At 71.4% G+C, this 56121-nt stretch carries 53 protein-coding genes and 1 pseudogene (2 of these 54 cut by a window edge); 30 read left to right on the top strand and 24 right to left on the bottom strand.

The window, feature by feature from the left end; genetic code table 11:
- Positions 1-106, top strand: the 3' portion of a protein-coding gene (locus ACH4E7_RS25745) for a M56 family metallopeptidase (protein ID WP_396251403.1). The gene continues 2816 nt to the left of window position 1, outside the view; only the last 106 of its 2922 coding nucleotides appear in the window; its start codon lies beyond the left edge, outside the window; its stop codon occupies positions 104-106.
- Positions 107-119: 13 nt separating this feature from the next.
- Positions 120-257 (top strand): hypothetical protein, encoded by a 138-nt coding sequence (locus ACH4E7_RS25740; protein ID WP_396251402.1) that lies wholly within the window; start codon positions 120-122, stop codon positions 255-257.
- A gap of 270 nt (positions 258-527) precedes the next feature.
- Here ACH4E7_RS25740 and ACH4E7_RS25735 read toward each other — a convergent pair whose 3' ends face one another.
- Together ACH4E7_RS25735 and ACH4E7_RS25730 are read right to left on the bottom strand one after the other, a co-directional pair.
- The gene (locus tag ACH4E7_RS25735) at positions 528-977 is read right to left on the bottom strand and encodes a hypothetical protein (protein ID WP_396251401.1); all 450 of its coding nucleotides are present in this window, start codon (positions 975-977) and stop codon (positions 528-530) included.
- A 138-nt stretch (positions 978-1115) separates the two neighbouring features.
- Entirely contained in the window at positions 1116-1373 is a 258-nt protein-coding gene (locus ACH4E7_RS25730; protein ID WP_396251400.1) for a hypothetical protein, read from the bottom strand.
- Positions 1374-1739: 366 nt separating this feature from the next.
- Between ACH4E7_RS25730 and ACH4E7_RS25725 the strand changes: the two genes are divergently transcribed.
- Positions 1740-2132: a hypothetical protein gene (locus tag ACH4E7_RS25725; protein ID WP_396251399.1), complete on the top strand. Its 393-nt coding sequence runs from the start codon at positions 1740-1742 to the stop codon at positions 2130-2132.
- 252 nt (positions 2133-2384) lie between these two features.
- Here ACH4E7_RS25725 and ACH4E7_RS25720 read toward each other — a convergent pair whose 3' ends face one another.
- The gene (locus ACH4E7_RS25720; protein ID WP_396251398.1) at positions 2385-2732 is read right to left on the bottom strand and encodes a hypothetical protein; all 348 of its coding nucleotides are present in this window, start codon (positions 2730-2732) and stop codon (positions 2385-2387) included.
- Positions 2733-2764: 32 nt separating this feature from the next.
- Positions 2765-3322 (bottom strand): hypothetical protein, encoded by a 558-nt coding sequence (locus tag ACH4E7_RS25715; protein ID WP_396251397.1) that lies wholly within the window; start codon positions 3320-3322, stop codon positions 2765-2767.
- 71 nt (positions 3323-3393) lie between these two features.
- Here ACH4E7_RS25715 and ACH4E7_RS25710 point away from each other — a divergent pair, with 71 nt between their 5' ends.
- Entirely contained in the window at positions 3394-3804 is a 411-nt protein-coding gene (locus ACH4E7_RS25710; RefSeq protein WP_396251396.1) for a hypothetical protein, read from the top strand.
- Positions 3805-4255: 451 nt separating this feature from the next.
- Here ACH4E7_RS25710 and ACH4E7_RS25705 read toward each other — a convergent pair whose 3' ends face one another.
- A complete protein-coding gene (locus ACH4E7_RS25705) occupies positions 4256-5065 on the bottom strand; it encodes an exodeoxyribonuclease III (protein ID WP_396251395.1) in 810 nt (269 codons plus the stop codon).
- 296 nt (positions 5066-5361) lie between these two features.
- Here ACH4E7_RS25705 and ACH4E7_RS25700 point away from each other — a divergent pair, with 296 nt between their 5' ends.
- Positions 5362-6135, top strand: a complete 774-nt coding sequence (locus tag ACH4E7_RS25700) for a GntR family transcriptional regulator (protein WP_396251394.1) — start codon at positions 5362-5364, stop codon at positions 6133-6135.
- Positions 6136-6239: 104 nt separating this feature from the next.
- Here the strand turns inward: ACH4E7_RS25700 and ACH4E7_RS25695 are convergent, their stop codons facing one another.
- The 3 genes from ACH4E7_RS25695 to ACH4E7_RS25685 form a co-directional block, all read right to left on the bottom strand.
- On the bottom strand, positions 6240-7403 hold the full coding sequence (locus ACH4E7_RS25695) for an ROK family protein (protein ID WP_396251393.1): 1164 nt from the start codon (positions 7401-7403) through the stop codon (positions 6240-6242).
- Positions 7404-7716: 313 nt separating this feature from the next.
- Positions 7717-8043 carry a hypothetical protein gene (locus ACH4E7_RS25690; RefSeq protein WP_396251392.1) on the bottom strand — a complete coding sequence of 109 codons (327 nt, stop codon included), beginning with the start codon at positions 8041-8043 and terminating at the stop codon, positions 7717-7719.
- 20 nt (positions 8044-8063) lie between these two features.
- Positions 8064-9608, bottom strand: coding sequence for a hypothetical protein (locus tag ACH4E7_RS25685; RefSeq protein WP_396251391.1), 1545 nt, complete (start codon positions 9606-9608; stop codon positions 8064-8066).
- Between the two features lie 277 nt (positions 9609-9885).
- Between ACH4E7_RS25685 and paaK the strand changes: the two genes are divergently transcribed.
- From paaK to ACH4E7_RS25650, 7 genes and pseudogenes are all read left to right on the top strand, one after another.
- Positions 9886-11220 carry a phenylacetate--CoA ligase PaaK gene (paaK, locus tag ACH4E7_RS25680; RefSeq protein ID WP_396251390.1) on the top strand — a complete coding sequence of 445 codons (1335 nt, stop codon included), beginning with the start codon at positions 9886-9888 and terminating at the stop codon, positions 11218-11220.
- Between the two features lie 257 nt (positions 11221-11477).
- Positions 11478-12590: a sugar ABC transporter substrate-binding protein gene (locus ACH4E7_RS25675; protein WP_396251389.1), complete on the top strand. Its 1113-nt coding sequence runs from the start codon at positions 11478-11480 to the stop codon at positions 12588-12590.
- 67 nt (positions 12591-12657) lie between these two features.
- Entirely contained in the window at positions 12658-13437 is a 780-nt protein-coding gene (locus ACH4E7_RS25670; RefSeq protein WP_396251388.1) for an ATP-binding cassette domain-containing protein, read from the top strand.
- A 71-nt stretch (positions 13438-13508) separates the two neighbouring features.
- Positions 13509-14777: a sugar ABC transporter permease gene (locus ACH4E7_RS25665; protein ID WP_396251427.1), complete on the top strand. Its 1269-nt coding sequence runs from the start codon at positions 13509-13511 to the stop codon at positions 14775-14777.
- Positions 14778-14807: 30 nt separating this feature from the next.
- Positions 14808-15479, top strand: a complete 672-nt coding sequence (locus ACH4E7_RS25660) for a class I SAM-dependent methyltransferase (RefSeq protein WP_396251387.1) — start codon at positions 14808-14810, stop codon at positions 15477-15479.
- Positions 15480-15537: 58 nt separating this feature from the next.
- A pseudogene (locus ACH4E7_RS25655) lies at positions 15538-15873 on the top strand (GNAT family N-acetyltransferase); the annotation flags it as partial.
- A gap of 34 nt (positions 15874-15907) precedes the next feature.
- On the top strand, positions 15908-16510 hold the full coding sequence (locus ACH4E7_RS25650; RefSeq protein ID WP_396251386.1) for an aminotransferase class I/II-fold pyridoxal phosphate-dependent enzyme: 603 nt from the start codon (positions 15908-15910) through the stop codon (positions 16508-16510).
- Positions 16511-16555: 45 nt separating this feature from the next.
- Here the strand turns inward: ACH4E7_RS25650 and ACH4E7_RS25645 are convergent, their stop codons facing one another.
- Positions 16556-17992, bottom strand: coding sequence for an aminopeptidase P family protein (locus ACH4E7_RS25645; protein WP_396251385.1), 1437 nt, complete (start codon positions 17990-17992; stop codon positions 16556-16558).
- Positions 17993-18109: 117 nt separating this feature from the next.
- Between ACH4E7_RS25645 and ACH4E7_RS25640 the strand changes: the two genes are divergently transcribed.
- The 4 genes from ACH4E7_RS25640 (at position 18110) to ACH4E7_RS25625 (ending at position 20896) form a co-directional block, all read left to right on the top strand.
- Positions 18110-18748 carry a helix-turn-helix domain-containing protein gene (locus tag ACH4E7_RS25640; protein WP_396251384.1) on the top strand — a complete coding sequence of 213 codons (639 nt, stop codon included), beginning with the start codon at positions 18110-18112 and terminating at the stop codon, positions 18746-18748.
- Between the two features lie 207 nt (positions 18749-18955).
- A complete protein-coding gene (locus ACH4E7_RS25635) occupies positions 18956-19957 on the top strand; it encodes an ArsR/SmtB family transcription factor (RefSeq protein WP_396251383.1) in 1002 nt (333 codons plus the stop codon).
- Positions 19958-20100: 143 nt separating this feature from the next.
- Positions 20101-20379, top strand: a complete 279-nt coding sequence (locus tag ACH4E7_RS25630; RefSeq protein ID WP_396251382.1) for a hypothetical protein — start codon at positions 20101-20103, stop codon at positions 20377-20379.
- A 118-nt stretch (positions 20380-20497) separates the two neighbouring features.
- Positions 20498-20896, top strand: a complete 399-nt coding sequence (locus tag ACH4E7_RS25625) for a hypothetical protein (RefSeq protein WP_396251381.1) — start codon at positions 20498-20500, stop codon at positions 20894-20896.
- A 62-nt stretch (positions 20897-20958) separates the two neighbouring features.
- On the opposite strand, the gene ACH4E7_RS25620 is transcribed toward ACH4E7_RS25625, so the two are convergent.
- From ACH4E7_RS25620 to ACH4E7_RS25610, 3 genes are all read right to left on the bottom strand, one after another.
- The gene (locus ACH4E7_RS25620; RefSeq protein WP_396251380.1) at positions 20959-21156 is read right to left on the bottom strand and encodes a hypothetical protein; all 198 of its coding nucleotides are present in this window, start codon (positions 21154-21156) and stop codon (positions 20959-20961) included.
- A 205-nt stretch (positions 21157-21361) separates the two neighbouring features.
- Positions 21362-23980, bottom strand: coding sequence for a DUF6185 family protein (locus tag ACH4E7_RS25615; RefSeq protein ID WP_396251379.1), 2619 nt, complete (start codon positions 23978-23980; stop codon positions 21362-21364).
- Positions 23962-24312 (bottom strand): hypothetical protein, encoded by a 351-nt coding sequence (locus ACH4E7_RS25610; protein WP_396251378.1) that lies wholly within the window; start codon positions 24310-24312, stop codon positions 23962-23964. The genes ACH4E7_RS25615 and ACH4E7_RS25610 overlap by 19 nt, the downstream gene beginning before the upstream one ends.
- Before the next feature lie 790 nt (positions 24313-25102).
- Between ACH4E7_RS25610 and ACH4E7_RS25605 the strand changes: the two genes are divergently transcribed.
- Positions 25103-25351 carry a hypothetical protein gene (locus ACH4E7_RS25605; RefSeq protein ID WP_396251377.1) on the top strand — a complete coding sequence of 83 codons (249 nt, stop codon included), beginning with the start codon at positions 25103-25105 and terminating at the stop codon, positions 25349-25351.
- A gap of 71 nt (positions 25352-25422) precedes the next feature.
- Here ACH4E7_RS25605 and ACH4E7_RS25600 read toward each other — a convergent pair whose 3' ends face one another.
- From ACH4E7_RS25600 to bioB, 5 genes are all read right to left on the bottom strand, one after another.
- A complete protein-coding gene (locus ACH4E7_RS25600; protein WP_396251376.1) occupies positions 25423-26049 on the bottom strand; it encodes a DUF1707 domain-containing protein in 627 nt (208 codons plus the stop codon).
- Positions 26050-26509: 460 nt separating this feature from the next.
- A complete protein-coding gene (locus ACH4E7_RS25595) occupies positions 26510-26956 on the bottom strand; it encodes a hypothetical protein (RefSeq protein WP_396251375.1) in 447 nt (148 codons plus the stop codon).
- Between the two features lie 423 nt (positions 26957-27379).
- Positions 27380-28114 carry a dethiobiotin synthase gene (bioD, locus tag ACH4E7_RS25590; protein ID WP_396251374.1) on the bottom strand — a complete coding sequence of 245 codons (735 nt, stop codon included), beginning with the start codon at positions 28112-28114 and terminating at the stop codon, positions 27380-27382.
- Complete coding sequence (locus ACH4E7_RS25585) at positions 28111-29415, bottom strand: adenosylmethionine--8-amino-7-oxononanoate transaminase (protein WP_396251373.1); 1305 nt, start codon at positions 29413-29415, stop codon at positions 28111-28113. The genes bioD and ACH4E7_RS25585 overlap by 4 nt, the downstream gene beginning before the upstream one ends.
- A 20-nt stretch (positions 29416-29435) precedes the next feature.
- On the bottom strand, positions 29436-30680 hold the full coding sequence (bioB, locus tag ACH4E7_RS25580; RefSeq protein WP_396251372.1) for a biotin synthase BioB: 1245 nt from the start codon (positions 30678-30680) through the stop codon (positions 29436-29438).
- 237 nt (positions 30681-30917) lie between these two features.
- Here bioB and ACH4E7_RS25575 point away from each other — a divergent pair, with 237 nt between their 5' ends.
- Complete coding sequence (locus ACH4E7_RS25575; RefSeq protein ID WP_396251371.1) at positions 30918-31772, top strand: hypothetical protein; 855 nt, start codon at positions 30918-30920, stop codon at positions 31770-31772.
- 74 nt (positions 31773-31846) lie between these two features.
- Here the strand turns inward: ACH4E7_RS25575 and ACH4E7_RS25570 are convergent, their stop codons facing one another.
- Complete coding sequence (locus ACH4E7_RS25570; RefSeq protein WP_396251426.1) at positions 31847-34339, bottom strand: DEAD/DEAH box helicase; 2493 nt, start codon at positions 34337-34339, stop codon at positions 31847-31849.
- Positions 34340-34510: 171 nt separating this feature from the next.
- Between ACH4E7_RS25570 and ACH4E7_RS25565 the strand changes: the two genes are divergently transcribed.
- The 3 genes from ACH4E7_RS25565 (at position 34511) to ACH4E7_RS25555 (ending at position 36913) form a co-directional block, all read left to right on the top strand.
- Entirely contained in the window at positions 34511-35731 is a 1221-nt protein-coding gene (locus tag ACH4E7_RS25565; protein ID WP_396251370.1) for an 8-amino-7-oxononanoate synthase, read from the top strand.
- A 123-nt stretch (positions 35732-35854) separates the two neighbouring features.
- A complete protein-coding gene (locus tag ACH4E7_RS25560; RefSeq protein WP_396251369.1) occupies positions 35855-36397 on the top strand; it encodes an RICIN domain-containing protein in 543 nt (180 codons plus the stop codon).
- Between the two features lie 27 nt (positions 36398-36424).
- Positions 36425-36913 carry a hypothetical protein gene (locus ACH4E7_RS25555; RefSeq protein WP_396251368.1) on the top strand — a complete coding sequence of 163 codons (489 nt, stop codon included), beginning with the start codon at positions 36425-36427 and terminating at the stop codon, positions 36911-36913.
- Between the two features lie 10 nt (positions 36914-36923).
- Here ACH4E7_RS25555 and ACH4E7_RS25550 read toward each other — a convergent pair whose 3' ends face one another.
- On the bottom strand, positions 36924-37574 hold the full coding sequence (locus ACH4E7_RS25550; RefSeq protein ID WP_396251367.1) for a GNAT family N-acetyltransferase: 651 nt from the start codon (positions 37572-37574) through the stop codon (positions 36924-36926).
- Positions 37575-37676: 102 nt separating this feature from the next.
- Positions 37677-38684, bottom strand: coding sequence for a non-homologous end-joining DNA ligase (gene ligD, locus ACH4E7_RS25545; RefSeq protein ID WP_396251366.1), 1008 nt, complete (start codon positions 38682-38684; stop codon positions 37677-37679).
- Positions 38685-38750: 66 nt separating this feature from the next.
- Between ligD and ACH4E7_RS25540 the strand changes: the two genes are divergently transcribed.
- The gene (locus tag ACH4E7_RS25540) at positions 38751-39812 is read left to right on the top strand and encodes an ATP-dependent DNA ligase (RefSeq protein ID WP_396251365.1); all 1062 of its coding nucleotides are present in this window, start codon (positions 38751-38753) and stop codon (positions 39810-39812) included.
- Between the two features lie 72 nt (positions 39813-39884).
- On the opposite strand, the gene ACH4E7_RS25535 is transcribed toward ACH4E7_RS25540, so the two are convergent.
- On the bottom strand, positions 39885-41246 hold the full coding sequence (locus tag ACH4E7_RS25535) for a serine hydrolase domain-containing protein (protein ID WP_396251364.1): 1362 nt from the start codon (positions 41244-41246) through the stop codon (positions 39885-39887).
- Between the two features lie 352 nt (positions 41247-41598).
- On the opposite strand from ACH4E7_RS25535, the gene tdh reads away from it, so the two are divergent.
- From tdh to ACH4E7_RS25510, 5 genes are all read left to right on the top strand, one after another.
- Positions 41599-42627 carry an L-threonine 3-dehydrogenase gene (gene tdh / locus ACH4E7_RS25530; RefSeq protein WP_396251363.1) on the top strand — a complete coding sequence of 343 codons (1029 nt, stop codon included), beginning with the start codon at positions 41599-41601 and terminating at the stop codon, positions 42625-42627.
- Between the two features lie 34 nt (positions 42628-42661).
- Positions 42662-43855 carry a glycine C-acetyltransferase gene (locus ACH4E7_RS25525; RefSeq protein WP_396251362.1) on the top strand — a complete coding sequence of 398 codons (1194 nt, stop codon included), beginning with the start codon at positions 42662-42664 and terminating at the stop codon, positions 43853-43855.
- 399 nt (positions 43856-44254) lie between these two features.
- On the top strand, positions 44255-45166 hold the full coding sequence (locus tag ACH4E7_RS25520; protein WP_396251361.1) for a LysR family transcriptional regulator: 912 nt from the start codon (positions 44255-44257) through the stop codon (positions 45164-45166).
- A 276-nt stretch (positions 45167-45442) separates the two neighbouring features.
- Positions 45443-46372, top strand: coding sequence for a Gfo/Idh/MocA family protein (locus tag ACH4E7_RS25515; RefSeq protein WP_396251360.1), 930 nt, complete (start codon positions 45443-45445; stop codon positions 46370-46372).
- A 23-nt stretch (positions 46373-46395) separates the two neighbouring features.
- Positions 46396-46524, top strand: a complete 129-nt coding sequence (locus ACH4E7_RS25510; protein ID WP_396251359.1) for a hypothetical protein — start codon at positions 46396-46398, stop codon at positions 46522-46524.
- A 28-nt stretch (positions 46525-46552) separates the two neighbouring features.
- Here ACH4E7_RS25510 and ACH4E7_RS25505 read toward each other — a convergent pair whose 3' ends face one another.
- The 3 genes from ACH4E7_RS25505 to ACH4E7_RS25495 form a co-directional block, all read right to left on the bottom strand.
- Positions 46553-48931, bottom strand: a complete 2379-nt coding sequence (locus ACH4E7_RS25505; RefSeq protein ID WP_396251358.1) for an ATP-binding cassette domain-containing protein — start codon at positions 48929-48931, stop codon at positions 46553-46555.
- A 90-nt stretch (positions 48932-49021) separates the two neighbouring features.
- A complete protein-coding gene (locus ACH4E7_RS25500) occupies positions 49022-49435 on the bottom strand; it encodes a VOC family protein (RefSeq protein WP_396251357.1) in 414 nt (137 codons plus the stop codon).
- Positions 49436-49505: 70 nt separating this feature from the next.
- Complete coding sequence (locus tag ACH4E7_RS25495; protein WP_396251356.1) at positions 49506-50903, bottom strand: NAD(P)/FAD-dependent oxidoreductase; 1398 nt, start codon at positions 50901-50903, stop codon at positions 49506-49508.
- Positions 50904-51113: 210 nt separating this feature from the next.
- On the opposite strand from ACH4E7_RS25495, the gene ACH4E7_RS25490 reads away from it, so the two are divergent.
- The 3 genes in view from ACH4E7_RS25490 to ACH4E7_RS25480 are tightly spaced (at most 14 nt apart) and all read left to right on the top strand, a layout consistent with a single transcriptional unit that may run on beyond the window.
- The gene (locus ACH4E7_RS25490; protein ID WP_396251355.1) at positions 51114-52820 is read left to right on the top strand and encodes an acyclic terpene utilization AtuA family protein; all 1707 of its coding nucleotides are present in this window, start codon (positions 51114-51116) and stop codon (positions 52818-52820) included.
- A complete protein-coding gene (locus ACH4E7_RS25485; protein WP_396251354.1) occupies positions 52817-54415 on the top strand; it encodes an acyl-CoA carboxylase subunit beta in 1599 nt (532 codons plus the stop codon). The genes ACH4E7_RS25490 and ACH4E7_RS25485 overlap by 4 nt, the downstream gene beginning before the upstream one ends.
- 14 nt (positions 54416-54429) lie before the next feature.
- A protein-coding gene (locus tag ACH4E7_RS25480; RefSeq protein WP_396251353.1) for a biotin carboxylase N-terminal domain-containing protein crosses the window boundary here: on the top strand, positions 54430-56121 show its 5' portion. The gene runs 282 nt beyond the window's last position; the window shows 1692 of its 1974 coding nt (coding positions 1-1692); the start codon lies at positions 54430-54432; its stop codon lies off the right edge, out of view.

The raw sequence follows: 56121 nt of genomic DNA, 5'->3' as shown, positions 1-56121 counted from the left end.
CAATCAAGGACTACGCGAGCTGGTCCAAGCCGGGAAGGACATCACGGCGACTAAGACCAGAATCGACACGGTATTGCGTGCCGGCGGGTATCCGGGCCTCAGCTGACCGGAACGCGCTGGTGGACGACGCCAGGGTGATGGTCAGCGAGTTGGTCGCCAATGCTCCGGACCTTCAGGCCGCCAGCCAGCGCCACGTGCAGCGCGTCGAACACTTCTTGCAGGACCGGGATGGCGATCGGATCGAGTTCTATCTGTAGGTGGCACACGCTGTTGTCACCGTTGGGCGGTGGGGCGAACGAAGAAACCGTCCCCGGCGGGCTCGGCCGGGGGCCACCGCGGCCGAGAAGCACGGGCTTCCACCTCGCAACCGGTCGCACCCCCCCCGAGGCCTAACACCGCCCTTGGTCTGCGAAGACCCTCGACCGAGTCCGCCCAGGCCGTGACGAAGTGGGGGCTTGCCGCCCGCGGGGAGGGGGTTCGTGATGCGATCGGTGAGTTCCATGTCAGCCCGGGCGGCCGGGCGGCGGTCACGTCCTTCGGGGGGATTCGGAAGCGTTGCCACGGGAGGTGCCCGGTGTCGGCACGCCGTGAGTGGCCGGGAGCGGCGGGATCGGACCGGTCGGGGTGTGGCGGTGGGCGGTGGCCGCGCTGCGTCGGTCGGCGCGGGCCGGGTGCAGGTCGGCGGGGCGGTGCAGGATGTCGGCGGCTACGGGGCCATGTGCGGCCCACACGGTCATCTCGTGCCAGGTCTCGGCGGCCAGGTCCTCGCGACTGCGGTCTGCCTCGGGGCCAGGCTGTGCTGGGGTGGGCCAGGTATTCGCCTGGTGGCGGGCACTGTCGAGGGCGGATGCCAGTGCTCGCAGGTGGTAGTTCCAGCTGCGGTGGGTGTCCGCGTCGGGGTTGAGCCGGCGGGCGGCTCGGCGGGCGTCGTCGAGGTAGTCGGGGCCGTGCCGGAGCACCTGTTGGAAGTGCCTCACGCCACCGTGGCGCGGCAGTACTGGACTGTGTGTCAGAACCAGGCGGCACTAGCGAAAAAGAGGACTCCCCGTGCAAAACCGGCAGGTGGGCTCGTGAACTGCCATGATCTGCGGGCGCGTCTGGGGGCAGCGGTGGGATCAGACGATGTGGACACGCTCAATGTTGCCGTCCTTGTCGCGGAGCAACAGCGCTTTGCCGTCCTTGAGCTCTTCGGCGAGGAAGCCGTAGACCTGGACCGCTCGGTTCACGGCGTCGGGGCGCGTGAGATTGTCGGCGGCCATGATCTTGGCTAGGGCCTGCTGGCCCAGTGTGGTCAGGGTGAGACTGAAGCGCTCACTGGCGGGTCGCTCCTCGGGCATGTCGAACCCTCCTTCCTGCATGGTCGTGGACTGCACTGGTATTAGTTTATACCAAACTTGCTGCATTGGTGCATCACATGCGATGCAGATCTGATGCACTTGTCGCTTCCGGGCTATATGCTGACGATCGTCGCGGCCGTCAGGCACCAATGCCTGCAGCCGTGTCACCCCCGAGGCCGCACCGGTGCAGCCCAACGCCCTAGAAGGAGCCCTTGTGTCCGATACGTCCCACCGCGTCGCCATTGGCAGGTCAGTCCCAGGTTCGGTGCACAGGGATTCCGTGCCCTAGCGGCGCGCTGACGCACCGGGCTTGGCCTGGCCGATCGAGTCACTTCGCGTGGGTCGGATCGCTCGCCAAGCCGATCAGAGGACGGTCCTCTGACGGCTCCGACAAGGAGCACCATGAACCACACCCAGCAGATCGGCTCCGACATCATGTCGGACAGCCAGACCATCCCGACGCAGGCACAGGAGTCCAAGGCCGAACCCCGCGAGGTCGCCATCAAGGACACCCACTTCGTCAAGACCCCGGAGAGCGCAGAAGCATCGTTCACGCTCAACCCCACCGGAGCCGAAGGGAAGGTCAAGGTGCCCGAAGCCAGTGCCGAAAAGCTGATCAACGGCATGGGTGAACTCGCCACGCTGGCCGCAGCCCCGGCAGGCATCTTCACCATCATCAAGTACGGCAACGACAGCGGCATGCCGCACATCGCCCTCTCGGTCGCCATGCTCATCCTCGCGAGCGCGCTGGCCATCGTCGTCGTCACCCGCACCCTGCGCCATACGGCGCGTTAACCGCCGACTCGTCCGCACCCACTAGGAACAGCGCAACACCACGTCGAGCAAAAACAGCGGGAGCCCGCAGCCCGTCCCCGGAACTGCGGGCTCCCGCTTGCACTTGGTGAAGCTTCGATCGACCGTCGCAGTCCGGGGAGCTCCATGTAAGCCGGAGCGTCGGCATCGCAACTCGGCAACTCACAGACAGGTCAGGGCAGGCGGCTGACACGCTGGCATCCCGATCGCCGAGCTAGTGGAGGCATCATGGCTTCAGCGCAGGCCGGGCCACTCGTTCAGGCCGTAGGCGACCGCGTACAGCACCGATGCGGTGATCTCGGTGGGGGCCTGCTCGTCGAACGAGACCGACCACGGTTCGCCGAAGCGGTCGTCTCCCACGGTCAGGGTCAGCCGGCCCTGCCCGGCGGGCGCTGCGGCGGGCCGGGTCAAGGTGGCGCGCTCGCAGGCGCTGACGAGGGCGACGTCCGGATCGGCGCTGTCGTGGCGGAACCAGCCGAAGTGGGCGCCGAGATGCCAGGGGACGTCTTCGTGGCCGGGGCCGGCGAGGTGGATCGGGGTGACGGCCAGCAAGCGCTCGGCGTCGGCAGGGGTGGTGGGCACGGGTTCTCACACGAGATCGGGGCCAGGCCGATTCAACGGCCCAGCGCGGGATTGCGGTTGGGTAGCGACAGGGGCGGCGGCCGATCAGTGGGGCCGCTGGGGTGCTGCGGAGTCGGTGGGATGGTGCGGGTGGTGGCGGCGTGCGCGCGGCCAGCAGTGGTGGAGGCGTCGAGCCAGGGCCGGGCCGCCATGCGGAGCAGTGCGCGTTGCTCGTGCACGGGCTTGGTGTCGAACGCGGCGACCATGGCGGGCAGGCGGGGATCGGACAGGCTGACGGGGTGCAGGCCGGCGGCGTTCAGGGCGAGCAGGACGGCCTCGGCCTCGATCAGCGGCGCCAGTTCCTCTGGGAGTTGGAACATCTGGCACATCACGTGGCCGCCGCCGGCGAGCGCTTTGGACGTCCGGTCCTCGTCGTCGAAGCGCAGTTCCCATGCCTGGTCGAGTAGTTCGGTTGCCGCGCCGTGCAGCGTGGTGCTGTCGAGGGGGAAGGTCGGCATCGGCCGGTCCGGGACCTCGGGGAGGTTGGTGGCCGGCTGGGGTGACTGCCAGGTGGCGGGCCGGTCGTCGGCCAGTTCGTTCATGCTGGGCATGAACGACGCGATCTCCCGCTCCACGGCGAGGGCCAGGGCGTGGTCGAGGTCCGGCAGGAGCCTGGTCGTTCGTGGACCGCTGGTGGAACGACCCAGACGCCTTCCCGGACGACCGCCGGGGCGAGAACATGTTCGCCGCCTACCGCGGCCAGCCGCTCATCCGGGCGTTCCTCGACCACCCCCACAGCCTCCGCCGGGGCAACCTGAGCTTCCCCAACCCCGCGGAACACCCCGTCATCACCCACGACGGCGACCGCGACGCCTACATCCGCCGGCTCACCTCGCCGTACCCGCCGAGCACGGACGTGCTCACCCTCGACGGCTGGTGGCTGGAGGGTGGCAGCAACGCCGTGCACGCCACCTGCGACCCGAGCCAGTGCCCCCACGAACGGCCGGGGCCCACCGTGTGGCCAGGCAGTGAGGCGTACCTCGCCTCACTGCCCGGCGACACGATCCTGGTCCGGCTGCGCGGGCACGTCTGACGTTCTCTTCGGCGCTGTCGAGACCGGTGAACAATCCGCGCGAGCCCGCACCATCGCCGCCGGCCTCCGCCACGCCTCCTACGAGCCCTTCACCCGCCTGCTCGACCTCCTGGGCATTGCCTGACCAGCGAACTCGCGAGATCACCGGACTTTGCAACACCCCTGCCCGTGCACCCAGATCGACTTCCCGGTCCGGGACTCGTGGAGGAAACGACAGAACAGCACGAGGTTCAGCGCATAGGTCTCGATACCATTCGTCGCCCGCGCCGCCGCCAGACGACTTTGGTTTTTACAAACCGAGTCGTTTCCAGAAGATCAACTGACCCTCACTCAGGAACCGGTGATCGCCGTGTAGTCCTTTTGCGGGGCCGTAGCAGCTGCGGTCGTCACTCTGCGCAGATCGCGCGGCGACCGCAGCAGCCGAAGCCAACTGCCCGAACTTCACGAAGTACTAGAGGAGTTGGTCAAGGTCGAAGACGGCGGTCACTGGCGCGTGGTCGCTCCAGCGCTCCGCATGGGAGGCCGGTCGCTCGACGTAGGCCTCGACGGCGGTGTTCGCAAGTGTCTGACTGGCCATCAGATAGTCAATTCTCCAGCCCGAGTCGTTGTCGAAGGCTCGGCCGCGGTAGGACCACCAGGAGTAGGGGCCGGTGCGGTCGGGGTGGAGGGCGCGGACGACGTCGACGTAGCCGGCCTCGTCGTAGACGCGGGAGAGCCAGGCGCGTTCCTCGGGGAGGAAGCCGGCGGACTTCTGGTTGGCCTTCCAGTTCTTGAGGTCCTCGGGGCGGTGGGCGATGTTCCAGTCGCCGCAGACCACGACCTCGCGGCCGTCGGCGGCGGCGCGGGCGCGCAGGGCGGTCAGGTGGTCGAGGAATTCCGCCATGAAGCGTTCCTTCTCGTCCTGGCGTTCGGTGCCGACCTCGCCGGAGGGGAGGTAGAGGCTGGCGACGGTCAGGCCGGGAAGGTCGATTTCGACGTACCTGCCCGTATTGTCGAATTCCTCCGATCCGAATCCGATCGCGGTGCGCTGCGGCTCCTTGCGGGAGAGGACGGCGACGCCGGCCCGGCCCTTGGTGACGGAGGGGGCCCAGACCGCGTGCCAGCCGTCCAGGTCACGCAGTTCGACGGGCAGTTGTCCGGGCTCGGAGCGCACCTCCTGGAGGCAGATCACGTCCGCCTCGGTTCCGGCCAGCCATTCGATGAAGCCCTTCTTGGCCGCCGCCCGGATTCCATTCACGTTCACACTCGTCACCACGATCACCCGGGCAGCGTACCGACTGGACCCGCCCGCCCCGAAGTGTGACGCGCTGCGGCCGGTGGTGCCGAGCCGCCCGTCAGCGGCTGTCGTGAACGCGGCATGAATCCCCGCGACAGTCGTATCAAGCCCTGCCATTGGTCTTGACCATCTCCGGAGGCAGCACCTAGGGTCGCTTACTGCAAGGACCTTTAATAAAGAAGGACGGATAAAGGACCGCTCTCCCACCTGCCGCAACAGCGGGCAGCGGGCCCGGATCCGCCCTCCTCGTCAGGGCGGACAGAAGCAGGGTGGAGGACACGGTGGGAACGACAGGACAGCTTTCGTCGGTGCCGGAACCGAAGTACTGGCACCTGCGCACGGTGCTGCTGCGGGCCATCGACTCGGAGTTCTCCACCGGCCAGGTCCTGCCGAACGAGCGCGAGCTCGCCGCCCGCTTCGGCGTGGCCCGGGCCACGCTGCGGCAGGCGCTCGACCAGCTGGAGCTGGAGGGCCGCCTGGTCCGCCGCCGGGGGATCGGCACCCTGATCGCCGCCCCGCGGGTCGGCGTCCCGGTGAACCGGCAGGAGGAGGGCTGGCCCGGCGCCGGCCGCAGCCAGGCCTGGCGCACCGTCGACTGCACCACCGCCCCCGCCTCCGCGCAGCTGGCCAAGAACCTGGGCATCGCCGAGGGTGCCACCGTGCACACCGTCCGCCGGGTCCGCATGGTCGAGGGCCGTGCGATGGCGAGCGAGTCGCTGCACGTCCCGGCCTCCGCGCTGCCCCACCTGCCCGGCTTCCGGGCCGAGAGCGACCGCGCCCGCTCGGTGCTGCGCCAGCTGGAACGCCTGGAGGTCGACGGTGAGGCCCGCGCCGTCGAGCTCGGCGTCGCCGAGGCCGAGGAGGCCCTGCTGCTGGAGCGCCCCCCGGGCACGCCGGTGCTGGTCATGACCACCCAGTACGCCTCCGCGGGTCGTCTGGTGGCGCTCGCCGTCGCCACGTACCGGGCGGACACCTGCAAGCTGACCTTCGGCGAGACCGGTCTGGTCGAGGTCACCCCGGTCGGCGCGGCGACTGAGGTCCGCACCGCCTCCTGAACCATCTCCCGACACCCTCAGGCAAAGGCTCGGACGCCCAAGTGGCGTTCGGGCCTTTGCCGTTGACGGCGGACGATGGCGGGCCCGGTCGAATCCGGATCCGGTCAGATCCGGGGCGGGGCGACGGCGAAGAGCTGGTCCTCGACGTGGTCCAGGGCGACCCGCAGGGCGCCCATCGCGACGACCTCCGAGCCCAGCGCCGCCAGCGCCACCTCGGGGGCGCGCAGGGTGAACTGGGACAGCCGCTCGCGCAGCGGTTCCAGCACGCCGTCCAGCCCGGCCGCCCAGCCGCCGATCACCACCAGTTGCGGGTCGATGGCCAGCACCAGCGCCGCGACGCCCTGCACCAGGCGGGTGAGGAAGCGGTCCATGGCGACCTTGGCCACCTCGTCGCCCTCCCGGGCCAGCCGCAGTACGCGGGCGACCGCGGCCTCGTCCAGCGGGTTGAGCGGCTTGCCGGTGGTGGAGAGCAGCTTCTCCGGGGTGACCTCCTGGCCGAGCAGGTGAAGCGCGCCGATCTCGCCGGCCGCGCCGCCGAAGCCGCGGTGCAGTCTGCCGTTGATCAGCGAGCCGGCGCCGGGGCTCAGGCCCGCCATCACGAACACCACGTCGTCGGCGCCGACCGCCGCGCCCTGCCAGTGCTCGGCGATGGCGGCGAGGTTGGCGTCGTTCTCGATCAGGACCGGGCAGCGGAACGAGCGGCGCAGCCGGGCGCCGAGGTCCAGGCCGGTCCAGCCGGGCATCGCGGTGCCGAGGCGGACGGTGCCCTCGCGGTCCACGATGCCGGGGGTGCCGATGCCGACGGCCCACAGGTTGTCGCGGGAGATCCCGGCCTTGCGCAGCACCTCGGCGACGGCGGTGCGGACGGCGGCGAGCCGGTCCTCGGCCTCCAGGGTCTCGTCCACCGGCTTGAAGTGACTGCCCACCACCTCGCCGGTGAGGTCGGCGAGGATGAGCCGGACGTCGTGCACGCCGATCTCGATGCCGAGGATGTGTCCGGCCTCGGCGCGGAAGCGGAACCAGCGGGCCGGGCGGCCGCGGCGGCCGGTGCTCGACTGGCCGTCCTCCCGGGGTTGTTCGACCTCGGCCACCAGTCCGGTCTCGACCAGACCCTCGATCACGCCCTCGACGGTCGGCCGGGAGAGTCCGGTCTCACCGACGAGCTGAGTGAGAGTCACGGAGTGGCCGGCCCGCAGCGCCCGAAGGGTGACCGCCGCGTTGATCCGTCGCAGCAGCGAGGAGTCTCCTCCGGTGAGCCGATCCGCCAATGCGATGCCCTTCGCCGTTCGCGCGACTGCCCTGGCGCGCGGTGTCGAGTGCGCGGAGCCCACCGAATGGCCCGCGGGGTGGTGCCCCCGGGGACACGGCACGGGCGGCGGGGAGCCGCCTGCACCAGGGCCGGAAGGCTGGGGGCCTGTCCGATGGAGCAGCCCGGACCGGAGCCTACCCGGGTACCGCCCGGCGCGGGGAGGATGCCCGCAGCTCATCCGGGCTTCGGTATCGAAATGGTACGGATCGGATGGTGGCGCGCGGTCGGGCCACAAGACACGCCCGCACCGCGATCAGGGCAGTGCCGGTCGGTCACGGACGGTCCGTGACCCGGGCGCCGCGCCCCGCACGGACCAGCTGAGCGCACGGACCGACGGCGCGCACCGCCCGGAGCGCCCGTGCCGAACGCACCGACCAGCGCGAGCGCACCGACAGCAGCGAGCCGACGCTCAGCCAGGAGCACGCCGACAGCGCGCTGAGGACCGAGCCGGCCGAGCCGATCGACAGCACACTGCCGACCGACCCGACGGAGAGCACGGAGCCGACCGAGCCGATGGACAGCAGCGAGCCGATGGAACCGATGGAGGCGATCGAGCCCAGTGAGGCCCGGGAGCGGATCGAGCGCACGGAAGCGGCCATGCGCCCGATCGTAGTCGTGCCTAGTCGATCCTGGCGGCGAACAGCCGCTGCCCCAGCAGCCCCATCGGGTGCCCGTCCTCCGGCAGTGTGAGGACGGTCGGGCAGCCGGCGGCGGTGAGTGCGGCCTGCCAGCGTTCGGCCGGGTGGGCGGTCGGGCCCTGGGCGTCGCCGGTGATCAGCTGGTCGAGCTGTTCGACGGTGGGCGCGAACAGCAGCAGCCGGCCGCCGGGGGAGAGCTGTTCGACCAGTGCCGCGACCTCCTCCTCCGGACGTCCGGTCGCGGTGGCGACCACGACGTCGTAGCGGCCGCCGTCGGGGGTGAGGTGGTGGTCGGCGTTCTGCCGGGGGCGGGCGGCCAGGGCGCGGGTGATGGCGGTCTCGGCGCCGTCGCGGTCGAGTTCGAGGACGCGCAGCTGCTCAGGCCCGTCGTGGGCCTCGGCGGTGCCGCGCACCAGCGCGCCCACGGCGGCGCCGAGGTAGCCGCGGGCGGCGGCCCAGCGGACCGGGGCGGCGGCCGGGCGGGAGGCCTCCTCGCCGGTGATCAGCCGGGGCAGCCGCAGCGCGCCGCGCCGTACCCGGTCGAGCACGGCGGCGGGGCCGAGCCCGTCGGCCCAGGCCTCGACGGCGGGGCGCCAGGCCTCCCGGACCTCGGCGGCGGTGACGTCGGGTGCGCCGTGGAAGAGCGGGCCCTGGGCGCCGCCGTCCTGGCGGGTGATCAGGCCGTGCCGGGCGAGGGCGTCCAGCCAGCGGCCGACCCGGGGGCGCTGGGCGGGGGTGACCAGGGCGGTGGCGAGCAGTTCGGGCTCGGAGCAGCCGCGGGCGGGGTCGGTGAGCACGCCGGCCTGCTGGAGGGTGTGCAGCAGCGCGGTGAGGACGGCCCGGTCGAGGTGGGTGCCGAATTCGGTGACCTGCTCGGTGGTGACGCCGATGCTGTGCTTCCAGGCGACGGCGGTGGCGGCCTCCGCATCGGCGCGCAGCCGGCGGTCGGCGGCCTCGGCCTGGCTGTGCGGGGCGCGGACGTGGGCGAGGACGGCGCCGAGCGCGTCGACGGCGGCGTACACGTCGTCCTGCCGGGGCTCGGGCCCGACGTGCAGGACCAGTCGCAGGGCGGAGAGGTCGTGCTCGGCGAGGCCGGGCTGCCGGCTGATCCGCCACAGCAGCGCGGAGGGCAGGCTGAGGTGGGTGGTGCCGTTGGCGGCGAGGGCGGCGAGCTGCTCGTCGGCCTGCTGTTCGGGGTCGGCGCAGTGCACGGTGCCGCCGGCCAGCAGGGTGGCCAGGGCGAGTTCGACGGCGAGGTCGGTGGCGGGGTGCAGCACGGTGTGTCGGATCGGCGGCGGGCCGAGAACGCCCGCCCAGTACCGCAGCCGCTGCTCGGCGGTCCGGGCGGCGGAGGGCGGCAGCGCGGCGTGTCCGGCGACGCGTTCGGCGAGGGCCCGGGGCAGGCCGCCCGGCGGGGAGACGCCGAGCAGCAGGCCGATGCCGCTGATCGCGCGCCCGTCGGCGACGACGGCGGGCCGGTCGCCGAGCTCGCGCAGCGCGCTGACCAGCGCAGGGGTCGAGGCCAAAGTGATCACTCCGGGGTGCAGGGGAGAAGCCGCACTACTGAACCATGCGTCCGGGCCGGAAGCGGCAGCCTACGGGTCAAAATTCCGTAATGATTTTCATATCGGCCAGCCAAGCGGGTGGAGCGACTTCGGCACGAAGGTGCCGGAACTTCACATTCCGGGACCCTTGCGCGAACTCTTGACAGGTGGTTCGGGCGCTGGGTTACTTGGCCTGGGCTTGCCCTGACCGAACGATCGGTAGGGCTTCCCGGATCGGCCGACCTGCGAAGGAGCGACGATGACCGGCAGCGCACCCGACCCGCGCCGACGCCTGGGGGAGCCGATTCCACCCGAGCTCCTCGATGCCGGGGAGCGGATGAGCGTCGACGAACTGCGCGCCCACCAGCTCGACCGACTCCGGGCCACCCTGCGGCACGCCTATGACAACGTCGAGCTCTACCGCCGCAAGTTCGACGCGGCAGGCGTGCGCCCCGGGGACTGCCGCACCCTGGACGACCTCGCCCGCTTCCCCTTCACCACCAAGGCCGACCTGTGCGAGGGCTACCCCTTCGGGATGTTCGCCGTCCCGATGGAGCGGGTCCGCCGGATCCACGCCTCCAGCGGCACCACCGGGCGCCCGACCGTGGTCGGCTACACCGAGAACGACCTCTCCATGTGGGCCGACGTGGTCGCCCGCTCGATCCGCGCGGCCGGCGGCCGACCCGGCCACAAGGTGCACATCGCGTACGGCTACGGGCTGTTCACCGGGGGCCTCGGCGCCCACTACGGCGCCGAGCGGGCCGGCTGCACCGTCATCCCGGCCTCCGGCGGCATGACCGCCCGGCAGGTCCAGCTGATCCAGGACTTCCGGCCCGAGATCATCATGGTCACCCCGTCCTACCTGCTGACCCTGCTGGACGAGTTCGAGAAGCAGGGCGTCGACCCGCGCGCCAGCTCGCTGAAGGTCGGCATCTTCGGCGCCGAGCCCTGGACCGAGGAGATGCGGCGCGAGATCGAGGACCGGTTGGACCTGCACGCCGTCGACATCTACGGCCTCTCCGAGGTGGTCGGCCCCGGCATCGCCCAGGAGTGCGTGGAGAGCAAGGACGGGCTGCACATCTGGGAGGACCACTTCTACCCGGAGGTGGTCGACCCGTTCACCGACGAGGTGCTGGCGGAGGGCGAGGGCGGTGAGCTGGTCTTCACCTCGCTCACCAAGGAGGCGCTGCCGGTCATCCGCTACCGCACCCGCGACCTCAGCCGGCTGCTGCCCGGCACCGCGCGGCCGTCCTTCCGGCGGATGGAGAAGGTCACCGGGCGCAGCGACGACATGATCATCCTGCGTGGCGTCAACGTCTTCCCGACCCAGATCGAGGAGATCCTGCTGCGCACCCCGGGCGTCGCCCCGCACTTCCAGCTGAGGCTGAGCCGGCAGGGGCGGATGGACCACATGGCGGTGCGGGTCGAGGCCCGCCCGGAGGCGTCCGTCGAGCAGCGGGAGGCGGCGCGGGCGGCGATCGTCCGGGCGGTGAAGGACGGCGTGGGTGTGACGGTCGCGGCCGAGGTGGTGGATCCGTACACGCTGGAGCGCTCGGTCGGGAAGATCAAGCGGGTGATCGACGAGCGCGGCTGAGCCGACGGGTCGCTGGGGCGCCGACGAGCGCGGCTGAGCCGACGGGGCGTCGACGGGCGCGGCCGGGTCGACGGGGAGTCGGAGGCGCACGGCTGTCCGGGGGGTGAGGTCGTACGCCTCCGACGTCTACAGAAATGTAGACGGTCACCCGGGGGGACGTCCAGCCGCGACCCGTTCGGCGCATCCGGATCGTGGTGCGGCCCGGAGTTTCCCAGACTCTGAGGTGAGGGGGTGGACTCAACCGGAGAGGCATCCTCATGAGCAACGGGCTTCGCCACGCCCTCGCGGTGGCCGCAGTGGTTTTCCTCGGCCTGGGCGCGGCGTCCTGCGGTACTGCCAAGCAGGCCTCCAGTGGTGGTGCCCCGGGCGGCGCGAGCGGCACTGCGGTGGGAGCCGTGCGGATCGGCCTGCTGCTGCCGGAGAGCAAGACCACCCGCTACGAGCAGTTCGACCGCCCGCTGATCGAACAGAAGATCAAGGAGCTGGCACCGGAAGCCCAGATCGACTACTACAACGCCAACCAGGACGCGACCCTCCAGCAGACCCAGGTGGACACCGCCCTGACCAAGGGGGACAGGGTCCTGATCCTGGACGCGGTGGACTCCAAGTCGATCCAGTCCTCCGTCCAGAAGGCCCACGACGCCGGCGTCAAGGTGATCGCCTACGACCGCCTGGCCCAGGGCCCGGTCGACGCGTACGTCTCCTTCGACAACCACAAGGTCGGCCAGCTGCAGGGCCAGGCCCTGGTCTCGGCTGTGGGCGCCAAGGCGAACGCCGGCGAGATCATCATGATCAACGGCTCGCCCACCGACCCCAACGCGGCCGACTTCAAGGCCGGCGCGCACAGCGCCATCGACGGCAAGCTGAAGATCGGCAAGGAGTACGACACCCCGCAGTGGGACCCGAACACGGCCAACCAGGAGGCCGCGGCGGGCATCACCGCGATCGGCCCGGACAACGTGGTCGGCATCTACTCCGCCAACGACGGCATGGCCGCTGGTATCGCCACCGCGCAGAAGGCGGCCGGGATCAACGTCCCCCTCACCGGTCAGGACGCCCAACTCGACGCCATCCAGCGGATCGTGGCCGGTACCCAGACCATGACGATCTACAAGCCGTTCAAGCCGGAGAGCGACGCCGCGGCCGCGCTGGCCGTCGCCATGGCCGCCGGCGGGACCCCCGCACCCACCCTCGTGCCCACGACGGCGACCAACGGCAGCAACCACAAGGTGTTGGCCAACCTGATCACCCCGATCGTGGTCACCAAGGACAACATCAAGACCACCGTGGTCCAGGACGGCCTCTACACCGTCGCCCAGATCTGCACGCCGGACTACGCCGCCGCCTGCACCGCGGCCGGCCTCCAGTAGTCCCGCGAACCCCGAAACGAGCGTGCTTCGCCTCCACCCCGAAGGCGGGGAAAGGGAGTTGGTCACAGTGGCAGGTGAGACCGTACTGGCCCTGCGCGGGGTCTCCAAACGGTTCGGCGCCGTCCAGGCGCTCACCGACATCGATCTGGAGGTGCACGCCGGCGAGGTGGTGGCCCTGGTCGGCGACAACGGCGCCGGCAAGTCCACCCTGGTCAAGTCGATCGCCGGGGTCCACCAGCCGGACGAGGGCGTCATCGAGTGGCAGGGCAGGCCGGTGACCATCCACCGCCCGCAGGAAGCCCAGCAGTTGGGCATCGCCACGGTCTACCAGGACCTCGCGCTCTGCGACAACATCGACGTGGTCGGGAACCTCTTCCTCGGCCGCGAGATCCGGCGCTTCACCGTCCTCGACGAGGTCGCGATGGAGAAGCGCTCCCGGGCGCTGCTGGACACCCTCTCCATCCGCATCCCCAGCGTACGGATCCCCGTCGCCTCGCTCTCCGGCGGCCAGCGCCAGGTCGTCGCGATCGCCCGCGCGTTGATCGGCTCGCCCAAGGTCGTGATGCTGGACGAGCCGACCGCCGCCCTGGGCGTCGAGCAGACCGCCCAGGTGCTCGACCTGGTCGAGCGGCTGCGCGAGCAGAACCACGGCGTGATCCTGATCAGCCACAACATGGCCGACGTGATGGCCGTCGCGGACACCGTCGCGGTGCTGCGCCTGGGCCGCAACAACGGCGTCTTCGACAAGCGCTACACCAACCAGGAAGAGATCATCTCGGCCATCACCGGCGCCACGGACAACGCCGTGACCCGCCGCAAGGCCCGTGGCCAGGAGGGTGTCCAGTGAGCGAGAACATCTCCGGGAGCGCCCCCGGCGGCGGGCCCGAGCGCCACCGCATCCCGCTGCCCGAGGACACCATGCCCAGGGGCGGCGTCAACGCGCCCGTCCCGGTGGCACCCGAGGCGACCCCGGCGGTCGACCCCCGGCTGATCGTGCGCGAGGAGGGCATCAAGGGCTACGTGGGCGAGTTCCGCCGACGCGTCAGCAGCGGTGAACTCGGCTCGCTGCCCGTGGTGCTGGCCCTGATCGTGATCTGGGCCGTGTTCGGCAGCCTCAACAGCAGCTTCCTCTCCGCCCAGAACCTCTCCAACCTGTCCCAGCAGATCGTCGGCACCGGCATGATCGCGATCGGCGTGGTCTTCGTCCTGCTGCTCGGCGAGATCGATCTGTCGGTCGGCTCGGTCAGCGGTCTCTGTGCGGCGATCTACGCCGTCCTGAACGTCACCAACGGCGTCAACCAGTGGGTCGCGCTGCTCACGGCCCTCGTCGGCGGCGCGGTGGTCGGCGCGATCCAGGGCATCTTCTTCGCCAAGGTCGGCGTGCCCGCCTTCGTGGTCACCCTCGCTGGCAACCTCGGTTGGAACGGCCTGATGCTGCAGATCCTCGGCAGCACCGGCACCGTCAACCTCTCCGGCGACGACATCGTCTCCCGGCTCTACAGCACCATCTACGGCCAGCAGATCGCCGCCTACGGCACAGCGGCGATCGGCGTGGCGCTGTTCCTGGTCGCGTCGCTCCTCGACGCGCGCAGGCGTCAGGCCGCGGGCGTTCCGTCCCGGCCGGTCGCCGACATCGTCCTGCGCACCGTCCTGCTCGCCATCGTCGCCTTCCTCGCCGCCTACACGCTCAACCAGTACAAAGGGCTGCCGCTGGCGCTGCTGATCTTCCTGATCTTCATCGTGGTGCTGGACTTCGTGCTGCGCCGCACCGGCTACGGTCGACAGGTGTTCGCGCTCGGCGGCAACATCGAGGGCGCCCGCCGGGCCGGTATCGACGTGGCCTGGATCCGGATCAGCGTCTTCGCCATCTGCTCCACCATGGCGGCCGTCGGCGGCCTGTTCCTGGCCGCGCAGATCCAGTCCGCCAGCCAGACCTCCGGCGGCGGCAACCTGCTGATGAACGCGATCGCGGCGGCCGTCATCGGCGGCACCAGCCTGTTCGGCGGGCGCGGCAAGACCTGGTCGGCGCTGCTCGGTGCGCTGGTGATCGGGTCGATCCAGTCGGGGATGAACATCCAGGGCCTGAGCAACGCCATCCAGTTCATGATCACGGGTGCGGTGCTGCTGGCCGCCGTCGTGGTCGACTCGCTGGCCCGCCGCACCCAGAAGGCCGCCGGTCGGGCGTGAGGGGTGCCGCGCTGGCCCTATGCTGCGGGCATGCCGACTGAGCTGCGAACTCTGCAGGCGGGCTCCGACCTCGCCTTCATCCGGCGGGAGACCGAGCTGTCGCCCGTCCCCTTCGTGCCCGAGATCCGTCTGCACATGGCGGAGGACGCCATCGCCCTGTGGGAGACCAGCGAGCGCGAGCGCGGCGAGGCCGGAATGCCGCCGCCGTTCTGGGCGTTCGCCTGGGCCGGCGGGGTGGCGGTCGCGCGCTACGTCCTCGACCACCCCGAACTGGTCGACGGGCGCCGGGTGTTGGACATCGCGGCCGGGTCCGGTCTGGTCGGGGTGGCGGCCGCGCTGCGCGGCGCCTCGGCCGTGCGGGCGGCCGAGATCGACGCCTACGCGGTGGCCGCGATCGGACTGAACGCCGAGGCCAACGGCGTCCGGGTGGACGGTGCGCTGGTGGACCTGGTGGACGGGGACGGCGCGCCGGCCGACGTGGTGCTGGCCGGGGACGTGTTCTACGAACGGGCCATGGCCGCGCGCTTCCTGCCGTTCCTGGAGCGCGCCGCGGCGCGCGGGGCCACCGTGATCGTCGGGGACCCGGGGCGTGCCTACCTGCCGCGGGAGCGCTTCACGGCGGTGGCGGCCTACCGGGTGCCGGTGGTGGCGGACCTGGAGGACACGGCGGTGAAGACCACCACGGTGTGGCGGCTGGGCTGACCGTTCACGCCGTGAAATTCCGGGCGGCGCGACCGAACGCGCTGCTAGACAGGCCGACATGACCGAACAGATCGTGCTGCGTCCCGCCGTGCCCGCGGAGATCCCCACCCTGCTCGCCCTCTGGGCCCGGGCCGCCAAGGGCACCGGCATCACCGACGACGAGGCGGGCGTGGCCGCGCTGCTCGCCCGGGACCCGGACTGCCTGATCGTCGCCACCCCGGCCGACGACCAGGCGACCCTGCTCGGCACCGTGATCGCCGGCTGGGACGGCTGGCGCTGCCACCTCTACCGCCTCGCCGTCGACCCCGAGCACCGCCGCCGGGGCATCGGCGCCGCCTTGCCGGTGGCCGCCGAGGAGCGTTTCGCCGCACTCGGCGGCCACCGGGCTGACGCTGGAGGCGTACCGGGAGTTCGCCGACCGGATCCACGTGGTGTGGGGCTTCGCCAAGGACTTCGGGCTGTCCGGCTTCCGCACCGGCTTCGTGCTCTCCAAGAACCCGGCGGTGCACCGGGTCATGCTGGGCAGCAAGGACCCGGCCGAACGGACCCACCCGCTGCCCTGGTTCACCCCGTTCGACTCGCTGAAGACGTACGTCCTCGGGGAGTTGCTCAGCGCCCGCCACGACGGCGAGCACTACACGACGTACGCGATGAAGAAGTACCCCGGGCTGCTCAGCGACAGCTTCCGCGCGGTCAAGGGCGCGCTGGACCAGGCCGGGATCACGTACGTCCACCGGGACGGGGACAACTCCGCGATGTTCTTCTGGCTGGACCTCACCAAGTACCTCGGCAAGCGCGCGGACCAGGGCCACGCCGAACTGCCGGTCATCGGGCCGGACGGCCTCGACCCGAACGAGGAGTGGCTGTTCAACTACCTCGCCGCCAAGCCCACTGAGGTGAGCCTGCTGCCGGGCGGCGTCATGCACAACCCCGTGCCGGGGTTCTACCGGCTCTGCTTCACCGCCCGCCCGGCCAAGGATGTGGTGGACGCGGTGGAGCGGATGGCCGCGGCTCTCCGCAAGTTGAAGTGACCGGCTGCGGCACCCGGGGCGTGTCCGCGCCGGGTGCCGTCGTCGTCAGCCGCGCAGGTCGGCCAGCCAGGCCTCGACCTCGTCCGAGCGGCGGGGGAGGGCGGCGGAGAGGTTCTCGTTGCCGTCCTCGGTGACCAGGATGTCGTCCTCGATCCGCACCCCGATGCCCCGGTACTCCTCCGGCACCGTCAGGTCGTTGGGCTGGAAGTAGATGCCCGGCTCGACGGTGAGCACCATGCCCGGCGACAGCTGCCCGTCGACGTGCTCCTCGGTGCGCGAATGGGCGCAGTCGTGGACGTCGATGCCCAGCATGTGGCCCGTCCCGGCCAGGGTGAAGCGGCGGTGCAGGCCCAGCTCGTACACCTTGTCGGCGGTGAGGTCGCCGAACAGGCCCCAGGCGGTGAGGTGTTCGGCCAGTTCGCGCTGGGCGGCGTGGTGGAAGTCGCGGAAGTCCGCGCCGGGCCGCACCGCCGCGATGCCGGCCTCCTGGGCGGCGTACACCGCGTCGTAGACCTTGCGCTGCAGCTCGGTGAAGCGGCCGGAGACCGGCAGGGTGCGGGTCACGTCGGCGGTGTAGAGCTCGTTCGTCTCCACGCCCGCGTCGAGCAGCAGCAGGTCGCCGGGGCGGGCCTGGCCGTTGTTGCGCACCCAGTGCAGGGTGGTGGCGTGCGGCCCGGCGGCGGCGATGGTGCTGTAGCCGACGTCGTTGCCCTCCAGACGGGCGCGGACGAAGAAGGTCCCCTCGATCAGCCGCTCCGGCGTCGCGGCGTCGGTGCCGAGGACGCGCACCACGTCCTCGAAGCCGCGGGCGGTGGCCTCGCAGGCGTGGCGCAGCTGGGCGATCTCGAACTCGTCCTTCACCAGGCGCAGTCCGGAGAGGAAGACCTCGAACTCGGCGTCCCGCTCGGGGTTCGCGCGCTCCCCGAGGGCGGCCTCCACCCCGGCGTCGTGCCGGCGCAGCACCCGCACCGGCGCGGTGGCGGCGGCCAGGTCGGTGCGCGCGGTGCGGACGTCCCGGCAGGGCAGGCCGAACAGCTTCTCGCTCTCGGTCAGGCTGTTGCGGCGCCCGTCCCACAGCTCGCCGTGGCCGTCCAGCCAGAACTCGCCGCTCTCGATGTCGGAGCGGTTGCGCAGGTAGAGCACCGCGCGGTGGCCGCTCTCCCCGGTGGGCTCCAGCACCAGGACGGCGTCCTGAGACTGGTCGCCGGTCAGGTAGACGTAGTCGGAGGAGGGGCGGAACGGGTAGTCGGTGTCGTTGGCCCGCACCTTGGGGTTGCCGGACGGGACCACCAGCAGCTCGCCGGGGAAGGCGGCGGACAGCGCGGCGCGCCGGCGCTCGGTGTGCGCGGCCTGCGGGATCGGCTCTAGGGCGCGGCGCTCGGTGTCGGCCCAGCCCTGCTTCATGTTCTCGGCGAGTTCCTCGGTCACCCCGCGGGTGAGACCGTTCTTCCGGTACTTGATGGGCTCGGTGGGCTCGGTCACTGCGGACTCTCCAGATGAGGGCGGGGATGCGGCGCGCTTCGCTACGCTGACCTGCCTGGTACGTAACAAGCGTTTTGTACGGTATATCGAACAGGGTCCGAAGAGAAGAGGCCGAGCGTGAACAACTCCGAGGGGTCGGTACGGGGCCTCCTCGCCGCCAACCTGAAGCGGGTCCGGGCGCAGCGAGGGCTGTCGCTGTCCGAGCTGTCCCGGCGCGCGGGCATCGGCAAGGCGACCCTCTCCCAGCTGGAGTCCGGTGCCGGGAACCCGACCCTGGAGACCGTGCTCGGGCTCTCCCGGGTGCTCGGCGTGCCGATTTCCGACCTGGTCGAGGGACAGCCCTCCAGTGAGGTGACCGTGGTGCGGGCCGCCGACGCCGAGGTGCTGAGCGGACGCGGCGTCGATCTGCGCCCGCTGCGCCGAATCGAGGCCGGGGACACGGTGTTCGAGCTCTACGACCAGCAGGTGCGCACCGACGGCACCCAGATCTCCGGCGGTCACACCGGGACCGAGCACACCATCGTCCAGGCCGGCCGACTGCGGGTCAGGGCGGGCCGCTGCGAGGTTGAGCTCGGCCCGGGCGACTACGTCGGCTTCGACGCCTCGCTGCCGCACTCCTACACCGCCGTGGACGGCGGGCCGGTGCGCTCGGTGCTCCTGCTGGAACACCGGGCCGAGCAGCGGCTGCACCTGGCCGAGGCGGCCGAACGGCCCGCGCCGGGCCACGGGCAGCCTGTGCCGGGCCACGGGCACTGACCGGCCCCGGTTCGGCGCCCGAGCTCCTTCGTTCGGTTTGTCGAACGAATCGCCCCGAGGCCCCCACTCCCCTCGTGGTGGGGGCCCCGGGGCGCCGACCCCGGGAAGGATGCCAACCTCGGCGGGCGGGCGGCCATGCATTAGCCTCTGGGCCTAAAGGTCAAGAAAGCGCCAGGTCAAGGCGTTGCGGGGAACAGGGGAGGGTTCGTGCTCGCACTCAGGTTCGGGATCGCGGACCTCGCCAACACCCGCTTCGCCGTCTCCCCGCTCGACCACCTGCTGACCGGCACCGCCCGGCAGGGCGTGCACGAGTGCCTCGGACTGCGGCGCGACCGCTGGTGGCGGGAGATCCGGCGGCACGTCCCGCACCGCGCCGCCCCCTTCCTCGACCTGGTCAACGCCAGTGCCGCCGGCGTCCCCAACTTCATGGGCGCGGACTTGGAGGCCGCCCGCCGCCAGCTCACCGACGAACTCGACGCCGTCCTCGCCGTCCCGCAGCAGACCTTCGAGCAGGACCTCGCGATGTACGGCAGCGAGGCCGAACTGCCCGCCGCGCTCGCCCGGTTGCGCGACGACGGCACCCGCGGCCTGCGCCGGATCACCGACGGCGCCTGGGCCCTGTTCCGCACCTGCCTGGCCGCCGACTGGCCGGAGATCCGCCGCCAGCTGGACGCCGACATCGCCGAGCGCGCCCGCACCGCGGCCCGCGCCGGCGTCGGCGCGATGCTGGACTCGCTGCACCCGAACGCGCGCTGGCGCGACGAAGGGGTGCTGGAGTGCGCCCTCGGCGACTGGTCGGGCGACTTCGCCCTGGGCGGGCGCGGGCTGGAACTGCGCCCCAACTACTTCGTGCAGAACGGCATCGGCCTGCTGGTGGCCGAAGGCCGCCAGAGCCTGCTGGTCCACCCGCTCGGCTCCCGGGGCGCCGCCACGGCGAAGCCGACACCCCCGACCGCCGACGGCCTCGCCGCAGTCCTCGGCCCCGCCCGCGCCCGCGCCCTGCGCGCCATCGAGGGCGGCCCCTGCTCCACCACCGAACTCGCCCGGCTGCTCGGCATCACCCCGCCCTCCGCTTCCGCACACGCCGCCGCCCTGCGCGCCGCCGGGCTGATCACCACCCAGCGGGAGGGCAAGCAGGTCCGGCACGCGCTCAGCGAGGTCGGGCGCGACCTGCTGCTCGACAACCCGGAGGTCGCGCGGGCGCTGTAGCCGCGCGCCGGCGGTCCGGGGCCCGTCGTCCGGGCGGCCCGCCAGGAGTGGCAGAGGTCGACGGTGTGCGGAAGAGCCGTCGGCGCGGCGAGGGCCGCTACCCTCGCGCGTTCTCCGCACCATCCTCTGCAAGGAGAGTCGCCATGAGCACTCCGAACCCCGGCACCAGCGGCATCGACGTCAGATTGGTGATCCGGGCCGACGGCACGGTCGCCAAGTGCACGGTGGCGCTCTCAGACCCCTCCAACACCATCGGACGGCTGCTGCCGGACGGCACCCTGCGGATCGACGACGGTCTGCTGGCGGCGTGGGTGCGCGGCTGGGCGGCCGGCGACGAGGACGCGGTGCACTGCCCGTACCGGGGCATGCCGCGCCGTCGGACGCCAGACCTGTTGCAGATCGGGACCACCCGCCCGGCATAGGGGGCAGCGCGCCCGTGCGGCATGATGATCACTATGACCGCTGCGCAGGAAGTCCGTCTTGCCGACTTCCTGCGCCGACGTCATCACTCGTGGGCTGCGGAACGGGGGAGTTGACGAGATGCACGAGCCGGGTACGGAGTTCGGCTGCGCGTCCTGCTACGGCGAGGACGCGCAGGCGGTGTACGGGCGCCAGCGCGAGGGCTTCGCGCACGAGACGGCGGTGGTGGCCGACTCGCACTTCGCCGTGTCCGTCCGGCGCTGCCTGGCCTGTAGGCAGCGGTTCGCCTGGATCTGGACCGAGTTCACCGACTGGTCGGGCGGGGACGACGCCTCCTACGTCACCATCCTGCCGCTCACCGACGCCGAGGCCGCCGCCCTGACCGCCGGTACCCTGGCACCCCTCGACCTCGGCCCGCTCGGCGAGGGCCGCCGCCACCTGCACAGTGACCGCCCGAGCAGCGGGCCGTTCCGGCTGCATTGGGACACCGGCCCGTTCCCGGTCCAGGAAGGCCACTGAGGCACCAGGGGCGAACCCCTGACGCCTCAGACGGAGCACGGTGCCCGGCGCGGGGGCGCTGTTCAGGCCGCCCGGGCGGCGCGGTCGCCGCGTGCGACGGCGGCGGTGATGAGGAGGCGGGCCGCCTCCTCGGCCCGGCCGCCGAAGGCACCGAGGCCGAGGGGGGTGAGGGCGATCAGGAGGTCGATGGCTGCGCGCAGGTCGGCCGTTGCGTCCGTGGTGCCGCTGGCGACTGTTGCGACGGCGGCGGCGAGCGCCACGGCGCCGGGCGTCTCGGTCCGGGCCCAACCGCGACATTCCTCAAGCGGCGACCGTGCTGGTGTTCGTTCTCATCTTCCTCGCCGTCTCAACGGGTGGATTCTCCGTTGTCGCGGGGTGGATGAGGATCCAGCGGTGAAAACGTGGGCACACCAACAGGCATCACGGCAGCCGAGATCGCTCACGCCCTGAAGGTCAACCCGAGATTCATTTTCCGCTGATCTTCTGCCAGATCGTCAGCACGGCTACCATCTGGGCGGTCAGATAGGCGATCTGTCCGGAGAGTCCGTGCACCTGATAGATCGACACCAACAGACCGAGACGACTTGGCCAGTGCTGCCGCTCGCGACGGAAGGTATCGGTGTCCATCCACATGCTCGTCACTGTCAGCACCATGAGCATCAGGAGGGCCGTGAGGACTGCCCTGTCCAATTCTGCGCCGACGATGAGGCCGGGCGCGACGCCTGCGACTACGCCGATGGGAACGAGCCAGGCGATGAACAGGCTGAACGCTCGCATCGGGCCGCGCTCTCCGGGCAGTATGCGCCACAATGCCCCCAGGACCAGTCCTGCACCGGTGAAAGAGACCTCTTGCACCAGGAACGTTCCGACCGTATCCGGGATGCCTGTAGGTGCGCTGAGCGTGAGCGTCCAATGTCGATCGTATACATGCTCATACCAGGCGGTTGCCACGCTCGGGAGAATTCCGAAGAGGGCGGCCCAGCGGGCGGCCTTGCGTGCGTTGCCCCACCAATACTGATCTGGCCCCAAGCTGAGGGCGACGTCTACGACGGATACCTCGTCCGGTAGGCAGTCTTGGCTACATCCCTCAGGTCGCCATTGGTGCAGCGAGTGCAGTTTGTGCTCCAGTTGGTCTCGCGATTTCTCCTCCGCGTGTCCGCGATCAAGGAGGTGTAGCCGATGGAGCAGGTCGTGGCATTTCAGCGCTTTCTTCATCAGGCGGTTGTAGTCTTCCGGTTTGCTCAGCTCTTTCACGACGCAGTTATGCCCCGCTCTTCGGTTCGCTCGGTACAGCACGGACCATCGGCGCCCCACTTTCACCGTAGCGTAGAGTGCGACCATATTCAGAGGTAGCCAGAGGCCGTACACCATTGCCGAGCGTCCTGCAAACATGACCCCCCTCAATGCCACGACAATGGCGAAGATGGCGGCTACCAGCAGCAGATCCACTTTTTCCGGCCGCATGAGCTCGAGGGTTTCTTGTCTTTTGAAGCTAAGATGGAGTAGCGCTACAAGTGCAATGCCCGCCAGCATCCACGTATAGCTGTACACCCATTGGGGGCCTCCGGATGCGAAATCTGCGAGTTGCCGACTCAGGTAGCTTCTGTAATCGGTCCCGAAAATAATGCTCGCTTCCCCCGCCCAGTTGGCACGTTCCCACATGAGGTGAAAGGACAGCCACCGGCAGGCCACCACCACGACTGCGGCCCCGAAGAGCGTTGCTCCGATGGCAATCAGAGGGCGGAGACGATTCTTAGATTCGCCGTCGCCTGAGGGCGCGGGATGCTCGAATTCGCTGTCGGCCGAGGGTTCGGGATGCTCGGATTCGCCGTCGCCAAAGAACGTGCTCAGATCTCCTTCTCGCACAAAGCACCAGGCCCATGCGACAATCGCCGCCAGCCACAGCCACACGATGGACAGGTCCAATAGGGCCAGCCCGACAATTCCGGTAGCCGGGGGCGAGGATTCGGGCATGAGTTGCGGCGAGAGATTGAAGAGATCGGGAACCAGGATCACCAGCAGGCCGATCGTCGCTGCTGCCAGGGTGGCGTTGACCACCGCTTTTTTTCGCTTCGGCAACCCTCTGTCGTCGGATCCCTGCGCCAACGGGAGCCAAGGGCGCGCGAGAAGGACCAGAGTAAGACCCGACGAAATTCCAATGAGGGCACGCCAGCGATTTGCCGTGGCAGAGGGATTATGGAGCAGTAGAAGCAACGTCAAGCCAAGGGCCGTACTCAGGGCCGCCCACTCCAAAGCCGTTTTAGCTAAAGCGCCGGCGGCCTCCCCATCAGGATTTTTGGCGGTTTTCTTGAAACGCCATACCGACACTGCGATCACGGCCGAGGCGCAGATCCACCAGGAGACGAGTCCCAGAGTCACGATCCAGGTGGCGTGGCCACTCGGCACCAAAGCCCATGGTGGCACCACTTTGACCGTAATATCCGGGCTCCCTAGCCATTTTCTACTGCCGTCCTCATGTGTGCTCGATACCGCAGAGGCGTCGCTGATTTCCAGTTCCAGGCCGCCCGGATCGACCTCGATCGAATCCCACAAGGCATCTCCACGCGGAGCGCCCGGCGCGCCTGGTGTGTGAAGGTCGACTTCCCAGGCTTGGCCCGGTCTGACGCCGACTACCCATGGGCCGACTTCGAATCCACCAGAGTCCTTGATTAAATTCCATGACTCGTATTGCACCGTCACCAGGCTGTCGTCATTGGTCACCTGGGAACTGGCGGATCGCCACTCTGGGTGCCAGTCTCCGAACGTCACCGGCGGCGTACTGTTTCCGTGCAGCAGGCAGTACATGGCATTTTGATAATCTGCCGTATCTGCGCCGAGCGTCAGGTCGTCCGTGAGCCCCTTCGACTGTTCCGGCACCTTGATGCTTGTCGTCTGCCGAACCTCGACGAAATCCGGATAGTGTTGACGAAAGGTAAGCTTGGTGGTCTTGCTGAATTGCTGAGTCGGACAATTGAACGTATCAGCGGCGTAGGTCTGTGTCGGTTGTGCTCCCCACCATCCGAGCGTCACGAAGGCGAGCACGATCCACCGCCACGCCAGGGCAGTCATTTCCGCGTTGGGCATCCGCTGTAAGGGTCGCACAGCAGGACGGCCTCATAGGGGCCACCGGTGAACTCTGCGCGGCGTGAGTGGTGGACGTCCGGGAGAAAGCGCCACTGGGTGGGCTTGCTGTGCATGGTCCCGTTCGCCTTCTCCACGCGAGTGTGGAGGGTGCGCGTCTCGGCATCGTTCGTCTCGACCAGGATCTCGTCCGCAGCCAGGGGGAAGTGGTCGTGCAGCAGGCACAGGCCGAAGCGCTCCAGGTTGCCGTGTTTCTCCAAGACCGCGATCAGATCCTGGACGAACGTCGCGTCCTGCGGTCCGAGTCCCTCGGCCTCCTCGAACGGTGGGAGCACCCCCCTGGGATTCCTTGCCTGGCTGGCCACTATCGCCTCCGTTTTGTAACTAGACGCATACGTACGATCACCATAAGTTCCCAGGTGTCGGCTTGCAACAGGGGAGTGATGCGCCCAATCCCGCAGGGCGGTAGGCCCGAGGCGTGGGCGTGCTCGGCTGACGTGGGGTGTGGTGTCTGTTCCTTGGCCGGCTCGGGGCGGTCGTCTGGTCCGCCTTCGGCGTCGCCGGCCGGCGCCACCTCGTCGCCGCCGGCGACCACGACCGGTCACACCCCGACCTCGCACTCGACCGTTCCTGACCGGCTGCAACACCCTTGTCCGTTTTGGGGAGTTGACGGATCGTCGGTGCCATGACCGTGTCTCCGCAACCCGTGACGAAGTTGATCGCCATGGGACACAGTGATCATTTTTCGCCGGGGGCGGGGTGTCCCCTGCCTTCACGGGGGACTTGCGGACAAGATGCGGATCAGAACTGCCGCCAGGGCCGCACTGGTGGGCGCGCTGGCGTTCACCACTGTGGCGACCGGCCGAGGAGTGCCGACAGCGGCGGCCGACTCCTCACCCGTCACGGAATCGTTCATGCAGATCGTCGCGCACCAGGACGACGACATCCTGTTCATGAACCCCGACATCAGCCGGGAGTACTCGGATCCGTCCGTCACCGTGTACCTGACGGCTGGGGAGGCGACTGACAGCACGTGGGTGACGCGGTACTACCCGAGCACCTGCGCCTACGCGGAGAGCCGCGCCGCCGGGGCCAAGGCCGCGCAACCTGCTGAACGCCTTCGCGGTGCTCGACGGCCACGCGCAGGTGTGGCGGGAGACCGTGTCGGGCGGCACGTGGAACGGCCCGACCCCCATCCCCGGCGGCGATCCACTCGCCCCGGCGCTCGGGGTGATCAGGGACAACAGCGGGCTGATCCACCTCTTCGGCATCCGGCTGAGTGACGACCGGATCGTCACCGTCGCGCAGACGGCGCCCGGTACCTGGGGCGCCTGGGCCGTGATCGGGAACCCCAACCCGAGCGATCCGCAGTAGGTGGGCAGCCCCGTGCCGGTCCTGAATCAGAACGGTCTGCTGACGGTCTTCAGGTCCGGGCAGCGGGCGGGTCAGTCGCCGGCGGGCAGGGATGCGGGCTTCCTCAGCAGCCACCGGCCGGCCGTCCTCCGTGGCTGCCGCACGATGACGCGCCCGAAGCTCTTCTGGCCGACCAGTTCCACCCGTAGCGCGATCGGCACATCGGGGTCCGGAGCCTGGTGGTCCTTGAGCTTGCCGAAGACCAGGCTCAGTCCATCGGTATCGACCACGATGCCGGGCCCGACGACGAGTGTCAGGTTCTTGCCCTGCATGTTCACGTCGACCTGCAAGGTGTCCTGCGTGATCACCGCCTGCGTGAAGTCGAGGGTCACCTCGCACCACTGCACGCAGAGCTCCAGCCGTCGCGGCACCACCCAGCGCCCCACCCGCTCGACCGGACTGAAACTCTGCTCGATCCGGAGGACGTCCTTGGCCTCTGCCACAACCCCGCCGGCGAAGACCGGCCCGGGCGGCAGGTCGGCGGTGAGTTCGGTCAGCTCGCCGACCGTTCGCGCCGACAGGGCGGCTTCCAGGCGCTGGTCCAATTCGTCTGCGGACAGTCGGCCTTCGCCCGCCGCGACACTCAGCCGGTCGACCACCCGGTCCCGGTCCGCATGCGAGGCCCGCATCGCGGGCTGCGGGCTGTGGCCGGGGTGCATCCCGGCGGTCGAGATCTCTCCCGGCATACTTCCCGTCCTGGGTTCGACGAAGGTCCTCGCGATGCGGGCGGCAACGCGACTGGGAACTCACGATATATCGCGATAGGTGTTCCCGCCAGGCCCGGCTGGAAAGCGGTCGGGTGGCGTAGCGTTCGTGCCGGTGTTGACCCGCGCTCGGAGCGCTCGAAGACCGTACTGTCGGTGGTCCGCGCCGACGGGGTCAAGCGCAAACGCGGAACCCGCCGCGTGTCACGATGCCGGTATGCGGATGCCGGATGCTCTCGCGGCCCCTCGTCTGTCGGCCTGCCGGGAGCGGAGTGCGCTGGCTGAGTTCGTGAGGTCCCATGGTCCCGTCCGGGATCGGAGCGCCGGCGTTCGGGAGGAAGCTGCCAGGCGTCAGAGATGCCTGGAGGGTGTGGGCTTCGAGGACTGCTCGAAGCCCACACCGAAGGTCCTCGCCTCAGGTGCCGTTGAGGGCGTAGCTGCGGAACGTCGCCAGTAGGGGCAGGACTTCGGTCCTGCCGGGTTCCTCGGTGACGGCCCTCATCGCGTCGATCACGGTGTGGGCGATGACCTTGGTCACCTTGAGGTCGTCCGGGGCGGCGACGGTGCCCCAGGCCTTGAGGGTCTGGGCGAGCAGGGCGCTCATCCGGGCGCCGATGTTGGCGCTGACCGCGTCCGAGAGTTCGGCGATCTCCTCGTCGCTCATGCTGGACCGCAGGCCGAAGGCCAGGGCCATCAGCGTGTCCATCGCGTACTCGCCGTACGCGGCGACCAACGCCGGCAGCGGCCGCTCCTCGGCCCCGCCCGCCGCAAGGGCGGACAGTGCCTCGTCGTCGTCCTTCCACGCCGCCTCCAGGGCGGCCAAGGCCCGCAGGGCCTCGTCCACGGTCAGCCCGTCTGTCATGGGAGGAACGGTACGGACCCGATTCCCGCGCCGTGCGCGGTTCGTGGCCCGGCTTCACACCTTCGAGCGAAGCCGGGCCCAAAGCGCCACTTCGCGGCGGGCGGTCACCGTCGGCGAGGTGGGGTCGAACGGAGCTGTCACAGTGGTCGGTTGCGGCAGGCGCGCGGTTGCGGATGTCGGTGTTCGAAGCAAGCCTGGAAAAGAGCCCCGGTGGCGAAGCGAATGCTCGATATCGAGCTCGATGATGCGACTCGTCGACGGTGTGCGGCTGACCCGCACGGGACGATCCGGGCGTTCCTGGAGTCTCAGGGTCACAAGGTCAATGATGTCGTCTTGTCGAATACGAATGACATGCCGGTGCATATCCGTCATATCGAAAGAGGGCCCCACGAATCGTCCTGGTATGACATGGACTGATCGAGCTCATTCCGGCCGGTGGACGTGTGCGAAATGCTCCGCGTTCCAGCTGCCGCCCAGCACGGGGGCGAGCGAGGCGAGGGCGAGGGCCGCGAAGTCCTCGGCGGCGCCCGCGCGTTCGGGTAGGGCGCCGAGCAGCGGCGCGCCGGCCGAGCGCGGCAGGTCGGCGAGGTTGCAGCGGTCGGCGAGGCCGGGGCAGGAGGGCCAGGATCCGACGAGGACGCCGGCGAGGGGCAGTTCTCGGGCGGCCAGGGCCTCCGCCGACAGGGCGACGATGTTGAGGGTGCCGAGTCCGGCCGAGGCGACGAGCAGCACCTCGGCGTTCAGTCCGGCGTCGCGGACCGCCCCGGCCTGGTCGGCCAGCGTGCGGCCCTGGTCGTCGTAGCGGACCAGCAGGCCGCCCGCGCCCTCGACCAGCACCAGGTCGTGGGTGGCGGCCAGCTCGGCGACGGCCTCGGCCACCGCGTCCGGGGACAGGTACGGCATCCCGGCGCGCCGGGCGGCGGTGTCGGGGGCCAGCGGCTCGGGGTAGCGGACCAGCTCGCGGATCGTCAGTTCGCCCGCCAGGCGCCGGACTTCGGCCGCGTCGCCGGGTTCGCCGGGTGCCACGCCGGTCTGACCGGGCTTGAGTACGGCGACCTTCAGGCCGCCCTGGAGCGCCGCCGAGGCGACGGCCGCGGTGGCGACGGTCTTGCCGACGTCCGTGTTGGTGCCCGTGACGAACAGGATGCGCGCGCTCATCCGGCCACCGCCGCGGCGGTCACGGCGGCAGCGATCCGTGCCACGTCCTCGTCCTCCGTCACATAGGGGGGCATCGTGTAGATCAGGTCCCGGAACGGCCGCAGCCATACGCCTTCGCGCGCTGCCGCCTCGGTCGCCGCCGAGACGTCCACCGGGTGGTCCAACTGCACGACGCCGATGGCTCCTTGGACCCGTACGTCATGCACGCCCGGCACCTCTGCGGCCGCCGCGAGGCCGTCCCGCAGGCCGCCCTCGATGCGCTTGACCTCGACGTCCCAGTCCTGCCCGAGCAGGAGCTCCAGCGAGGCGTTGGCGGCCGCGCAGGCCAGCGGGTTGCCCATGAAGGTCGGCCCGTGGGCGAGTACCGGCATCTCGCCGTGGCTGATGCCGTCGGCGATCTCGCCGGTGCACAGGGCGGCGGCCAGCGTCAGGTAGCCGCCGGTGAGGGCCTTGCCCAGGCACATCACGTCCGGGGAGACGCCCGCGTGGTCGGCGGCGAACAGGGCGCCGCTGCGGCCGAAGCCGGTGGCGATCTCGTCGAAGACCAGCAACACCCCGTACCGGTCGCAGAGTTCGCGCAGCATCCGCAGGTAGGCGGGGGAGTGGAACTGCATCCCGCCCGCGCCCTGGACCACCGGCTCGACGATGACGGCGGCCAGCTCGTCGGCGTGACGCTCCATCAACGCCTCGAAACGTTGGGCGTATTCGGGTTCGAGGGGCGCGTCGAAGCCGGCCGGCGGCTGCGGTGCGAAGAGCTGCCCGGGCAGCACCCCGCCCCACAGGTGGTGCATTCCGCCGTCCGGGTCGCAGACCGACATCGGGTGGAAGGTGTCGCCGTGGTAGCCGCCGCGCCAGGTCAGCAGGCGCCGCTTCTGCGGGCGGCCGATGGACTGCCAGTACTGCAGGCACATCTTCATGGCGACCTCGACGGACACCGAGCCCGAGTCGGCGAGGAAGACGTGCTGCAGCGGCTCCGGGGTGATCTCGACCAGCTTCGCCGACAGACGGACGGCGGGCTCGTGGGTGAGCCCGCCGAACATCACATGGCTCATCCGTCCCAGCTGCTCGCGCACCGCCTCGTCCAGCACCGGGTGCCGGTAGCCGTGGATCGCCGCCCACCAGGACGACATCCCGTCCACCAGCTCGCGCCGGCCGCCCGCGACGGGCTCGGCGAGGCGCAGTCTGACGCCCGACGCGGATTCGACCACGTACGGGGTGACGGTGCCGGGCATCGGCCCGTACGGGTGCCAGACGTGCGCCCGGTCGAGGGCGAGCAGCGTGTCCGCGGACAGCTGGGACATGGTGAGATCTCTCCGGAAGGTCAGGCGTTGGGCGCGAGTTCGGTGCCGGCACCGCGGCGGCGGACCTTGACCAGGTCGCTGCGCAGCTCGTCCTCGTCCGAACTCTCCGGGGCGTCGTCCGAGCGCTCCGAGGTGGCGGCCTCCGGCGTGGAGGGCGCGGCGTGCGAGTGCCCGCCGCACGGGCCGCAGCCACCGCCGCTGCCGCAGGCCGAGGCCGCGGTGCCGCAGGAGCCGCCGGCCTGGGCCGCCTCGGCGATGTCGGCGCGGTGGCGCGGCAGGGTGGCCTCGCCGGCGCCCTCGACCTCGAAGCCGGCGTCCTTGATCATGTCGAGGTCGGCCTGGCCGGCCTGGCCCTCGCTGGTCAGGTAGTCGCCGAGGAAGATCGAGTTGGCGATGTGCAGGCCGAGCGGCTGCATCGAGCGCAGGTGCACCTCGCGGCCGCCGGCGATCCGCACCTCGGTGTCGGGGTTGACGAAGCGGACCATCGCCAGGATGCGCAGGCAGCGCTGCGGGGTGAGGTTCCACTCCTTGGCGAGCGGGGTGCCCTCGAAGGGGATCAGGAAGTTGACCGGAACGGAGTCCGAGCCGAGCTCGCGCAGCGCGAACACCACGTCGACCAGGTCCTCGTCGGTCTCGCCCATGCCGGCGATCAGACCGGAGCAGGCGGACAGGCCGGCGCCGTGGGCCTTCTGCACGGTGTCGACCCGGTCCGCGTAGGTGTGGGTCTTGGTGATGGTCCCGTAGGTGTTCTCGGACGTGTTGAGGTTGTGGTTGTACGCGTCGGCGCCGGCCGCCTTGAGCCGCTCCGCCTGGTTGTCGGACAGCAGGCCGAGGCAGACGCAGATCTCGACCTCGGGGTCGGCGTCCTTGATGGCGGCCATGGTGCCGGTGACCCGGTCGATGTCACGGTCCGTCGGACCGCGGCCGCTGGCGACCAGGCAGACCCGCTTGGCGCCGCCGGCCACTCCGGCGCGGGCGGCGTCGGCGGCCTGCTCCGGCTTGAGCCAGGTGTACTTGAGGATCTCGGCCTTGGAGCCCAGCCGCTGCGAGCAGTAGGAGCAGTCCTCGGGGCAGAGCCCGCTCTTCAGGTTCACCAGGTAGTTGAGCTTGACCCGGCGGCCGAACCAGCGGCGGCGCACCTTGCCGGCCGCGGCGACCACGTCGAGCAGCTCGTCGTCGGTGGTGGCGAGGACGGCGAGGGCTTCCTCGCGGGTCGGGACTTCGCCGCGCAGGCCCTTGGCGGTGAGGGTATCGAGCAGATCCATGGGGCGATCCTGCCTGCTGGCGTCGGAATGGCGCCAGAGCAAACCCACCAGAAGATCCCCGGAAGGATGTGCCGATTGCCACAGTGTCGAAGCTCACGGCGTCGGCGCTGGTCACGCGCTTGACGGGGGCCCGGAGGCGAGGTTACCGACGGGTAGGGCGGGGGCGTGCAGGGCGAAGATCGACAACCCCCCCACCCAGTGACCCACGCCACCCGGGGGGTGCTTAGAATCTGCGCCATGACCACGCAGGGGGAGCGCACCCCGACTCCGGGAGAGGGCCAGGACGGCCGGGCAGGACTGCGGACCGGCGGGGGCGCCGAGGACACTCCCGCGGCGGGATCCGCAGGCACGGCACGCAGGCGCGGCCCCCGGCTCACCCCCCGCCGGGCGGTCGGCTGGGTCGTCGTGGCCGTCGTGGTCGTGGCCGGCGGATGGGTCATCACCCGCCCGACGCCCGGCGACTACATACCCGGCCTCGGCCCGTCCAAGGCGGACTCCGCCCGCACGCCCCCGGTGGTGGGCGCCGCCCCGCCGACCACCGATCCCGAGGCCCTCAACGCCGGCAACCTGTTCCCCGCCCAGCGCCCGGTCGAGGTCGCCGGCTACAAGGCCCGGCGCGGCGGCATCCGGCAGGGCGAGAAGTGCGACGAGGTGCTCCAGGACCGTACCCAGGAGCTGCTCAAGGACAGCGGCTGCCAGGCCTACCTGATCGTCAGCTTCACCGGCGTCGACCACCCGGTGCGCAGCAGCGTCACCCTGCTGCGCTTCGCCGATCAGGCCGCTGCCGCCAGGGCCGCCGACACCCTGCGCGGCAAGCCCGGCGCGGTCGCCTTCATCCTCGCCGACACCAACTTCGCGCCCGCCCCGTCCGCCGGCAGCGCCAAGCCGGGCAGTGAGGCCCGGGTCGAGGCGGTCGGCCACTACGTGACCGTCACCAGCTCCCGCCCCGGCGACGCCCGCCTGGCCGACACCGCCTCCTCGAACCCGGCGCCGTCCACCCCGACGCCGACCGCCTCCGGCGGCGAGCCGAACCTGGACGAGGCCACCCGGGCGCTGTCTTACGCGGCGGGTCAGCCGTTTGTCTGGATGTGACAAAAGCCAAGGGGTCCGGCGCGCTAGCGCCGGGCCCCTTTTGACGGTCACTCAACCGCGTTCCCGACGGGAGGTCAGCCGCCGAGCCGGTCCACCGCCGTCACCCGCAGCACCGCCCGGCCCTCCTCGTCCGAGCCGTACAGGTCGACCTCGGCGCTGATGCCCCAGTCGTGGTCGCCCTCCGGGTCGTCGAAGATCTGCCGGACCTTCCAGGCGGAGTCCTCCTCCTCGATGATCAGCATCTTCGGGCCGCGCGCGTCCGGGCCGGTGCCCAGGTCGTCGTACTCGTCCCAGTAGCCGTCCATCGCGTCCGCCCAGCGGTCCGCGTCCCAGCCGTACTCGCCGTCCAGCTCGCCGAGTTCGTCCCAGTGCTCCAGCGCGCACAGCTCGACGCGGCGGAACATCTCGTTGCGCACCAGCACCCGGAAGGCGCGGGCGTTGGCGGTGACCGGGGCCGGCTTGTCGTCGAGGGTGACCTCGGCGGTGGCCGCCTCGGTCGGGTTGGCCAGCTGCTCCCACTCGTCCAGCAGGCTGGAGTCGACCTGGCGGACCAGCTCGCCGAGCCAGGCGATGACGTCCTTGAGGTCGTCGGTCTTCACGTCCTCGGGGACGGTCTGCTCCAGCGCCTTGTACGCACCCGCCAGGTAGCGCAGCACGATGCCCTCGGTGCGGGCCAGCTCGTAGAAGCCGACGTAGTCCGAGAAGGTCATCGCCCGCTCGTACAGGTCACGGACGACGGACTTCGGCTGGAGCTGGTGGTCGCCGATCCACGGGTGCGCCCGGCGGTACACGTCGTACGCGTGGGTGAGCAGCTCCTCCAGCGGCTTCGGGTAGGTGATCTCCTGGAGCCGCTCCATCCGCTCCTCGTACTCGATGCCGTCCCGCTTCATCTCGCCGACGGCCTCGCCGCGCGCCTTGTTCTGCTGGGCGGCGAGGATCTGGCGCGGGTCGTCGAGGGTCGCCTCGACCACCGAGATCACGTCCATCGCGTACGAGGGCGAGGTCGGGTCGAGCAGCTCGAAGGAGGCCAGCGCGAAGGTGGACAGCGGCTGGTTGAGCGCGAAGTTCTCCTGGAGGTCCAGGGTCAGTCGGACGATCCGGCCCTCGGCGTCCGGCTCCGGCAGCCGCTCCACCACGCCGCCCTCCAGCAGCGAGCGGTAGATCGCGATCGCGGTGCGGATGTGCCGGCGCTGGGCCGCCCTGTCCTCGTGGTTGTCGGTGAGCAGCTTGCGCATCGCCTCGAAGGCGTTGCCCGGGCGGCCGATCACCGACAGCAGCATCGCGTGACTCACCTTGAACCGGGAGACCAACGGTTCCGGGTCGGCGGCGATCAGCTTGTCGAAGGTCTCCTCGGTCCAGCCGACGAAGCCCTCCGGCGCCTTCTTCCGGACCACCTTGCGCTTCTTCTTCGGGTCGTCCCCGGCCTTGGCGATCGCCTTGTCGTTCTCGATCACGTGCTCCGGCGCCTGGGCGACCACCTGGCCGACGGTGTCGAAGCCGGCCCGGCCCGCGCGCCCGGCGATCTGGTGGAACTCACGGGCGCGCAGGATGCGCACGCGCTGCCCGTCGTACTTCGACAGCGCGGTGAACAGCACCGTGCGGATCGGCACGTTGACGCCGACGCCCAGCGTGTCCGTCCCGCAGATGACCTTCAACAGGCCCGCCTGGGCCAGGCGTTCGACCAGGCGACGGTACTTGGGCAGCATGCCCGCGTGGTGCACGCCGATGCCGTGGCGCACGTAACGGGACAGATTGCGGCCGAACTTGGTGGTGAAACGGAAGTTGCCGATCAGGTCGGCGATGGCCTCCTTCTCCGCCTTCGAGCACATGTTGATGCTCATCAGCGACTGCGCCCGCTCCACCGCCTCCTTCTGCGTGAAGTGCACGACGTAGACCGGCGCCTGGCCGGTCTGCAGCAGCTCCTCCAGGGTGTCGTGCATGGTGGTGCGGCGGTACTCGTAGAACAGCGGCACCGGGCGGGTCGCGTTGCGCACCACCGTGGTCGGACGGCCGGTGCGGCGGGTCAGGTCCTCCTCGAAGCGGCGGACGTCACCGAGGGTCGCCGACATCAGCAGGAACTGCGCCTGCGGCAGCTCCAGCAGCGGGACCTGCCAGGCCCAGCCGCGGTCCGGCTCGGCGTAGAAGTGGAACTCGTCCATGACCACCTGGCCGATGTCCGCCCGCGCGCCGTCCCGCAGCGCGATCTGGGCCAGCACCTCGGCGGTGCAGCAGATGATCGGCGCGGTCGGGTTCACACTGGCGTCGCCGGTCATCATGCCGACCTGCTCGGTGCCGAACATCTTCACCAGGTCGAAGAACTTCTCCGAGACCAGCGCCTTGATCGGGGCGGTGTAGAAGGTCCGCTGCCCCTCGGCCAGCGCCGCGAAGTGCGCGCCCGCCGCCACCAGGCTCTTCCCCGAGCCGGTCGGCGTCGCCAGGATCACGTTGTTCCCGGACACCAGCTCGATCAACGCCTCCTCCTGCGCCGGGTACAGCGTGATCCCCCGCTCCTCCGCCCAGGCTGCGAACGTCTCGTACAGCGCGTCGGGGGTGGCGGGCTTCGGCATCAGATCAAGGAGGGTCACCCGGCTATCTTGCCTGCTCGCCGCCACCCCGGGCAAAGCCTCGGGCAAGCGGGAGGCGGCGCCCGCGTTGTCACGACCGACCAGCGGGCCGCACCGATCCTGTGCTGAGTGGCACATTGATCCCCGTTCGCGGGGCGTGCCAGAGTGCCGGGCATGACCCTCCCCCTCACTCCCGAAGCGCACACCGCACAGCTCGCCCCGGCGCAGGTCTTCGACTGGCTCGACGAGGCCGCCGAGCTGCGCGCCGCCGCCGGGCTCACCCGTACGCTGCGCAGCCGGGCCGCCGAGGACCCGGTGCTGGACCTGGCCGGGAACGACTACCTGGGGCTGACCCGGCACCCGGTGGTGACGCAGGCGGCGGCCGACGCCGCGCTGCGGTGGGGCGGCGGGGCGACGGGCTCGCGGCTGGTGACCGGGACGACGGCGCTGCACACCGAACTGGAGGAGGAGCTCGCCGAGTTCTGCGGGGCGGAGGCGGCGCTGGTGTTCTCCTCCGGGTACACCGCCAACCTCGCCGCGCTCACCGCGCTGACCGACCCGGACACGCTGATCGTCTCCGACGCCTACAACCACGCCTCGCTGATCGACGGCTGTCGGCTCTCCCGCGCCGACGTCCACCGGGCCCCGCACAGCGATCCGGCGGCGGTGGCCCAGGTGCTGGCCGGGCGGACGCAGCGCCGGGCGCTGGTGGTCAGCGACTCGGTGTTCTCGGTGGACGGGGACGCCGCGCCGCTGCGCGGGCTGTCCGAGGCCGTCCGCGCGCACGGCGCCGCCCTGCTGGTGGACGATGCCCACGGGCTGGGCGTCCTCGGCCCCGGCGGGCGCGGCGCGCTGGCGGCGGCGGGGCTCGCCGGCCAGCCGGACACCGTCGCCACCGTCACCCTCTCCAAGTCGCTCGGCTCCCAGGGCGGCGCCGTCCTCGGCCCGCGCCGGGTGATCCGCCACCTCACCGAGACCGCCCGCACCTTCATCTTCGACACCGGCCTCGCCCCGGCCGCCGCCGGCGCCGCCCTCGCCGCGCTGCGCCTGCTGCGCGCCGAGCCGCAGCGCGCCGACCGTGCCCGCGCAGTCGCCCGCACCCTCGCCGCTCGCCTCACCGCGGCCGGCCTGCAGACCTGTGAGCCGGACGCCGCCGTGGTCTCGGTCCGCGCTCCGGGGCCGGAGCTCGCCGTCGCCTGGGCCGCCGACTGCCGCCGGGCCGGCCTCGCGGTGGGCTGCTTCCGCCCGCCGTCCGTCCCGGACGGCATCAGCCGGCTGCGGCTGACGGCGCGCGGGGACCTGACGGACGTGCAGATCACGGATGCCGTCCGGATCATCGCCGAGCTGGCCCCGGAGGGTGCAATTCCGGTGGATCGTGCCGGGACCACGCAGTAGGGTGCGGGATCGTTCGGGGGGATCCGGGCGGCGGGCGGGGGAGTAGCCTCCGCTGCGCCGTGCCGTAGTGCGCGGGTGCCCGTCGGACATCGACCGCTCCGACTCGTCGATGGGATTTTGCACATGAACCGCGCAGCTCGTCGCTCGTTCCTGCCCGCCGCGCTCGGCGCCGCCGTGCTGGTCGCCGTCAGCGCCCCGGCGGCGAGCGCGGACTCCTTCCCGCCGGGCTTCCCCAACGGCATTCCCCCGCAGGTGGCGATGTTGCGGAACGCGAACAGCGGCAAGTGCCTGGAGGTCGCGGACTGGCGTACCGACGTGGGCGCGCCGGTGCGCCAGTGGGACTGCCACGGCGGCGCCAATCAGGTGTGGAACTTCGTCTCCGGGATACCGGGCGCGTTCGTCAACCTGAACAGCGGCCTCTGTCTCGAGATCGCGGACTGGCGGACGGACGGCGGGGCACCTGCCCGGCAGTGGACCTGCACCCGCGGCATGAACCAGAGCTGGTCGTGGAGCCGCAACAGCCCTACCGAGGGGTGGCTGATCACCAACAACAACAGCGTGAAGGTGCTGGAGATCGCCGCCTGGGACACGGCGAACGGCGTGAACGCGACCCAGTGGGCGTCGAACGGTGGGAGCAACCAGCGGTGGGAGACGATCGAGCGCTGATCCGGTGCTTCCGGGCAGGAGGGCGGCATGGCTGATGTGCTCTGGGACGACCACGTCGCGTGGCTGCTCGATCCGACCGACGGGGCCTGCCTGCCCGATGTGTTCGTCGAGGACACGACGGCGGCGGACTGGCAGGCCGTGCTGGATCTGGTGGTGGAGCGGGGCTGGGCCTTCGAGTACTTCGAGGGTGACACGGTGCTGCCGCTGCCCCGGGCCGAGGCGGTACTGTCCCGGCCGGCCGATGCCGAGTGCGCTTACCTGCGGGTGTGGCCCGATCCCGGGGTCTGCGCGATCTTCCGGTTCTACTCGGACGAGGCGATCGACTTCGACGTCGACTTCCGGGAGCTCCAGGGCCAGGAGCGGCTGGACATCCTGTGCGGGTTCCTGGCCGCGATCGGACGGCGGCTGGGCAAGTCGGTGCCGATGTACTTCGAAGGCGACACCCGGGCGCCGTTCCTCGGGTACGACCTCGCGGCCGACCGGGTCCGGGTGCTGTGGACGCGGCCGGAGGACTGACCCCGGGGCCCTACGGCTGTCCCACCACCAGGAGCGCCTCCGCGCCGACCGGCCGGTAGCCCGCCGCCTGGAAGGCGCGGACGCTGGGGGCGTTGCCCGGGGCCTGCTGGGCCCAGACGACCCCGCCCTCCGGCAGCAGGTGCCGGGCGGCGGTGGCCAGGGCGCGGCCGAGGCCGCGGCCCTGGGCCTGGGGGTCGACCTCGACGGCGGCCTCCCAGCGCCCGGCCACGCCGCGGCCGAGGATCAGCACGCCGCCGTCGGCCTCGAACACCCGGACGTCCTCGCGGTAGCGCAGGGCACGGACCACCCGGGGGTGCTCGCGGTCCTCGACCCGGGACAGCGGCACCGGCGGCTCGCCCGGGAGGCGGTCGGCGACGGAGAGCAGGTCGATGTTGTTGACGGTCCGCCCGGTGCGCGAGGCGAAGGCGGTCAGGAACGGCGGGCAGAGCGGCGCCGCCAGCGGGTCGCCCGGGTCGGCGGCGAGGGTGTCGTGCACCCAGGCCGGGTCCTCGTCGGTGAACACCACGGCGTGCGCGGCGAAGGACACCACCCCGGCCTCGCGCGGCGACGGCTGCGGCACCACCGTCACCGACCCGTCCGGCGGCGGGAACACCCCGCCCGCCGCGTCCGCCAGGATGTCCGCCAGCGCCCGTACGCCCATCGCAGTCCCCTCCCGGGAAAGTCGTCCCGCCCAGTTGATCACCGAGCGCGCCGGTAGACCAGCAGATAGCGCCAGAACAGCAGTCGGCGCAGCCTGAAGCCGCTACTTCTTGCGCGCCCGGCTCGGCTGCACCCGGGGCGGCTCGCCCTCGGCCTTGGGGTGGTCGGGCGGGTACGGGAGTTCGCCGAGGCCCTCGTCGTGGAGCTGCTTGTCGTAGAGCTCCAGCACGGGGTCCAGCCGGAACGCGTGCTGCTCCATCTCCGCGTTCAGGTCGCCGAGTTCGGCGAAGCGGGCGGGTACCGTGCGCAGGTCGAAGTCCTCCGGGACGGCGTCGTCCAGCTCCTCCCAGCGCAGCGGGGTGGAGGCGGTGGCCCGAGGGCGGGCGCGCAGCGAGTAGGCGGAGGCGATGGTGCGGTCGCGGGCCATCTGGTTGTAGTCGACGAAGATCCGCTCGCCGCGCTCCTCCTTCCACCAGGCGGTGGTGACCTTCCCGGGCATCCGCTGCTCGAGCACCCGGCCGAGGGCGATCACCGCGTGCCGGCCATCGGTGAAGGTCCACTCGGGCACCAGCGGGACGTAGACGTGCAGGCCGCGCCCGCCGGAGGACTTGGGCCAGCCGCGCAGCCCGTACTCCTCCAGCAGGGCGCGCAGCTCGTGGGCGGCGCGGACGGCGTCGTGGAAGTCGGTGCCGGGCTGCGGGTCGAGGTCGATCCGCAGCTCGTCCACGTGGTCGGTGTCGGAGCGCCGGACCGGCCAGGGGTGGAAGGTGAGGCAGCCCAGGTTCGCCGCCCACAGCACGGCGGCCGGCTCGGTGGGGCAGATCTCGTCGGCGGAGCGGCCGCTGGGGAAGTCGATCCGGGCGGTGGGCAGCCATTCCGGCAGGCCCTTGGGCGCGCGCTTCTGGTAGAAGAACTCGCCGTCCACCCCGTCGGGGAAGCGCTGGAGCGTGGTCGGCCGGTCCCGCAGCCCGCGCAGGACGCCGTCGGCGACGGCCAGGTAGTAGTGCGCGACGTCCAGCTTGGTGAAGCCGCGCTCGGGGTAGTACACCTTGTCCGGGTTCGACAGCCGGACGGTCCGCCCGGCGACTTCCAGTTCCACGGCTGAGCCCATGTGCCACACGCTAAGCGCGCCGCGTCCGGCGCGCGCCCCGGGGCGGACCGGGCGAGGATCGGAGGCATGGACCTGCCCGTGATGCCGCCGGTGGCGCCGATGCTCGCCAAGTCGGTGGCCGAGATCCCGCCGGGGATGCAGTACGAGGCCAAGTGGGACGGCTTTCGCACCATCGTGTTCCGCGACGGTGACGAGGTGGAGCTCGGCAGTCGCACCGGCAAGCCGCTGACCAGGTACTTCCCCGAGCTGGTGGAGGCGTTCAAGCGGGAGCTGCCGCCGCGCTGCGTGCTGGACGGCGAGGTGGTGATCGCCCGGGACGGGCGGCTGCGCTTCGAGGAACTGCTGGAACGCATCCACCCGGCGGCGAGCCGGGTGAAACTGCTCGCCGAGCAGACCCCGGCCTCCTTCGTCGCCTTCGACCTGCTCGCCCTCGGTGACGACTCGCTGGTGGACGAGCCGTTGTCGGTGCGGCGCCCGGCCCTGGAGGCGGCGCTCGCCGACGCCACGGACCCGGTGTTCACCGCGCCCGCCTCCACCGACCGCGACCTCGCCGGGACCTGGTTCGCCGAGTACGAGGGCGCCGGGCTGGACGGGTTGGTGGCCAAGCCGCTGGACCAGCCGTACCGGCCGGGGGAGCGGACCATGTACAAGATCAAGCACGAGCGCACCGCGGACTGCGTGGTGGCCGGCTACCGCGAGCACAAGAGCGGCCCGGTGGTGGGCTCGCTGCTGCTCGGCATCTACGACGACGGACGGAAGCTCCAGCACGTCGGCGTCTGCGCCGCCTTCTCGATGGCCCGCCGCCGCGAACTGGTCGAGGAACTGGCCCCGTTGCGGATGGCCGACCTGTCCGAGCACCCGTGGGGTGCCTGGGCGGAGGAGGCCGCGCACGCCGAGGGCCGGCTGCCGGGCGCGGTCAGCCGCTGGACCGGCGGCAAGGACCTGTCCTGGATCGCGCTGCGCCCCGAGCGGGTGGTCGAGGTCGCCTACGACCACATGGAGGGCAGCCGTTTCCGGCACACCGCGCAGTTCCGCCGTTGGCGGCCGGACCGCACGCCGGAGAGCTGCACCTACACGCAGTTGGAGGAGCCGGTCTCGTACGACCTCGGCAAGGTGCTGGGGATCTGACGGAACGCCGTAGGCCCGACCCGGGCGTTCGGGTCGGGCCTACGACGTTTCCGCGGTGTTCCGCATCGAGGATCAAGTCCGCACGGTCGAGGGCGAGTTGGTGGCCGGGTGGGAGGGCGAGCCGGAAGCAGAGCCCGGGGCCGACGGCGCGGCGGTGGCCGGCGGGATCGAGTAGACGTTCTTCGGCGAGATGATCTTGGTGATCTCGTTCGCGAACAGTGAGGACGGCTCGGAACCCTGGTAGAGGGCATCGGTGTTGAGCAGCATCACCAGCGTGCTCTGGGTTTCCGGCATGTACACCGCCACGCTCTCGTAGCCCGGCATCGAGCCGTTGTGCCCGATCCACCCGTTGTTGTCGAACAGCCCGAACCCGTAGGTGACACCGGGGTCGCCGGTCGGCAGGGTCTTCAGCCGCTGGGCCTGGGTGGCCGGGCTCAGGAGGGTGCCGGTGGCCACCGTCTTCGCCCAACTCTCCAGGTCCGCGAGGGTGCTGATGGCGGCCCCGGCGGTCCAGGCCCAGGACGGGTTCCAGTTGGTGGCGTCCTGGAGGTCCCCGTTGGGCGTCTGGTCGGTGTAGCCGTGGGCGTACGGCACGGGCATGGTCCCGTCGACGGGGAAGCTCGTCCTGCCCAGCGAGGCCGGGGTGAACACCTGGTCCTTGAGGAGGTCGTCGGCCGGCTTCCTGCCGACGTTCTCGATCAGCTTGCCCAGCAGGATGTAGTTGCTGTTGTTGTACTGGAACTGGGCGCCGGGCGGGAACACGGCGGGGTGCTTGTAGCCGTACGCGAGCAGCTGGTCCGGGGTGAACACGCGGTTCGGGTCGTTGATCAGCGTGTTCACGAAGTCCGGGTCGGAGCTGTACGGGAACAGGCCGCTGCGCATCTCGCCGAGCTGGCGCACGGTGATCCCGGCCCCGCCGGGGACGCCGTCCACGTACTGGGAGATCGGGTCGTCCAGGCTCACCTTGCCCTGGTCCACCAGCTGCAGTACGGCGGTCGCCGTGAAGGTCTTGGTCTCGCTGCCGATCCGGCCGAGGAGCCCGGGGTCCATCGGGGTTCCGGCGGTCTTGTCGGCGACACCGAAGGACTTCTGGTAGGTGCCGCCGGGTGTGATGATCCCGACCGAGACGCCGGGGACGGAGGCCTGGCTCATCACCCGCTGGATCGCGGCGTCCAGCCGGGAGGTGACGTCGGGGGTCAGCGGCACCACGGCGCCCGAGGAGGCGGCGCCCGGGGAGGGGCTCGGCGGGATGGTCGCGGACGGGCTGAGCGCGGCCGGCTCGGCGGTGACCGCCGGGTCGGTGGCCTGCCGTGCGGGCTTGGACCCGCTGGAGCAGGCGGACACGGCCAGCAGGCCGGTCAGGGCCAGGGCGGCGGCGGTCGCGCGGCCGGCGGTGCGGGGGGCGGCCGCGCGCGGCCGTCGGATGTCGGTCATCGGTTGAGGCGCCTCTCTGGGGCGAAGGGCCCCGGAGCGCTGCTCCACGGGGCCATGGGAGAGCGTCGTCACCGTAAGCACCGCCCTCGAACACCCGCGCGTCGGCTGTGGCCGGGCTGGCCCGAACGGGTGAGCACCGGCATGCCGCACCCGCCCCCGGCTCCGGCTCGGGCACGATCGTTTAGCCCAGCTGTGGTCGCCCTTAAGAATTCCTCGATGGACCGCACCCGCCCTCACCAGGCAGATTTCTGCCTGCCCGGAGCGCGCCCGTCAACGGCGGCCGAACCGGGCCGCTCGGCCTGCCCGACCCCCGAAGGCCGTCCTCAGATCCGCACGTCAGGAGCCGTCGCCCGTGAAGGCACTCGTCAAGCAGAACGCCGAGCCCGGTCTCTGGATGATCGATGTCCCGAAGCCCGAGATCGGCCCCGGCGAGGTGCTGATCAAGGTTCTGCGGACCGGCATCTGCGGCACCGACCTGCACATCCGCAAGTGGGACGGCTGGGCGCAGCAGGCCATCAAGACCCCGCTGGTGCTCGGCCACGAGTTCGTCGGTGAGGTCGCCGAGATCGGCGCCGGCGTCGCGGACATCGCGGTCGGCGACCTGGTCAGCGGCGAGGGCCACCTGGTCTGCGGCAAGTGCCGCAACTGCCTGGCCGGCCGCCGTCACCTGTGCCGCAACACCATCGGCCTGGGCGTCAACCGCGACGGCGCCTTCGCCGAGTACGTGGCCCTGCCCGCCTCCAACGTCTGGGTGCACCGGGTGCCGGTCGACCTGGACGTGGCCGCGATCTTCGATCCCTTCGGCAACGCCGTGCACACCGCGCTGTCCTTCCCGCTGGTCGGCGAGGACGTGCTGGTCACCGGCGCCGGCCCGATCGGCATCATGGCCGCCGCGGTCGCCAAGCACGCCGGCGCCCGCAACGTCATGATCACCGACGTCTCCCCGTACCGCCTCGACCTGGCCCGCCAGGTCGGCGTGACGCTGGCGCTCAACGTCGCCGAGCACACCATCGAGGAGGGCCAGCAGAAGCTGGGCCTGCGCGAGGGCTTCGACGTCGGCCTGGAGATGTCCGGCCGTCCCGAGGCGATGCAGTCGATGATTGCCAACATGACCCACGGCGGCAAGATCGCCATGCTCGGCCTGCCCGCCGAGGACTTCCCGGTGGACTGGGCCTCGATCGTCACCTCGATGATCACCATCAAGGGCATCTACGGCCGCGAGATGTTCGAGACCTGGTACGCGATGTCCGTGCTGCTGGAGGGCGGCCTGGACCTCAGCCCGGTGATCACCGGCCGCTACGCCGCCGCGAACTTCGAGGACGCCTTCGACGACGCGGCCGGCGGCAACTGCGGCAAGATCATCCTCGACTGGACCGCCTGAGCCCCGCCTCGCCGATCACACAAGGAGTCTGCTCGTGTTCGACAACGTGCGCGCCGACATCGCCGCCACCCTCGACGAGATCCGCGAGGCCGGCCTGTTCAAGCCCGAGCGGGTCATCGGGACCCCGCAGAGCGCCGCGGTCACCGTCACCGGCGGCGGCCGCCCCGGCGAGGTGCTGAACTTCTGCGCCAACAACTACCTCGGCCTGGCCGACCACCCCGAGGTGCTCGCCGCGGCCAAGGACGCCCTGGACCGCTGGGGCTACGGCATGGCCTCGGTCCGCTTCATCTGCGGCACCCAGGACGTGCACAAGGAGCTGGAGGACCGCCTCTCGACGTTCCTCGGCCAGGAGGACACGATCCTCTACTCGTCCTGCTTCGACGCCAACGGCGGTGTCTTCGAGACCCTGCTCGACGACCGCGACGCCGTCATCTCCGACGCGCTGAACCACGCCAGCATCATCGACGGCATCCGGCTCAGCAAGGCCCGCCGCCACCGCTACGCCAACCGTGACATGGCCGACCTGGAGCAGCAGCTCAAGGAGACCCAGGACGCCCGCCGCCGCCTGATCGTCACCGACGGCGTCTTCTCGATGGACGGCTACGTCGCCCCGCTGCGCGAGATCTGCGACCTGGCCGACCGCTACGACGCCATGGTCATGGTGGACGACTCGCACGCCGTCGGCTTCGTCGGCGCGGGTGGCCGCGGCACCCCCGAACTGCACGGCGTGATGGACCGGGTGGACATCATCACCGGCACCCTGGGCAAGGCGCTCGGCGGCGCCTCCGGCGGCTACGTCGCCGCCCGCCGGGAGATCGTGGCCCTGCTGCGCCAGCGCTCGCGTCCGTACCTGTTCTCCAACTCGCTGGCCCCGGTGATCGCGGCCGCCTCGCTGAAGGTGCTCGACCTGGTCGAGCGGTCCAACGAGCTGCGCGAGAAGCTGGCCGCCAACACCGCGCTGTTCCGCAGCCGGATGACCGAGGCCGGGTTCGAGATCCTGCCGGGCGACCATCCGATCGCCCCGGTGATGATCGGCGACGCGGCCAAGGCCGGCCGGCTCGCCGAACTCCTGCTGGAGCGCGGGGTGTACGTGATCGGGTTCTCCTACCCGGTGGTCCCGCACGGCCAGGCCCGGATCCGGGTGCAGCTGTCCGCGGCGCACTCCACCGAGGACGTCGAGCGCGCCGTCGCGGCCTTCGTGGACGCGCGCGCCGCCCTGGGGGAGTAACCCCCGCCGGGCCCGGCAGGGGCCCGCACCGACTGCCCGCGGGCCGGACCGCTCGGAACCGGACCGGCCCGCGGGCGCACAATGTCCGTGCGGCGGAGGCGAATCGATGCGTCTCCGCCGCACGGCCCACCGACCACCTGTCGCACCCTCCCGCTACGGGGGTGGGGCGCCGGCCCGCACCGGCGTCCCACCCCCGTTCGCGGTTCCCGGGACCGGTCCTGGTCGTTCCGGCGGCCGGCTCGGGGGACGGCCGAGCGTCGCCCGGCCGGGACGGTCAACGACGGGAAGCGATCTCGTGCCGAGATACGTCACCGGTCGTAGGGCAGCCCGCGAGCGTCACCCGCCCGGGCCGGTTCGCCGTCCGGCCGGTTCACTCCGCGACGCTGGCAGAATTGGCGTGTGATCGACGCACGACGGCTGCGGACCCTGCGGGCCGTGGCGGACCACCGCACTGTGACCGCCGCGGCGGCCGCCCTCTACCTGACCCCCTCCGCGGTCTCCCAGCAGCTGGCCGCCCTGGAGCAGGAGACCGGCCACCACCTGCTGGCCCGCGAGGGCCGGGGCGTGCGCCTGACCGCCGCCGGGGAGATCCTGCTCGGTCACGCCGACGCGGTGCTCGCCCAGCTGGAGCGCGCCGAGGCCGACCTCGCCGCGTACAGCGCGGGCGTCGCGGGCGAGGTCACCGTCGCCTCCTTCGCCACCGGCATCTCCCATGTGCTGGCCCCGGCGATCGGCCTGCTCGCCGAGCGGGCGCCGGGCGTGCGGCTGAAGGTGCTGGACGCCGAGGGCGACGCCAGCCTGCCGATGGTGCTGGACGGCCGGGCCGACCTCGCGGTGGCCGTCGAGTACCGGGGTGCCCCGCGGGCCGACGACGCCCGGCTCACCCGGGTCCCGCTCTACGCCGAGCCCTTCGAGGCGGTGCTGCCGCTGGCCCACCCGCTGGCCGCCGAGGAGGGGCCGCTCGCCGTCGCCGCGCTGGCCGACGAGCCCTGGATCGGCCCCTACCCGGGCAACCCCTGTCACGACGTGGTGCTGCTGGCCTGCGAGCACGCCGGGTTCCAGCCCCGGTTGCTGCACTCCTCCGACGACTTCCGCGCGGTCGTCGCGCTCGCCTCGGCGGGCTCCGGCGTCGCCCTGGTGCCGAGGTCCGCGCTGCGCGGCGTGGACCTCTCCCGGGTCGCCGTCCGCCCGGTGGACAGCGACCTGGCCACCCGACGGGTCTTCGCCGCCGTCCGGGCCGGCGCCGACGGCCACCCGCTGATCCGCCCGGTGCTGGACAGTCTCGCGGCGGCGGCCGCCGCCGGCGCCTGACCAACTGGCCCGCGGGCGAACGCAGTTCAGGGCCGTAGTGTCACCAGCAGGCCGTCCGCGATCGCGACCGGCCCCTCGTGCCGGGTGTCGGCGGCGGTCGGACAGGGTGCGACCGGATCATGACCGCCGCGGTACGGCCGCATCAGTGGTTCCGGCCATGCCCGCGCGGCGGCACAGCGGGGCGCCTCCGGGCCCCGGGCGGTCCCGTCGACCGCCGTGACCAGGCACGTAGGATGGCTCGACGTGACGACCGTCCGTTCCACGGCAGGAGATCCCATGGGCGAGACCGCTGCTTCCGAACCTCGGCTCCCCGTCGGGGTGATCGGCCTGGGCGACATCGCGCAGAAGGCCTACCTGCCGGTGCTCACCGCCCTGCCCGGGCTGGACCTGCGGCTGATGACCCGGGACCGGGCCAAACTGGACCGGCTGGGGGAGGCCCACCGGATCGGCGCCCAACACCGGTTCACCGACCTCGGTGAGCTGATCGACAGCGGCATCCGCGCCGCCTTCGTGCACGCCGCGACCGACCAGCACGTGCCGATCGTCGAGCGGCTGCTCACCGCCGGGGTGGACGTCTACGTCGACAAGCCGCTGGACTACACCCTGGACGGCGCCCGCCGGCTGGTCGGGCTCGCCGACCGGACCGGCCGCTCGCTGATGGTCGGCTTCAACCGGCGGCACGCGCCCGGGTACGTCCAGGCCAAGGAGCGGCCGCGCGACCTGATCGTGCTGCAGAAGAACCGCGAGGGCCTGGCCGAGGCTGCCCGCACGCTGGTCTACGACGACTTCATCCACGTCGTGGACCTGCTGCGCTTCCTCGCCCCCGGCGAGATCGAGCACGTGGACGTCCGGGCCCGCACCCGGGACGGCCTGGTCGAGCACGTGGTGCTCACGCTCGGCGGGGAGGGCTTCACCGCGCTGGGCATCATGAACCGGGTCTCGGGTTCGACCGAGGAGGTGCTGGAGGTCTCCGGCGGCGACTCCAAGCGCGAGGTGCGCAACCTGGCCGAGGTGGTCGACCACCGCGGCCAGCCCACCGTCCGCCGACGCGGCGACTGGGTGTCGGTCGCCCGCCAGCGCGGCATCGAGCAGTGCGTGGTCGGCTTCCTGGACGCCGTCCGCGCGGGGAAGACCCTCGACGCCCACGACGCGCTGCGCACCCACGAGTTGTGCGAGCTGATCGTGGAACGGATCGGGCAAAGCTGAGGGCCGAGCGGATGCTGTTCGGGGTGCACGAGGAGAACCACCGCGCCGCCGCCTTCTACCGGCGGCGCGGCTTCACGTACACCGGCGGTGAGACGCCGTACGCGCTGGACCCGGAGGCCCGGATCCTGGAGATGGCCCTCCCGCTGGACTGACATCCCGTACGGGAGGGCCTTCGGCGCCTCAGCCGGCCACGTACTCCGCCAGGTGCTCGCCGGTCAGCGTGGAGCGGGCCGCGACCAGCTCGGCCGGGGTGCCCTCGAAGACCACCCGCCCGCCCTCGTGGCCGGCCCCCGGGCCGAGGTCGATGATCCAGTCCGCGTGCGCCATGACCGCCAGGTGGTGCTCGATCACGATCACCGACTTGCCGGAGTCCACCAGCCGGTCCAGCAATCCGAGCAGCTGCTCGACGTCCGCCAGGTGCAGACCGGTGGTCGGCTCGTCCAGGACGTAGACCCCGCCCTTGTCCGCCATGTGGGTGGCCAGCTTCAGCCGCTGCCGCTCGCCGCCGGACAGCGTGGTGAGCGGCTGGCCGAGGTTCAGGTAGCCGAGGCCGACGTCGGCGAGCCGCTCCAGGATCCGGTGCGCGGCCGGCAGCCTCGCCTCGCCGGCGCCGAAGAACCCCTCCGCCTCGGTCACCGACATCGCGAGCACCTCGCTGATGTCCCGGCCGCCGAGCCGGTACTCCAGCACCGAGGCCTGGTAGCGCTTGCCCTCGCAGTCCTCGCAGGTGGTGGCCACCCCGGCCATCATCGCCAGGTCGGTGTAGACCACGCCCGCGCCGTTGCAGGTCGGGCAGGCGCCCTCCGAGTTGGCGCTGAACAGGGCCGGCTTGACACCGTTCGCCTTGGCGAAGGCCTTGCGGATCGGGTCCAGCAGCCCGGTGTACGTCGCCGGGTTGCTGCGCCGCGAGCCCTTGATGGCGCCCTGGTCGACGTACACCACGTTCTCGTCCGCAGCCCCTGACCGCCGACCCAGCGAGCCGTGGATCAGCGAGCTCTTGCCGGAGCCGGCGACACCGGTGACCACGGTGAGCACCCCGAGCGGGACGTCCACGTCCACGTCCCTCAGGTTGTGGGAGTTCGCACCGCGGATCGCCAGCGCGCCGTCGGGCTTGCGGACGCTCTGCCGCAGCGCCGTCCGGTCGGCCAGGTGGCGGCCGGTGACGGTGCCGCTGGCGCGCAGCCCGTCCACGCTGCCCTCGAAGCAGACCGCGCCGCCGGCCGCACCCGCCCCGGGGCCGAGGTCCACCACGTGGTCGGCGATCGCGATGGTCTGCGGCTTGTGCTCCACCACCAGCACCGTGTTGCCCTTGTCCCGCAGGCGCAGCAGCAGGTCGTTCATCCGGCTGATGTCGTGCGGGTGCAGGCCGGTGGTGGGCTCGTCGAAGACGTAGGTGGTGTCGGTGAGCGAGGAGCCGAGGTGGCGGATCATCTTGACACGCTGCGCCTCGCCGCCGGAGAGGGTCCCGGACGGGCGGTTGAGCGAGAGGTAGCCGAGGCCGATCTCGACGAAGGAGTCCAGGGTCTGCTGGAGCGCGGTGAGCAGCGGCGTCACCGAGGGCTCGTCCAACTCGCGGACCCAGTCGGCGAGGTCGCTGATCTGCATGGCGCAGGCGTCGGCGATGCTGACGGCCCCGATCTTGGAGGAGCGGGCGGCCTCGCTCAGCCGGGTGCCCCCGCAGTCAGGGCAGGAGGTGAAGGTGACGGCGCGCTCCACGAAGGCCCGGATGTGCGGCTGCAGGGCGTCCTTGTCCTTGGACAGCATGGACTTCTGGAGCTTGGGGATCAGGCCCTCGTAGGTGAGGTTGACGCCGTTGATCTTGACCTTGGTCGGCTCCCGGTGGAGGAAGTCCTGCAGTTCCTTCTTCGTGTACTCGCGGATCGGCTTGTCCGGGTCGAGGAAGCCGGAGTTGGTGTAGACGCCGACCGTCCACCAGCTGTCCGGCTTCCAGCCGGGGATGGTGATCGCACCCTCGGCGAGCGACTTGGTGGCGTCGTAGAGCTGGGTGAGGGCGATGTCGGAGACGCTGCCGCGGCCCTCGCAGCGCGGGCACATGCCGCCGGTGATGCTGAAGCTGCGCCGTTCCTTGACGGTCTTGCCGCCGCGCTCGACGGTCACGGCACCGGCGCCGCTGATCGAGGGGACGTTGAAGGAGTACGCCTTGGGGGAGCCGATGTGCGGCGTGCCGAGCCGGCTGAACAGGATCCGCAGCATCGCGTTGGCGTCGGTGGCGGTGCCGACCGTGGAGCGCGGGTCGGCGCCCATCCGCTGCTGGTCGACGATGATCGCGGTGGTCAGCCCCTCCAGGACATCCACCTCGGGGCGGGCCAGGGTGGGCATGAAGCCCTGGACGAAGGCGCTGTAGGTCTCGTTGATCAGCCGCTGCGACTCGGCGGCGATGGTGTCGAAGACCAGCGAGCTCTTGCCCGAGCCGGAGACGCCGGTGAACACGGTCAGGCGGCGCTTGGGGATGTCGACGCTGACGTCCTTGAGGTTGTTCTCGCGGGCGCCGTGCACGCGGATCAGGTCGTGGCTGTCGGCGACGTGCGGCTCGGCCATCGTTCTCTTCGCTCCCTGGCTGTCGGGCGGGTTCTACGGTCGGTCGATCGGGGCCCGCCCCGAGGGAGCGCCCTCGGGGCGGGCGGAGGCTCAGCGCACCTCGTTGAAGCGGATCATGTTGCCCGCCGGGTCGCGGAAGGCACAGTCGCGGATGCCGTACGGCTGCAGGGTGGGCTCCTGGACGAGCTCGGCGCCGCCGGACTTCAGCCGGTCGAACACCCCGTCCAGGTCGGCGGTGGCGAGCACCAGCCGGGCGTACGTCCCCTTCGCCATCATCTCGGCGATGGTACGCCGCTCGTCCTCGGTGATGCCCGGATCGGCGGTCGGCGGCTCCAGTACCACCGACACCCCCGGCTGCCCGGTCGGCCCGACGGTGATCCACCGCATCGGGCCGCCGCCGACGTCCTTGCGGACCTCGAAGCCGAGCAGGTCGCGGTAGAAGGCGAGCGAGGCCTCGGGGTCGGTGTGCGGGAGGAAGGTCCAGTGAATGGTGATCTCGTTCATGACCGCAACGCTAGGCGCGGCCCCGGCGCGGGCGCTTCTCGAATCCTGATCGGTCCGCGCCCGGGCTGGATCACGCAGGGCGGCCCGCACCCGCGGTGGCGGAGGTCAGCGCATCCCACTGGTCCCGGGTCGGGCCGTCGAGCTGCGGCTCGAAGTCGGGGCGGGCGGCCAGCCAGGCGGTGACGTGGCGGTCCACCTCCTCGGTGCCGTAGGCCTCTTCGGGCGTGCGCACCAGATGGCGCACCTGGGCTCGGGCCCGCATGACGACGGGGTCCTCGAAGGCGCAGGCGGCCAGGGCGGCGGCCCGCCGGTCCGAGAGCGGTGAACTCTCCGCGAGGCGCTGCTCGTTGGCGCGGTCGGCGGTCACCTGCGCGTCGAACAACGGGCGGAGCGTCCGGGTGGTCCAGGCGTGGTAGCCCATGGGGTCCGCGGCGACCTCGTCGGCATGGGCGCCGAGGTACTGGGCGGCGCGCAGGGCGAGGGCCGCGCCGTGGCCGAGGGTGGGGTTGGTGTGGATCAGGCTGTCCCCGGCGTTGACCAGGCCGGTGACGACCGGTCCGGCATCGTCGGTCAGGGCGGTCCAGCGGTTGTCCAGGCCGGCCATCGCCAGCACGGCCGACTGCGGTTCCGGGTCCAGGTCGAGCCAGGCGGCGCAGGCGGGGAAGCTGCGGGCGGCGGCCTCGAACACGGTCGGGTCGATGAGCGCGCTGCGGCTCGGATCGCCCGTGGAGAGCACCACGTTCACCGCGAAGGTGTCGTTGTCGGACGGGAAGACGCCGGCGAGCGCGAACGCCGCGGCCGAGCCGGGCCTCACCCGCCCGGGGTCGCGCGGACCGTCGGCGCGCAGGCGGTACCAGCGGCACAGGTAGGCGATCCCGGCGCGATGGCTGTCGACCACGGGCGGGCGGCAGCCGGCCGCGACCAGCCAGCCGGGAACCGGCGAGCGGCGGCCGGCGGCGTCGACGACGAGGTCGGTCCGGTGCGTCCGCGCGCCCACGCGTACGCCGGTGACCCGGGCGGGGTGGCCCTCCTCGACGATGAGGGCGCTCACCCGGCGGCCCCGCCGCACCTCGACGGTGGGTTCCCGCCGTACGGCGGAGGCCAGGGCGGCCTCCAGCACGATGCGGCGCATGCGCAGGGTCACCAGGTCCTCGTCACCGGCCCGGTGCGGCGGACGCTCACCGAACCAGTCGAAGTCGTGGTACTCGCGGGCGCCGCGGGCCAGCAGGTCCGCGTAGACATCGGGGGCGTCGGCGTTCAGCACGGTGCGCACGGGCGCGAGGAAGGAGTGGGGCTGGACGGCGTGCGGGACCCTGGGCCTGTCCCAGTGGAGGAAGTCGTGGTTCAGGTCGTCTCCGGCCTGCCGCGCGTCCTGCTCGAACAGGGTGACCTCGTGGCCCCGCCGTCCGAGCATGAGCGCTGTTCCCAGCCCGCCGATACCCCCACCGATCACCGCAACCCGCGCCACTGAGGCTCCCCTTCGCGTCGTGTTGCGGAGGGAGCCTACTGCTCGATGATCTTCGACGGGAAACCGGGGGTGTCCGTCGCGATGCCGGTGGGCGAGGGCTCGGAGCAGCGAAACAAGCAGGCATGATTGCTTTTTTCTTCGGCCGGTGCCACGCTGCTGCCCGGCGGCGCTCGTGCGGGGTGTCGTCAACCCACCGGCAGGGGAGGCGCTTTGGCGCGCGCACGCTCGGTACTGCGGATCGGAAATGCCTCGGGGTTCTACGGTGACCGCTTCGCGGCGGTGCGGGAGATGCTCACGGGCGGGCCGCTGGACGTACTCACCGGGGACTACCTCGCCGAGCTGACCATGCTGATCCTGGCCCGGGACCGGCTGAAGGACCCGTCGCTCGGGTACGCCCGGACCTTCCTGCGGCAGATGGAGGAATGCCTCGGTCTGGCCCGCGAGCGGGACGTGAAGATCGTGGTGAACGCGGGCGGGCTCAACCCCGCCCGACTCGCCGACCAGCTGAGGGAGTTGGCGCGGCGCCTGGGTGTCGGAGCGGCCGTCGCCCATGTCGAGGGCGATGACCTGCTGTCGCGCCGGTCCGAACTGGGCTTGCCCGAGGGACTGTTGGCCGCCAACGCCTACCTCGGCGGCTTCGGCATCGCCGCCTGCCTGGCCGAAGGCGCGGACGTGGTGGTGACCGGGCGGGTCACCGACGCCGCACTGGTGGCCGGGCCGGCGATCGCCCACTTCGGCTGGACGGCCGACGACCTCGACGCCCTGGCCGGGGCGGTGGTGGCCGGGCACGTCCTGGAGTGCGGGGCGCAGGCGACCGGCGGCAACTACGCCTTCTTCCATGAGCACGATGTGACCCGCCCTGGCTTCCCGCTCGCCGAGCTGCACGCCGACGGCTCCAGCGTGATCACCAAGCACCCCGGCACCGGTGGGGCCGTCACCGTCGGCACCGTCACTGCCCAACTCCTGTACGAGACCGGCGGATCGCACTACCTCGGCCCAGACGTCACCGCCCGGCTGGACACCGTCCGGCTCACCGAGGAGGGGCCGGACCGGGTGCGGATCGACGGCGTGCGCGGCGAGGCCCCGCCGCCCACCCTGAAGGTCGGTCTCAACCGGCTCGGCGGCCACCGCAACGAGGTGGTCTTCGTGCTCACCGGCCTGGACATCGAGGCCAAGGCCGAGCTGGTGCAGCGGCAGTTCGCCGCTGCCCTGCCGCCCGAGGCCCGCCCGGCCGAACTGCGGTGGACCCTCGCCCGCACCGACCACCCGGACGCAGCCACCGAGGAGGCCGCCTCCGCGCTGCTGCGGCTGACCGCCCGTGACCCCGATTCGGTCAGGGTCGGCCGCGAACTCGGCAAGGCCGCCGTCGAATTGGGTCTGGCCGGGTACCCGGGCTTCCACCTCACCGCGCCACCCGGCGCGGGCGCACCGTACGGGGTGTTCACCGCCGCGTACGTCGATGCCAAGCTGGTGGAGCATGCGGCCGTACTGCCGGACGGCCGCCGGATCGCCGTCCCGCCGGCTCCGGTCACCTCCCAACCGGTCCAAGCGGAGGGCGAGTTGCCCGCCCCGCTGCCCGAGAGCCCGACCCGCCGCGCCCCGCTCGGCCTGGTCGCCGGTGCCCGCAGCGGCGACAAGGGGGGCGATGCCAACCTCGGCGTCTGGGCCCGAAGCGAGGACGGCTGGCGCTGGCTCGTCCACACCCTCACCGTCGACCGACTGCGCGAACTCCTGCCTGAGACCGCCGAGTTGGCCGTCACCCGGCACCTGCTGTCGAACCTGCGGGCGGTCAACTTCACCGTGACCGGCCTGCTCGGCGAGGGCGTCGCCGCCCAGCACCGCTTCGACCCGCAGGCCAAGGCCCTGGGGGAGTGGCTGCGCTCCCGCCACCTCGACATTCCGGAGGCCCTGCTGTGACCGTCCTGACCACCCGCGTCGACCCGGCCGGGCCCGATCACGCCGAGCACCGTGCCGCGATGGTCGGCAAGCTCGCCGAGCTCGACGCCGAGCACGCCAAGGCGCTGGCGGGCGGCGGCCCCAAGTACGTGGAGCGCCACCGCAGGCGCGGCAAGCTGCTGGCCCGCGAGCGGATCGAGCTGCTGGTCGACCCGGACTCCCCGTTCCTGGAGCTGTCCCCGCTGGCCGCCTGGGGGAGCGACTACCCGGTGGGCGCGGCCCTGGTCACCGGCATCGGCGTGATCGAGGGTGTGGAATGCGTGATCACCGCCAACGACCCGACGGTGCGCGGCGGCGCCAGCAACCCGTGGACCCTCCGAAAAGCCCTGCGGGCCAACGAGATCGCGCTGAACAACCGCCTCCCGTTGGTCAATCTGGTCGAGTCCGGCGGTGCCGATCTGCCCAGCCAGAAGGAGATCTTCATCCCCGGCGGCGCACTCTTCCGGGACCTCACCCGGCTGTCCGCCGCCGGAATCCCCACCGTGGCCGTGGTGTTCGGCAACTCGACGGCCGGCGGCGCCTACGTGCCGGGCATGTCCGACCACACCGTGCTGGTCAAGGAACGCGCCAAGGTGTTCCTCGGCGGCCCGCCGCTGGTGAAGATGGCCACCGGTGAGGAGGCCGACGACGAGTCGCTGGGCGGTGCCGAGATGCACGCCCGCACCTCCGGCCTGGCCGACCACTTCGCGGTGGACGAGGCGGACGCGCTGCGGATCGCCCGCCGGATCGTCGCCCGGCTCGACCACCGTAAGCCGGGGCCTTCGCCGGACCGGTTCGCCGAGCCGCCGAAGTACGACGAGGAGGAGCTGCTCGGCATCGTCCCGGGCGACCTCAAGGTGCCCTTCGACCCGCGCGAGGTGATCGCCCGGATCGTCGACGGCTCCGACTTCGACGAGTTCAAGCCGCTCTACGGCACCAGCCTGGCCGTCGGCTGGGCCCGCCTCCACGGCTACCCGGTCGGCATCCTGGCCAACGCCCAGGGCGTGCTGTTCAGCGCGGAGTCCCAGAAGGCCGCGCAGTTCATCCAGTTGGCGAACCGGCGGAACACCCCGCTGCTGTTCCTGCACAACACCACCGGCTACATGGTCGGCAAGGACTACGAGCAGGGCGGCATCATCAAGCACGGCGCGATGATGATCAACGCTGTGGCCAACTCCACGGTCCCGCACCTGTCCGTGCTGATGGGCGCGTCCTACGGCGCCGGCCACTACGGCATGTGCGGCCGGGCGTACGAGCCGCGCTTCCTGTTCTCCTGGCCGAGCGCCAAGTCCGCCGTGATGGGCCCCCAGCAGCTCGCCGGGGTGCTGTCGATCGTCGCCCGCCAGTCGGCCGCGGCGAAGGGCCAGCCGTACGACGAGGACGCGGACGCGGCGATCCGGGCGATGGTCGAGCAGCAGATCGAGGCCGAGTCGCTGCCGGTGTTCCTGTCCGGCCGGCTCTACGACGACGGCGTGATCGATCCGCGCGACACCCGTACGGTGCTCGGCCTGTGCCTGTCCGCGATCCACAACGCGCCGGTCGAGGGCGCGCGCGGCTACGGCGTCTTCCGGATGTGAGAGGGCTACCGACGATGGTTTCCAAGATTTCGATCACCAACCTGCTGGTCGCCAACCGGGGCGAGATCGCCCGCCGGGTGTTCCGCACCTGCCGGGAGCTGGGCATCGCGACCACCGCCGTCCACTCCGACCCGGACGCCACCGCCCCGCACGTGCGCGAGGCGGACGCCGCCGTCCGGCTGCCCGGTGCCGCGCCCGCCGACACCTACCTGCGCGGCGAGCTGATCGTGCGCGCCGCGCTGGCGGCCGGGGCCGACGCCGTCCACCCCGGGTACGGATTCCTCTCCGAGAGCGCCGAGTTCGCGCGGGCCGTGCTGGATGCGGGCCTGGTCTGGGTCGGCCCGCCGCCGGCCGCGATCGCCGCGATGGGCTCCAAGACCGCTGCCAAGCGACTGATGGCCGAGGCCGGGGTGCCCGTCCTGGGGGCGCTGGCCGAGCCGACCGAGGCCGACCTGCCGGTGCTGGTCAAGGCCGCGGCGGGCGGCGGCGGCCGCGGCATGCGGGTGGTCCGCCGGCTGGCGGACCTGCCCGCCGAGCTGGCGGCGGCCCGGGCCGAGGCGGCCAAGGCCTTCGGCTCGGACGAGGTGTTCTGCGAGCGCTACCTGCCCACCGGGCGGCATGTCGAGGTCCAGCTGCTGGCCGATACCCACGGCACGGTCTGGGCGGTCGGAGACCGCGACTGCTCGCTGCAGCGGCGGCACCAGAAGGTGGTCGAGGAGGCCCCGGCCCCCGGCCTCCCGGCAGAGGTACGGGCGGAGCTGCACGCGGCGGCCGTGAACGCCGCCCGGGCGATCGGCTATGTCGGCGCCGGCACCGCCGAGTTCCTGCTCGCCGAGGACGGCCGGTTCTACTTCCTGGAGATGAACACCCGCCTCCAGGTCGAGCACCCGGTCACCGAGGCGGTCACCGGCCTGGACCTGGTCGCGCTCCAACTCGCCGTCGCCGAAGGGGAGAGGCTACCCGGGCCCACCCCGCCGCCGACCACCGGCCACGCGATCGAGGCCCGACTGTACGCCGAGGACCCGGCCAAGGACTGGCAGCCCGCCACCGGCACCCTGTACCGGCTCGAACTCGCCACCGACCACCAGGAGTTCACGAGCACCGGCACCGGCGTGCGCGCCGACACCGGCCTGCGCCTGGACTCCGGTGTCGAGTCCGGCAGCGAGATCACCCCGCACTACGACGCGATGCTCGCCAAGGTGATCGCCTGGGCGCCGACCCGCGCCGCCGCCGCCCGCAGGCTGGCCGACGCGCTGGCCCGGGCGAGGATCCACGGGCCGTCCACCAACCGGGAGTTGCTGGTCCGGGCGCTGCGCCACCCGGCCTTCCTCGCCGAACGCCTGCACACCGGCTTCCTCACCGAGCACGCGGTCGAGCTCACCGCCCCGGACGGCAAGGGGGCCGGGCGCGCCGCCCTGGCCGCCGCCCTCGCCGACGCCGCCGCCCGACGCACCGCACTGCCGTCAGGCTGGCGCAACCTGCCCTCCCAGTCGCAGCTGAAGCGCTACCGGGCCCCCGACGGAACGGAGTTGGAGGTCCGCTACCGCACCAACCGGGCCGGCCTGCTGGCCGAGGACCACCCGGACGTCGAACTGGTCGAAGCCACCGCCGAGCTGGTCGTCCTGCGCGAGGGCGAGGTCCGACGCCCCTACCGGGTGGCCCGCTACGGCGACCGGGCGGACCAGGTGTACGTCGACACCCCGACC

Origin of the sequence: Kitasatospora sp. NPDC018058 (genome assembly GCF_044327205.1) — a bacterium.
Lineage (GTDB): Bacteria > Actinomycetota > Actinomycetes > Streptomycetales > Streptomycetaceae > Kitasatospora.
Note: the sequence above shows the minus strand (reverse complement) of the source record. Positions and strands in the feature narration are given on the sequence as shown.

What these genes read in the sequence shown, in the direction of transcription:
- ACH4E7_RS25725 (WP_396251399.1), top strand. Translation starts at nt 1,740, where the DNA reads ATGAACCACACCCAGCAGATCGGCTCCGACATCATGTCGGACAGCCAG.
- ACH4E7_RS25715 (WP_396251397.1), bottom strand. Translation starts at nt 3,322, where the DNA reads ATGCCCAGCATGAACGAACTGGCCGACGACCGGCCCGCCACCTGGCAG.
- ACH4E7_RS25690 (WP_396251392.1), bottom strand. Translation starts at nt 8,043, where the DNA reads ATGGCCGCTTCCGTGCGCTCGATCCGCTCCCGGGCCTCACTGGGCTCG.
- paaK (WP_396251390.1), top strand. Translation starts at nt 9,886, where the DNA reads ATGACCGGCAGCGCACCCGACCCGCGCCGACGCCTGGGGGAGCCGATT.
- ACH4E7_RS25675 (WP_396251389.1), top strand. Translation starts at nt 11,478, where the DNA reads ATGAGCAACGGGCTTCGCCACGCCCTCGCGGTGGCCGCAGTGGTTTTC.
- ACH4E7_RS25665 (WP_396251427.1), top strand. Translation starts at nt 13,509, where the DNA reads ATGCCCAGGGGCGGCGTCAACGCGCCCGTCCCGGTGGCACCCGAGGCG.
- ACH4E7_RS25660 (WP_396251387.1), top strand. Translation starts at nt 14,808, where the DNA reads ATGCCGACTGAGCTGCGAACTCTGCAGGCGGGCTCCGACCTCGCCTTC.
- ACH4E7_RS25630 (WP_396251382.1), top strand. Translation starts at nt 20,101, where the DNA reads ATGAGCACTCCGAACCCCGGCACCAGCGGCATCGACGTCAGATTGGTG.
- ACH4E7_RS25625 (WP_396251381.1), top strand. Translation starts at nt 20,498, where the DNA reads ATGCACGAGCCGGGTACGGAGTTCGGCTGCGCGTCCTGCTACGGCGAG.
- ACH4E7_RS25615 (WP_396251379.1), bottom strand. Translation starts at nt 23,980, where the DNA reads ATGCCCAACGCGGAAATGACTGCCCTGGCGTGGCGGTGGATCGTGCTC.
- ACH4E7_RS25600 (WP_396251376.1), bottom strand. Translation starts at nt 26,049, where the DNA reads ATGCACCCCGGCCACAGCCCGCAGCCCGCGATGCGGGCCTCGCATGCG.
- ACH4E7_RS25595 (WP_396251375.1), bottom strand. Translation starts at nt 26,956, where the DNA reads ATGACAGACGGGCTGACCGTGGACGAGGCCCTGCGGGCCTTGGCCGCC.
- bioD (WP_396251374.1), bottom strand. Translation starts at nt 28,114, where the DNA reads ATGAGCGCGCGCATCCTGTTCGTCACGGGCACCAACACGGACGTCGGC.
- ACH4E7_RS25585 (WP_396251373.1), bottom strand. Translation starts at nt 29,415, where the DNA reads ATGTCCCAGCTGTCCGCGGACACGCTGCTCGCCCTCGACCGGGCGCAC.
- bioB (WP_396251372.1), bottom strand. Translation starts at nt 30,680, where the DNA reads ATGGATCTGCTCGATACCCTCACCGCCAAGGGCCTGCGCGGCGAAGTC.
- ACH4E7_RS25575 (WP_396251371.1), top strand. Translation starts at nt 30,918, where the DNA reads ATGACCACGCAGGGGGAGCGCACCCCGACTCCGGGAGAGGGCCAGGAC.
- ACH4E7_RS25570 (WP_396251426.1), bottom strand. Translation starts at nt 34,339, where the DNA reads ATGCCGAAGCCCGCCACCCCCGACGCGCTGTACGAGACGTTCGCAGCC.
- ACH4E7_RS25565 (WP_396251370.1), top strand. Translation starts at nt 34,511, where the DNA reads ATGACCCTCCCCCTCACTCCCGAAGCGCACACCGCACAGCTCGCCCCG.
- ACH4E7_RS25560 (WP_396251369.1), top strand. Translation starts at nt 35,855, where the DNA reads ATGAACCGCGCAGCTCGTCGCTCGTTCCTGCCCGCCGCGCTCGGCGCC.
- ACH4E7_RS25555 (WP_396251368.1), top strand. Translation starts at nt 36,425, where the DNA reads ATGGCTGATGTGCTCTGGGACGACCACGTCGCGTGGCTGCTCGATCCG.
- ACH4E7_RS25550 (WP_396251367.1), bottom strand. Translation starts at nt 37,574, where the DNA reads ATGGGCGTACGGGCGCTGGCGGACATCCTGGCGGACGCGGCGGGCGGG.
- ligD (WP_396251366.1), bottom strand. Translation starts at nt 38,684, where the DNA reads ATGGGCTCAGCCGTGGAACTGGAAGTCGCCGGGCGGACCGTCCGGCTG.
- ACH4E7_RS25540 (WP_396251365.1), top strand. Translation starts at nt 38,751, where the DNA reads ATGGACCTGCCCGTGATGCCGCCGGTGGCGCCGATGCTCGCCAAGTCG.
- ACH4E7_RS25535 (WP_396251364.1), bottom strand. Translation starts at nt 41,246, where the DNA reads ATGACCGACATCCGACGGCCGCGCGCGGCCGCCCCCCGCACCGCCGGC.
- ACH4E7_RS25515 (WP_396251360.1), top strand. Translation starts at nt 45,443, where the DNA reads ATGGGCGAGACCGCTGCTTCCGAACCTCGGCTCCCCGTCGGGGTGATC.
- ACH4E7_RS25505 (WP_396251358.1), bottom strand. Translation starts at nt 48,931, where the DNA reads ATGGCCGAGCCGCACGTCGCCGACAGCCACGACCTGATCCGCGTGCAC.
- ACH4E7_RS25500 (WP_396251357.1), bottom strand. Translation starts at nt 49,435, where the DNA reads ATGAACGAGATCACCATTCACTGGACCTTCCTCCCGCACACCGACCCC.